The sequence below is a fragment of the Mycobacterium sp. NPDC050441 genome, assembly GCF_040655355.1.
Taxonomy (GTDB): domain Bacteria; phylum Actinomycetota; class Actinomycetes; order Mycobacteriales; family Mycobacteriaceae; genus Mycobacterium.
Genome location: NZ_JBFAJS010000016.1, coordinates 56,435 through 102,491, shown reverse-complemented (window position 1 = coordinate 102,491; position 46,057 = coordinate 56,435). Strand labels below are relative to the sequence as shown.

Below are 46,057 nucleotides of genomic sequence, written 5' to 3'. Positions count from 1 at the left end.
ACGAACGGCAACGTCGAGATGCCCAGGATGAAGGCACCGATCGTGGAGATCACGTTGAGCGTGGTGAAGCCGTCCGACGGCAGGTAGTCGGCGTAGCGGCGCGGCATGCCCTCGTCACCGACCCAGTGCTGCACCAGGAAGGTGGTGTGGAAGCCGATGAAGGTCAGCCAGAAGTGCAGCTTGCCCAGGCGTTCGTCGAGCAGACGTCCGGTCATCTTCGGGAACCAGAAGTAGATGCCCGCGTAGGTGGCGAACACGATGGTGCCGAAGAGCACGTAGTGGAAGTGCGCGATGACGAAGTAGCTGTCGGTGACGTGGAAGTCGATCGGCGGGCTGGCCAGCAGCACACCGGACAGGCCACCGAGCAGGAAGGTGATCAGGAAGCCGACCGAGAACAGCATCGGCGTCTCGAATGTCAGCTGGCCCTTCCACATCGTGCCGATCCAGTTGAAGAACTTGATGCCGGTCGGGACGGCGATCAGGAACGTCATGAAGGAGAAGAACGGCAGCAGGACGGCGCCGGTGGCGTACATGTGGTGCGCCCACACGGCGACCGACAGGGCCGCGATGCTGATGGTGGCGTAGATCAGGGTGGTGTAACCGAAGATCGGCTTGCGGCTGAACACCGGGAAGATCTCGGACACGATGCCGAAGAACGGCAGCGCGATGATGTACACCTCGGGATGCCCGAAGAACCAGAACAGGTGCTGCCACAACAGGACGCCGCCGTTGGCCGGGTCGTAGATGTGAGCGCCCAGGTGGCGGTCGGCAGCCAGGCCGAACAGCGCGGCGGTCAGGATCGGGAACGCGATCAGCACCAGGATCGAGGTCACCAGGATGTTCCAGGTGAACACCGGCATGCGGAACATCGTCATACCCGGTGCACGCATGCAGACCACGGTCGTAACCATGTTGACGCCACCGAGGATGGTGCCCAGACCACCGACAGCCAGACCCAGGATCCAGAGGTCACCACCGGCACCAGGCGAGTGGATGGCGTCGGTCAGCGGCGAGTAGGCCGTCCAACCGAAGTCCGCGGCACCACCGGGGGTGATGAAGCCGCCCATGGCGATCAGCGCACCGAACAGGAACAGCCAGAACGACAGGGCGTTCAGCCGCGGGAACGCCACGTCGGGCGCACCGATCTGCAGCGGGAGCACCAGGTTGGCGAACCCGAACACGATCGGGGTGGCGTAGAACAGCAGCATCACCGTGCCGTGCATGGTGAACAGCTGGTTGAACTGCTCATTGCTCAGGAACTGCAACCCGGGCATCGCCAGCTCCGTACGCATGAACAGCGCCATCAGACCGCCGATGAAGAAGAAGGCGAAGCAGACGACGCAGTACATGATGCCGATCAGCTTGTGATCGGTGGTCGTGATGAGCTTGTAGATCAGGTTGCCCTTGGGGCCCATCCGTTCCGGAAAAGGACGACGTGCCTCGAGTTCTCCGATTGGGGGCGCTTCGGCTACCAAGAGATCCTCCAAAGATTCGTCGGGAAATCCCGCATATCGACCTGAATCCTAACGCTCCCGAAGGCTTGTGCGCCCCTGGGTCCTACAAACCGTCGTACTGAGTCGCGCCCTGGAGTCGCGACTTTCCATGGCGAGGTCCTGACCAGCGGCAAAGCTGTGAATGTTACGGTCGCCCGGTGCTGATCAACCGACCCCGCGCCGCAGTCGCGGTGATGGCCGCGGCCGCGACACTCGCCAGTGGATGCGGTTCGGCGGAGCAGACGCCGCAGTCGCAGACGTCGATCTCCACCAGCGTCACCAAGATCGCCGATTCCGGTGTGTTGGGTAATCAGCGCAAGCCCGACGAATCCTGCGCGGCCGAGCCCGCCGCCGCCGATCAGTCGGCGCGGGAGGTCCGCAACGCGCGCGCCGAAGGTGCCGATATTCCGGAGTCCACCGAGGTGCGCGGCGACCCGCAGCGCATCGTCGCCCTGTCCGGCGACCAACTGGATGCGTTGTGTGCGCTGGGCCTGCAGTCCCGGATCGTCGCGGCCGCACTTCCGGAGGGCTCCTCCGAGCAACCCTCCTATCTGGGCGCCGTCGTGCACGCGGTGGCTCCGGCCGGTAATCGGGGCGCGCCGGACCTGGATGCCATCAAGGCCGCCAACCCGGAGTTGATCCTGGGTTCGGCGGCGCTCACTCCTGCGTCCTTCGGCGCACTGTCGGCGATCGCCCCGACGGTGTTCACCGGTGCGCCCGGCGCCGCGTGGCGTGACACATTGCGTGCGGTGGGTGCGGCGACCGGTCGCGCGGACGCCGCAGCCGACCTGATCGCGAAGTTCGACGACGCCGCCCGCGACACCGGTGCGCAGAACGACGCCCCGCACTTCCAGGCGTCGGTCGTGCAGCTGACCGAGAACAGCGTCCGGGTGTACGGGGCCGACACCTTCCCGGGCAACGTGCTCGCTGCGGTGGGATTGGATCGCCCTGCCGCGCAACGGTTTACCGACAAGCCCTACGAGGAGCTCGGCACCACCGACGCCGACTACCGCAGCGCGGACGCGGACATCGTCTACGTCTCGTTCACCTCCGCAGCAGCCCGGGACAAAGCGCCCAACATCCTCCAGAGCCCGGCCTGGCGGGCGCTGTCGGCAGCCAAGGACAACCGGGTGTTCGTGGTGAACAACGAGGTCTGGCAGGCGGGGCAGAACATCGTGGCCGCCCGCGGCATCCTGGATGACCTGCGCTGGGTCAACGCCCCGATCAACTGATCCGACCGTCGACTCCGTGTACGGCCTGCTGTCCGAATTGGCCGGTGGCCAGCGACCCGTCGGGTAGCACCAACTCGCCGGCCTGCATGCGGCGGCGCAGGTACGTGAAGGTCTGCGCGGTCTGGGCGAACAGGTGCTCGCCGGCTCGCAGCGCCGCGCGCTGCGGCCCGTCGGCGGTGATGAACCGAGGCAGCGGTTTCACCTCGGTGTCGTAGTCGACGTTGAAGAACAGCGGGAATGAGTAGCGCTCCTGGGCCACGCGGCGCACCCGGTGACTGGTCGCCACGAATGTTCCGTTGGTCCACAGTTCGAGCAGATCTCCGATGTTGACGACGAATGTCCCGTCCACCGGGGGCACATCGATCCACTCACCGGCGCCGTTGAGCACCTCCAGGCCGGGCGCGGTGGGCTTGAGCAGAGTGAAGCACTCGTAGTCGGTGTGCGCACCGATGCCCTGCCCGTCTTGCGCGTCGGCGTTGAGCGGGTAGTGCATCAACCGCAGTTGGCTGGGTGTCTTGGTGGCATGCCGGGAGAACACCTCGGGGTCCTCCCCCAGCGCCACCGCGAATGCCCACAGCAGTTGTTGGCCCACCTCGAGCACGGCGCGGTAGTACGACGTCACCGCTTCGGCGAATCCCGGGAGATCGGGCCAGGTGTTCGGGCCGAGCATCGGGTTGCCCGCCAGATGGTCAGGGTCGTCGGCCGGCAGGTCCAGTGCGGTGTCGAAAGCTTCCTTCAGGTCTGGCGTGTCCGTCTCGACGCCTTCCTCCCCCACCGGGACGTAACCGCGGTGGCACTGCGACAGCCCGATATAGCTGCGCATCTTCTCTTCCAACGGCAGCGCGAAAAACTGTCTGGTAGCAGTGAGCATCCGTTCGAACACCGCTTCATCGATGCCCGATCCGCTGATATAGAAAAAGCCGACCTCTCGGGCCGCCGTGCCGATCTCGGCCGCGACCCGTTCACGCTCGTCACGCCGGGCCGAACGCAGCCCGCTGATGTCGATGATCGGCACCGACACGAATGCCGCCAACGAAGTTGTGCCACTCACAGATCCACTGTCCCTTCAGTTAGTTCCACGACCCAGCGCACGCCGTTGGCCTGAATCTGCTCACCTTCCAGATCGATTGCGAGCGCGGCCCATCGCGGCCCGCCCACCGTGTCGATCACCACCTGACCGGCACCCAGCCAGCCGAAGATCGAGCCAACGCACACGAGGATGGCTTGGCCTCCGTCTGGGGCCCGCAGGAAGAACCCACCGTGGGGCGTCGTCGGACGGAGGTCGCGCACCCAGTGTTCGACATAGTCCTCATGCACCCCCGTCTCGATCAGAGTTTCTCCGTCCCAACGCATCTCACCCTCGTCGCAAACCGGCCCCGACGGCTCGAGCTCAACGGCACGCTGCCACGAGAACACGTTGCCGCGCTGCACCAGTTGACCGCCGAAACCACGGGAGTCGACGTAGGCGCTGCCGGCCTGCAACCATTCGACGCCGGTCCCGATGTCGCGTGATCCGTCGGCCTCGATCAGCAAGATGCGCCGCCACAATCCTGTGCATTCCGATGCCAAGACCTGGTTCACGAGCATTCCTTCCATTGCTCTCTGAGCTGTTGCAGTCCTTCAGCAGTCGGTGCACCCAGGGCGCGCACCCTGGCGATCCCGCCATCGGGATATGCGTTCACACGCAACGCGGAGACGGCCCGCGCGTCGACGACGAACACCTGCCGGGCGTCGGCTGCCAGTCGGCTACGCCCGAGCACCGGGATGTCGAATGGCACTACCGCCCAACCATGTTCGCCTTCGGCGCGAACCCGGGTCCCGAGCACGGCCACCTCCAGCGATGCATTGAACACGAAGTAGGAGGTGTCGATCTCGATCCGCTTCACGTCGGTCGGTACCGCGAACGAGATCACCACCGCGTCATGGGTGTCCAAACCGATGTCGCGGCGCCGGCGCGTTTCCCAGCCGTCGCCCATGTTGCGTGGCCGATTGGGTGCCGCCAGCGCGGTCGCATCGGAATAGAAGTCGTCGCTGCACCATTCGACACGACCGCCCTGCTCCAGGCCGGACACCTCGACGGTGACGTCGGCCCATAGCGCCGGATCGGGGATCACATCGCCATAGGCGCGCATTCGCGCCACACCGCCGTCGGTCGCCAGCGAAAGCCGTACGTGCGTCCAGCGGCGACGGTCGGTCACCGTCATCAAGTTGTTCGAATCCGGCTTCAACGCAGTTGGTTCCACGATGGTTGTCCAGTCAACCGCGGGATCCGTCACGTCGGCGCTCGGCGCGAGCACGGCCGCGTCCAGACGGCAGGCTTGTGGATGGTTGCCTGAGAAGAACCGGGTGTCGACATCGACGGCGCGCAGCCGCCCCGGTGCACCGAGGCGGACGATCACCCAGTCGCCGGCAGGCCCGGCGTGACGGCGGGTCTCCCAACCGTCGACGACCTCCCCGCGCAGGTCGTATGTACCCGGCACGAACGCCGGTTCGGCCGGATCGATCAGCCGCTCCTTGAAGCCGAACGATTCATCGCTGGCTGCCACGACGCTGCCCCCGACGATGCGAGAGGCAAGGTCCACCCCTGGCGCTGCTGAGATCATCGGTCCAACCCCAGGGCGTGCGAGATCGGCCAGTGGCTGCGCGGGTTGTCCGGACCCGGTGCATAGACCCCGGCCTTGCTGGTCGACAACTCCAGCCCCACCACGGCCTGGGCGAGACCAACCGCCGCGGCCACGCCGTCGACGACGGGCACGCCCAGCTTGGCGGCGACCGCGTCGACGACCCCGGACATCCCCGCACACCCCAGGCAGATCACATCGGCACCGTCTTCGGTGATCGCTCGGGCGGCCTCAGCCACGATGGCCTGGATCGCTCCTTCCGGATCCGCATCGACTGTGGCGGTGTCGAGTCCGCAGGCCCGCACCGACGCACAGTGCGCGTCGAGCCCGGCCAGCAGCAGCCGGTCTTCGATCGGCGCGACGGATCGCGCCAATGTGGTGACGACGGAGAACCTCCGGCCGATCAGATGGGCGATGTGAGCCGAACATTCGGCGATGTCGAACACCGGCACGGTTAGCATTTCGGCCAGTGCATCCCTGCCGTGCTCGCCGAATCCGGCCACTACGACGGCATCGAAATCGAACTCACCCGCTTCGGTCAGCCTGGTGATCAGGTCCATCATGCCGACGGCCGCCAGGTAGCTCTCGGCGGCCGAGTCAATGGCCGCGCTACCGAACCGCGGCGCCAGACACACGATCTCGGTGCCAGCGTGCGCCGCTGCGGTGGCCGCCGCAGCGATCTCGGCGGTCATCGACCCCGAGGTGTTCGGATTGAGTACCAGAATCCTCATGCCGGTTCGGCCACCTTCCCCAACACCGGCACGCCTGCCACCCAGGTTTGCAGCGCCGCGCCCTGGATAGTCACGCCGTCGTACGGGCTCACCCGGTGGCGGTGGAGCAGATCATCGGTGTGCACATGCGTTTCCACGTCGGGGTCGAAGGCACACAGATCGGCCCGCAGTCCGGGCGCGATGCGCCCCCGGTCGGCAAACCGGGCCAGCGCGGCAGGCTGTTGCGCCATCCAGCGGCTCAGATCGGGCAGTCCGAACCCACGTTGTACCGCGTGTGCCCACACCGCGCCCGGCCCGACCTGCAGTGAGCTGACTCCGCCGAACGCCCGCCCGAAATCCCCGCCCGCCTTGAGGTTCGGGGAGCACGGTGAGTGATCGGATACCACCATGTCCACGGTGCCGTCCAGCAGACCACCCCACAGTCGGTCACGGTTGGCGGCATCTCGGACCGGTGGACAGGCGGCGAACTCCGTGCCGCCGTCGGGAATCGCCTCCGCGGTGAATGTCAGGTAGTGCGGGCAAGTCTCGGCTGTCACCGGGATGCCCACACGTTTGGCATCAGCGAGCATCGGAAGCACGTTCGCACTGGATACATGCACAATGTGGGCGCGTGCGCCACTCGCGGCTGCCGTATCGATCACGAGCCCCACCGCGTCCTCTTCGGCGGAATCGGGACGCGACCGGAGAAACGATGCATAGCGGCGCCCACGCGGCGGAGAGCTGTCAACGATCACCCGATGGCTTTCGGCGTGCACCAACAGCACCGAGCCGAGTTCGGCGATCCGGTTCATCGCAGTGCGGAACTGCGCGGTCGTCAGGTACCCGAAGTCGGGGTTGCCGGAGTCTGCGAGGAAACACTTGAACCCGCGGACACCCGCAGCCGCCAGTGCCTCCAGCTCACCGAGATTCTCCGGCACCACGCCCGCCCAGAACCCGACGTCGACATGGCAGTTCCCCTCGGCCACTGCCTGTTTGGCGCGCAGTGCCGAGACGGTGGTGGTCACGGGACGGCAAACCAGCGGCATGTCCACGATCGTGGTGATCCCGGCAGCGGCCGCCGCCGCGGTCGCCGTGCCGAAACCCTCCCAGTCCGTGCCCGGTTCGTTGACGTGAACGTGGGTGTCGACGAAACCGGGCAGCAGCACCGTGTGGGCCGGGAGCTCGATCTGAATCGGCGCCCCCGTGCCGGCGTCCACATCCCCGATGTCCGTGATGACTCCGCCGGAGACCACCACGGACGCCGGCCGTAGCTCCCCGTCGATCAGCACCCGCTGCGCCCGGAGCACCAGATCAGACATGCTGTGCGCCCGAGGCGACCGGCCCGAAACGCTCGTGAAAGTGGTCCGTCAGACCGGGCCACACATGCGGGTCGTGGCCGGGAATCAACTGATATCCCTTGTCCCGCGCCAGCTTCTTGAGCTTGCGGATCGGTTCGACTGTTTCCTCGGGCTCGACGTCGATGAACCCGCCGATCGGGAGCTCATGCTCGATGTTCTCCGTCAGATCCGCGGCATCGAACGCGAACACGAACCCGCCACCGCCGACCGACTCATCGAGCTCCACCGCGAAACTCTGATGCCCGGGCGTATGTCCGTAAGTCGGGATCGCGGTGATGCCCGGAGCGATCGTGGCCTCACCGTCGGCCAGCCGCCAGTCGATGTTCGGATCGTCGAAGTCCACCCGGACGATCGCATTGCGTTCCGGCTCAGGGTGGTTCGACAGACCGTATTCCAGCTCACGACGTTGGGCGTGCACCGGGATCTTGCCGGCGAACAGCTTGAGCCCACCGGCGTGATCGTGGTGCAGATGGCTCACCGCGACGGTGTGAATGTCGTCGAAGTCGACTCCCACCTCGGCGAGCCGTTGCTCGATCGGCTCACCGGGTCCCGGCAGCACCGGCCGGTACTCGACGGTCGGGAAGAACCGGCGATACAACGCGGGGTCACGCACCAGCGCGGTGTTGAATCCCGTGTCGAGCAGCACCCAACCTCCGTCGGTCTGAAGCAGTACCCCCGGAACGGGTTCGCGCATGCGTTCCGCGGCCGGCGCCCCGTACACAGACACCGATTTCGGCAACTCTTCCCAACCCAGCGTGAGCAGGATGATGTGGCGGACTCCGCTCTTGCGGATCAGCGTCGCCATCAGCCCACCGACAGCGCGGCGAGCCGCAGTGAGTTGGGGTTGGTCACCACGTGAGCCTGTTCGACACCTTTGAGCCACGGCTGGGCCACCATGAAGTCGTTGACGTCGGCGATGTTGAGCCAGCAGCCGGTCTTCACCGCTTCCAGTCCGGCACGCGAGAACACTGCGGAGTCACCTGTGGGCAGGCCACTTGCCAGCGCGTCGGTGACCGGCGGCGCCGAGCAGCCCAGGTAGTTCAGGCCGCCGTCCGGATCCCACGAGATGTGGCCCCAGGTGTATGGGGACGGGGCGTCGGGCCAGGCCAGGGCGGTGAAGATCTCTGGAGCGGACTGACCGTCGGTGCCGATCCAACCGTAGATCTCCGATGTTGGGTAGGCCTGCACCTTCGCGGTCAAACCTGCTGCGGCAAGCTGGGTCTGAATCAGATTGCTGACCAGTTGATTGTCAGGATTGCTCGAGTCGTAGCCGATCGTGATGGCCTTCTGGTCGGCGGGAAGTCCCCCCGCGATGCCGCTGAGCACCGACGGGTCGTGAGCCACAGCCTGATTGGCCAAGTCCGAGGCCATCATGTTGGGCGGATAGATCTGCCCGGCCACGTCGCCGCGACCGAAGTACGTCTGCTTGACCAGCTCGTCGACGTTGATCGCCTGCAGCACCGCAGTGCGGTTCTTGGCGTCCGTCATCATGCCCTTGTGCGCGTTCACGTACAGGTAGTTGGACATCATGGTCGGCAGCGAGTAGTTGGCGAAACCCTTGTTGTCCAGGTAGGACTGGACCGCTGACGACGGCAGGTCATGCAGGATCGCGGCGAGCTGTCCGTTGTTGAACTGAAGCTGCTGCGCCGAGACATCGGTGATCACCGGCATCTCGACCTTCTCGAAGTATGGCTTGGCTCCCCAGTACTCGGGAAACGCCGCCAGCGCATAGCGGGATCCGACCTCGGCCGCGGTCAGCGTGTACGGGCCGGTCCCCAGGTCGTGATTGGTCAGATAGCTCTGCGCATGATCGGAGCCGGCATTCAGCTGCAGGCCTTGAGGGCTCATCATCCTGGGCCCGTATGCACATGCGAGGTAGTCGAGGAAGGCAGCGTTGGGTGCCTTCAGAGTGATTGTGACGTCGTAGTCACCGTGTGGGGTAACCGATTCCACGTCCTTGACCATGTAGGACGGGCCTTGGTTGACCGCCAGCCGACGATCGAAAGACGCCTTGACGGCCTCCGCGGTGAACGGGGTTCCGTCGTGGAACTTGACGCCTTCGCGCAGCTTGAAATCGAACACCTTGTTGTCCGGCGACGCTGTCCACGCCGTGGCCAGCAGCGGTTCCAGTTCAGGCTTGTCGGTGCCCGCCTTGTACTGCAAAAGCCCCTCGTACGTATTGGTGGTCAGCAGCAGGCCTTGGCCGGCGTAGTAGATGTCCGGGTCTGGCGGCTGACCGGGGTCCTGCAGGAACGACAGGTGCAGCACCTTGTCGGTCGGCGCCGGACTGGGTGTGCCGCTTCCCGAATCCGCACCGCCGCAGGCGCTCAGCGTCAACGCTGCCACCGCACTCATAGCGGCAATGGTCTTCCATCGCTTGATCATCGGGCGGCTCCTTCGAGAACGGACTGGGAAGTGGCGAGTTCGGAGAAGGCGGCGAGGATCTCGTCGGAGGTTCGTACCGCACCGGTCTGCAGGTACTCCATGGCGTCGAGCGCGGCATCGTGCCGGAACTGCGACGACCCGCCCACGCAGTCGGTGACGACGCGGACGTAGAAGTCACGCTGGTGGGCGTCGGCGAAGGTGTAGTGCACGCACACGTCGGTGAGCCCACCGATCAGGATGAGGGTCGATGCCTTGAGGCCCGACAGCACGATCTCGAAATCTGTCCCGATGAAACCGGAGTAGCGCCGCTTCACGATGTGGAACTCATCGGGCAGTGGCCGCAGGGTGGGTTCCAGGTCGGTGCCGGGCTGCCCCTCGACGCAGTGGACACCCTCGGTCCCGTCGAGTTCGCGGCCGAAGTCGATTCCGCTGGGCCGGTGGACCTCCTGGAAGAACACCACCGGTACATCCGCCGCACGCGCTGCGGCGAGCAGCTCTTCGGCAACCGCGACCCGTTCGGCATGACCGGGCATCACCGGAATCCCGGCGTCCTGAGCCGACATTCCACCGCCCTCCTGTATGTCGACCACGACAAGAACTGGATTACCCACGATGAGTGGCTGTTTGGGCACCTAACCTCCTATTACTGCGATACGCGGATCGGCTGCCGCCTGGAGTAGATCCACGGCGGTGTTGATGACTACATAGAGCGCGCCCAACATCAAGGTCACGCCCGCGATGGCCGGAAAGTCGGCAACCGGGATGCTCTGCGCGATGTACTGGCCGATACCCGGCCATCCGAACACCTGCTCGACCACGAGTACGCCCGAGAACATCAGGCCCACTTGAAGTCCGGTCATCGACAGTGCCGACCCGACGGAGTTGCGTAGGACGTGGTGGGTCATGATCTGCCCCTCCGACAACCCCTTGGCCCGGGCGGTGCGCGCGTAGTCGCTGTCGATATCGGTCATCAGACTGCTGCGCAGCACCCGCCCGATCGCCACGGCGGGCCCGATGGCGATTACGAGGGCCGGCAGCAGCAGGTGTTGCACGGCGTCCGCCATCACGTCGAACCTGCCGTGAACGAGTCCGTCGACGGTGAGCAGACCCGTCGGCCCGTCGGGCGGATTCGCTATGGCAATACGACCGTTGGCCGGAACCCACCCCAGGTTCTGGTAGAACACGATCAGCCCGAGGATGCCGAGCAGGAACATGGGCGCCGCCGCCCCGGTGAACAACACCGCCCGAAGCACCTGTGCACCAGGCCATTTCAACGTCATGCCGAATGCCAGTAGGGCCGCCAGCACCAGCGCGATCACGATCCCGAAGATCGCCAGTTCCAACGTGGCAGGCAGGAAGCTGCCGAGGTCCGTCAACACCGGGTGACGCGTGCGGTAGGAGGTTCCGAGATCGCCGGTCACCGCATTGGTCAGGTAGTGCCAGAACTGCACGAGCACAGGCTGGTTCAAACCGAGTTCCTCGCGTCTGGCGGCGACGGCTTGGGCCGAGGCCTGGGCACCCAGCTGGGCCTTCACCGGATCCAGCGGCGAAATGTGTTGAAGCACGAACATCACCCCGGTCAGCGCGATCAGGATGGCTACCATCGCGCTCACCCGGGAAGCCACGAAAGTCTTCACTCAAGTACTCCTCTCTTCATCGCCACCGCGCTCAGTTGGTCTTCATCAGGTTCCGCAGGCAGTCCCCGGCGATGTTCCCGACGAGGGCCAGCACCAGGACACCAAGACCAGGCATCACCGGAATCCACCATTGCTGCAGGAAATAACTGAGGTTGCGGGCCGAGTCCGCACCGAGCTCAGGTGCGGGCGCCGCCTGGCCCAGACCGAGGAACGACAGTGCGGCCACAGTGAGGATCAGGGTGCCCAGATCCAGGCTGGCGGCGACGACTGCATTCGGCACCGCACCGGGCAGTAGGTGCCGGGTAGCGAGCCGGAAACGGCTCACCCCAGCCAGTTTCGCGGCCTCGACGTGTGGGCGAGCGGCCAGTCTCGCGACCTCGCCGCGTACCAATCTGGCGTAGAACGGCCACCAGACGATCGACACTGCGATCAGCGTGTGCACGAAACCCGGTCCGATTGCAGCGACGACGGCGATGGCGAGCACCGGGGCGGGCAGTGACAGGAACGCGTCGGTGATGCGCATCAGCATTGAGTCGATCCGGCCTCCCGACGCACCGGCTATCAAGCCGACCAGCCCGCCGATCGCCAGGCCGACCGCGACCACCACCAGCGCCGCGAACCAGCTCGAACGGGCGCCGTAGAGCACTCGCGACAAGATGTCGCGGCCGACGCTGTCGGTGCCCAGCAGGAAGCCGTTCTTGCCCGGAGCCTGCAGCGGCGCACCCACCGGTGTGAGCGGATCGTGCGGGGCGATCAGCGGCACCGCAATGACGAGCAGGGTCAGCACAATCACGAGCGAGAATCCGGCCCAGTTGAGTACCGTGGCTCGCGGCCATGACCACGACGGCCGGCGGCGTGTAAGTCCGCGCGCCGGCGTGGGGAACGCAATCGCTATCGCCATCAGACGGCCCGCCTTTCGATACACGCCACGAGATGGGGATTGCCCGGTCTGCCCTCCAACCGGACGTCGAGTTCGCTACCGCCGCACGCCGGTACCGCGATCGGGCATCGCGGGTGGAACGAGCAACCATCCGGCGGCGACAATGGGCTCGCGGGCTCGCCGGGTAGCACGCGTGATTCGCGGCCCAGGTCGGGGATCGCGTCGACGAGTGCCCGGGTGTACGGATGGGCCGGGTCGCCGATCACACGATCGGCGGGTCCGATCTCGACAATGCGGCCCAGGTACATCACGGCGATCCGGTCGGCCACCACCCGGGCAACCGACAGATCGTGGGTCACGAAGACGACCGACATCCCCAGGCTGCGGCGCAGATCCCCGATCAGGTTGAGGACCGAAGCGGCCAACGACACGTCGAGCGCGCTGGTCGGCTCGTCACACAGCAGCACCGATGGCGGGACCACGGTCGCCCGTGCCAGCGAAACCCGTTGGCGCTGACCGCCGGAGAGCTCCCCCGAGCGTGCTTTGGCCACCTCGGCCGGGAGGCCGACCCGTTCGAGTACCTCGCCCACGGCGGTGCGGCGTTGAGCCGCTGACATCTTGGTGCCGCGCAGCCGTTCGAAGATCAACTCACCGACCGACAGCCAGGGGGTCAGCGAGGCGCCCGCGTCCTGGAAGACCATCTGCGGACGTTGACCACCGGCCACCCGGACAGATCCCGAGGTCGGGGTCTCCAGCCCGGCGATGATCCGCAACAGTGTCGACTTGCCCGAGCCGCTCTCGCCGACCAGTGCCACGGATTCGCCCTGGCTCACGCGCATCGTCACGCCGCGCAGCGCGTGCAGCTTTCCGTGATTGCCCGCCGACCGGTCCAGCCACCGCCGCGACACCGCGAACGTCTTGGTGATGTTGGCCAGCGCCACTGCCGGCGGCTGCTCAGCGCTGCCCTCCTTCTTGGCCGGGTACAGCTCGCCGGCGTCGGCCGACAGGGAGCCCAACGTAGCCGCGATTTCCGGTGCTGGCCGGACGCAGGCGCTGACGCGTTGGGGTGCAACAGCAACGGGCTCCGGTAGTGATGCCGAACAGTCCCCGGTGGCTGCTGCGCAGCGCGGCTCGAATGCGCACCCGGGCAACGGCGAGGCTGGGCTGGGGACTGCGCCGGGCAGGGCTGCGAGCTTCCGGTCACGTGCGGTGTCCAGGGTGAGCCGGCTGCCGAGCAGTCCGTGGGTGTAGGGGTGGGCGGGGTTGGCCAGCACCTCGGCGGCAGGACCGATCTCGGCGATGCGTCCGGCGTAGAGCACCGCGATGCGGTCCGAGATCTGCGCGGCGACGCCCAGGTCGTGGGTGATCAGCACGATGCTGCAACCGATCTCGTCCCGTAGCCGCTGCAGCAGCCGCAACACCTGAGCTTGAACCGTGACGTCGAGCGCGGTGGTCGGTTCATCGGCTATCACGAGTTCGGGGTTTCCCGCGACCGCCATCGCAATCATCACGCGTTGACGCAACCCACCGGAGAGTTCGTGTGGGTATGCCCGCATCCGGCGCTTGGGTTCCGGAATGCCGACCGCGGTGAGAAGGCGCAGCGCCTCCTGCTCACTGCCGGCGGCTTCCTCCACCTGCTTGCCGATCCGCATCGTCGGGTTGAGCGAGGTCATCGGATCCTGGAACACGGCACCCAGATCGAGGCGACGCACCTTGCGCAACGCCTTGTTTCCGCCGTTGACCATGTCGGAGTTCGCCACCCGGACCGACCCGCCGACCTTGGCGGTCGTGGGCAGCAGACCGAGCATTGTGAACCCCAGAACGGTTTTGCCGGAACCGGATTCACCGACCAGGCCCACGATCTCCCCCGGGGCGATGGTGAGGGAGATCCCGCGCAGCGCGTGGATGTCGCGGCCGTTGCGACGAAAGGTGACGCGCAGGTCGTCGATGGTGGCGACCGCCTGTGGCGGTGAAAGTGACTTTGCCCCAACACGCATCGACGGGTCGTCAGCCGCGGGGTCACCTGCACCGAGACCCGCGGGGAGGGTGATGTCGATCGTGGCCTCAACCATCGTGGGCCTCCCAGAAGCGATGTGGCAATTCCGCGTCACCACCATGTGCCGCAGCCTGTCGAGCGACAGTTTTCACCGGCGGCGGCGTCGTCGGGTGTCACCGGCGTTAATGAGGTGTAAAGGAATTGACGGGTGCGGTAACCGTCACGTGTCACGGGTTTCTATCGAGTGACCGATACCCGGTGGGCTGGCCCTTCGTCTCCGAAAGGCCAACCATGGCGTTATGGCAGGACGTCCTCGCGTGAATACCCAGCGTCGTCCGGGGGTGACCGTGCGCGACGAAATCCTGGACGCCGCAGGTGAATTGTTCACCACGACCGGTTATGCGGGAACCTCGACGCGGACGATCGCCGAGGCCGTCGGCGTCCGCCAGGCATCCCTGTACCACTATTTCAAGACCAAGGACGACATCCTGTGTGCGCTTCTCGAGCAGACGGTCGCCCCGACTCTCGACTTCATCCCGAGCCTGCTCGGCGCCGAACCCGCGTTGACGGCCGACGAGCATCTGCATGCGTTGGCGGCGTTCGACGGCGCCCAACTGATGTCCGGCCGGTGGAACCTCGGTGCGCTCTATCTGCTGCCCGAATTGCGGGAAGCCAAGCTAGAGCCGTTCTGGTCGGACCGCGAGCGGCTGCGGCTGCACTACCTGTCTCTGAGCCGCGCGGTGAGCCAGCGGACCGGTGTTCACGAGGCGGCCGCCGACCTACCGTTCCGTCTCGTCGAATCGCTGGTCAACATGTGGTCGATGCCGGCCGGTCCGGGGCGATGCGAAATGCCGTTTCATGTCGCGGACGCCTGCCTGCGCGTCTTGGGTGTTCTCGACGATGCGGCGGCGGCCCTGCATACGCGTAGCCGCCGGGAGATCGACAGACACCACCCTTCATGAGGCCGCACGCCATCCACTGCATAGTGTTCGTTTCATGTTCCACGTCCTCACCACGACCTACCTGCAACCGATCGACGTTGTCGACCAGACCCGCCCCGCCCACGTGGCGTGGCTCAAGGAGGAAGTGGCCGCGGGCCGCATCCTGCTGGCCGGGCGTCTGGAAACGGCGACCGGTGCGGTGCTCATCACCGGAGACCTCAGCGAAGAAGAAGTCGAGGACGTGATCGCCCGCGATCCCTACACCTCGGCCGGACTCATTCGCTGCGAGCGCCTCTCCTTCAACGGGTCGGTCCGCGCCCCCGGGTTGTGACGTCATCCCGGCTTGATCCGGGAGATATGTCACAGGCGGTAGCGGGATTACCGCTGCCGCCTGCGTCGTTGCACGCTGCGGACTGCCGTCACAGGCGGTGATCAGTTAACCGGACTAACCTTTTCCGGGATACGTAAGACGACGAGCAAAGAGGGCTTTTTGATGAGCACTGTTTATGCCTATGCCGCCAACTCGGCGACCGAACCGCTGGCCAAGACCACCATCACCCGCCGCGAGGTAGGGCCGCACGATGTGGCCTTCGACATCCACTTCGCCGGCATCTGCCATTCCGACATCCACACCGTGAAGGCCGAGTGGGGCACCCCGAACTACCCCGTGGTGGCCGGCCATGAGATCGCCGGCGTCGTCACCGAGGTCGGCCCCGAGGTCACCAAGTACAAGGTCGGCGACCATGTCGGGGTCGGATGTTTCGTCGACTCCTGTCGTGAGTGCGACAACTGCAAGGCCGGATTGCAGCAGTACTGCACCGGCGGCGGCATGATCGGCACCTACAACTCGACCGAGCGCGACGGCACCCCGACCTACGGCGGCTACAGCGGCGCGATCGTCGTCGACGAGAACTATGTCCTGCGCATCCCCGACAGCATCCCGCTGGACAAGGCAGCTCCCCTGCTGTGCGCCGGCGTCACCCTGTTCTCGCCGCTGCGCCACTGGAACGCCGGACCGGGCAAGAACGTCGCCGTGATCGGCCTCGGCGGCCTCGGCCACATGGGCGTCAAGCTCGCTCACGCGATGGGCGCGCACGTGACCGTGCTGTCGCAGTCGCTGAAGAAGATGGAAGACGGCCTGCGCCTGGGCGCCGACGAGTACTACGCGACCAGCGACCCGGAGACGTTCAGCCAGTTGCGGGGCCGCTTCGACCTGATCCTCAACACCGTGTCGGCCAATCTCGACCTGGGCGCTTACCTGGGTCTTCTCGCGACCGACGGCACGCTGGTGGAACTGGGCGCGCCGGAGAAGCCGCTGGTGGTGCCGTTCTTCCCACTGGGCAGCCTGCGCCGCAGCCTGTCCGGTTCGATGATCGGCGGCATCCCGGAGACCCAGGAGATGCTGGACTTCTGTGCCGAGCACAACGTGACCCCGGAGATCGAGGTCATCGCGCCCGAATACATCAACGAGGCCTACGAGCGCGTGCTCGCCAGTGACGTGCGGTACCGCTTCGTGATCGACACCGCCTCGCTGCGCGGTTAGTCGGAACCAGCGCCAACAATCCCAGTCGTCAGCGCCGCGGATTGCAGTCACCTAGTGACCGCAATCCGCGGCGTAACGGGTTATCGGGCCTCTGAGTACTGGTCGGCGTCGGACTGCAGTTCGACGCCGGCCAGCGGCCAGCCCGCTGCGGCCAGTTTGGCCGCCACCCGCGCAATGTTCTCCGGACCGGCGTCGTGGTCGGTGACTTCGGCGATGAACTCCGCGATCTCGTCGCGGTCGATGGGATGGTCGACGTCGGCAGGCGCTGCGGCCTCAGCGAGGTTGCGCACCACCTCGGCCACCTGCTCCTCGGTGAGCGGGGTGGCCCGCAGCAGCGCGAGCAACGGCACGCGATCGGTGCCCGGGACCCCTTCCGGGTAGCCGGCACGCAGCCAGTTCAGAACCGAGATCAGCAGCGACTTGGTTGACACCCAGTAAGTTTCGCGGCTGCCCGGTCAACCCACCACTGGACGCGCCGACAGTTGGTCGGGCATTCATTCGTGATTTACCACCAAAAACAATCCCGCTGAGCGCAACCGGTGACCGTCCCCCGGCGTCCGGGCATCCTCGGCACAGTGACTCGTGTGATCCGCTTCAACGCCTTCGATATGAACTGCGTCGCCCATCAGTCTCCGGGGCTCTGGCGCCATCCGGAGGATCAGTCCTGGCGCTACAAGGACATCACCTACTGGACCGAACTGGCGAAGTTGTTGGAACGCGGGCGTTTTGACGGCCTGTTCATCGCCGACGTACTCGGCACCTACGACGTGTACGGTGCCAGCGATGAGGCGGCGATCCGCCAGGCCGCGCAGATCCCGGTGGGCGACCCGATGCTGCTGGTGTCGGCGATGGCGCTGGTGACCGAGAACCTGGGCTTCGGCATCACCACCGGGACGGGATTCGAGCATCCGTATCCCTTCGCCCGGCGGATGTCGACGCTGGACCACCTGACCAACGGTCGGGTCGGCTGGAACGTCGTCACCGGGTATCTTCCCGCGGCAGCACGCAACATGGGCCAGACCGATCAGCCGGCGCACGATGCGCGCTACGACCACGCCGACGAGTACCTCGAAGTCCTCTACAAGCTGTGGGAGGGCTCATGGGAGGACGGTGCGGTGGTGCGCGACGCCGAACGCGGGGTCTTCACCGATCCGGCCAAGGTGCACCACATCGGCCATTCCGGAGCACATTTCAGCGTCCCGGGGGTCCACCTGGCCGAACCGTCGCTGCAGCGCACGCCAGTCATCTACCAGGCCGGATCCTCGCCACGCGGAGTTCGTTTCGCCGCCGAGAACGCTGAGGCCATCTTCACCGCCGCGCCCACCAAAGCTCTTCTGCGCGAAACGGTTTCCACGATCCGCGCCGAGCTCGAGCTGGCCGGCCGGGACCCGTACTCCGCCAAGATCTTCAACCTCACCACCATCATCACCGGGCAGACAGACGAGGAAGCCCACGCCAGGCATGCCGAATACCTGGCGTACGGCGATCCCGAGGGAGCACTGGTGTTCATGTCCGGGTGGATGGGCGTGGACCTGGCCCGCTACGGACTTGACGAGCCGATCGGCAATGTCGATTCCAACGCAATCCTGTCCGCGGTCAAGGCCTTTCAGTCCGCCTCCGACAAGGGCGGTGAGTGGAACGTGCGCGATATCGCCGAGTGGGGTGAGATCGGCGGCATGGGACCGCGCATCGTCGGGTCCGGGGTGCACGTCGCCGACACCCTGCAGCAGTGGGTCGAGGAGACCGACGTCGACGGCTTCAACCTGGCGTACGCGATCACGCCCGGCTCGTTCGCCGAATTCATCGAGCACGTCGTGCCGGTGCTCACCGAGCGGGGCGCCTACCAGTCGGCCTACGCGCCCGGAACCCTGCGCAACAAGCTGCTGGGCAACGGCGATCGCCTGGCCGACGAACACCGTGGTGCCAGTTACCGTGTAGGAGGGCCGAATTCGACGATCATCGAACGACCCTCTACGCTGCCGTCCTCCGCGGCGTCGACGGCTGCCCAGCCCGCACGGGGCCGCTGACTCAGCGCGGCGCAGCCTGGACTGACGTGGGCTGCTTCTCCAACGTCGACGCCGGCAATCGGGTCTCTTCCACGCCGGGGGTGTTGAGCTGACCGGCCAGCCACGGCAGCGCGGCGCCAAGGGCGTTGGCGGCGAATGCCCAGTCATGGCGGCCCGGCGCGGTCTGCACCGAGCACCTGATCGCTTCGGCGCGGGCCGCGTCGCACAGCGTGGTCGCGGCGACGTCCTGCGCCTCGGGATTCGCCGTGGGATCGTGCGTCGTACCGCCACGTTGGGAGATTGGCACCTCGAACCACGCCGACACATCGGAGTACGGTCCGTGGCGGCGCATGATGGTGACCGGATCGTATGCCGCCCAGGCGTCGGCATCCCCGCCGAACAGACGACTGATCGTCTGTGCCTTGTCCCCCGCGTTCGGGCGCAGGTCACCGGCGATGTCGATGAACGACCGGAACATGTCGGGATGCATCAGCGTGAGGTCCACCGCGCAGGTTCCGCCCATCGACCAGCCCGCAATCCCCCAACCGTCGCGATCCGAGCGCACCCCGAAGTTCGAGATCAGGTACGGGACAACATCCTTGGTCAGGTGATCTGCCGCGTTGCCTCGGACGCCGTTGACGCACTCGGTGTCGTTGGCGAACGAGCCGGTGGCGTCGACGAACACGAACACCGGCGCGTTGCCACCGTGCGTAGCCGCGAAGCCGTCGATGATGCCCAGCACGTTGCCCGAGCGCAGCCAGTCGGCCGGGGTGTTCAGTTGTGACCCGATCATCATGACTGTCGGAAGTTCGGGCGGCGGGGTGCTGGCGAACCACGCCGGCGGAAGATAGACGAGCTCACTGCGGTGACTGAACCCGGAAGCCTGCGAGTCGATGGTCACCGGGACCAGCACGCCACTCGTGGGCCTGAAATGCGCCAGTTGCATCTTCGTGACGGTCAGCCGGTCCGTCTGCCCCGGAAGTGGGCTCGAGGTGAGCTGCTTCCACATGGCGTCCACGGTCGGGAAATACCCGACCCAGATGTTGAGCGTCAGTGCGCAGGCCAGCCCGCACACCCCGATCGCGGCGACCGAGGCGGTGCGTCGCCACCATCGCGCACTCACCCACCCCACAATGGCGACACCGCCGGCCAAGGCGGTCAACGCGATCCAAATCCACAACTCGGGCGGTCCGGCGTTTCCGGCCACCCCGATCGAATCGATGTACCAGTACGTCACTCCCGCCAACGCGGCCGCCGCGACCACAAGGGCCGGCAACAACCGACTGCGCCAGCGCGGCGAACGCCAACCCACGGCGGCTCCCAGCAGCAGTGCAGCAATCAGCTGAACGACAACCGGGAACCAGCCGTGGATCAGCGAGATCTGCGCAATGAGCTGGTGCATCGGTTCTTTTGATATCAGCGCCAGCTGTCAGCCCGCTGGAGGGATGCTGAGTGAGCGGCCGCCCACACCGGCGGTATCTTCCTGCGAGCCAGGATGGCACGTCTTAAGGTGGCCTGATGCGCATGAGGATTCTGGTGGCCCTGATGGGCGCGGCGGTCGGCGCCGGCGTCGGTTTCCCTGGCATCGCTGCTGGGGACCCGCCGCCCCCACCGCTCAATCTCAACGCGCTGACGCCGGTGAAGCCGTCAGACTTCGCGATGCACAACGGCGAGTACTACGCATTCGCGGTGCCGGGCGATATCGCATGCGCAATCGGCCGCGGATCAGGCAAATACGGCTGCAGCGGCCCACTGCCCGCAGCACCGGACGGGGCCAACGCCGTTACCGGCGCCCAGCAGGGACCGCCCACGTTCATGAACGACAACCGGCCACTGTTCGTGTTCGACGGGCTGCCCAACCGGTTACCACCTGGGTCGCGCATCAGCTTCCGCAACGTGACCTGTGGCACCGACGGCACGGTGACGATGTGCAGCAACTCCTTTGACGGAGCCGGGTTCGTCCTCAGCCCAGGCGGCAGTTACGTCCTCGATGTGAACAACCCACTGCTGCTCAACACCGGTGAAGGGCGCAACCCGTACGCCAACTAGCTAGAAGTCCCAGTCCTCGTCTTCGGTGTTGACGGCCTTGCCGATCACGTACGAGGAACCCGAGCCCGAGAAGAAGTCGTGGTTCTCATCGGCGTTCGGTGACAGCGCGGACAGGATCGCCGGGTTCACGTCGGTCTCGTCCTTGGGGAACAGCGCCTCGTAGCCGAGGTTCATCAGCGCCTTGTTGGCGTTGTAGCGCAGAAACTTCTTGACGTCCTCGGTGAGCCCGACCTCGTCGTAGAGATCCTGGGTGTACTCGACCTCGTTGTCGTAGAGCTCGAAGAGCAGCTCGTAGGTGTAATCCTTGAGCTCCGTACGCTTTTCCTCGTCCAGGAGGGCCAACCCGCGCTGGTACTTGTAGCCGATGTAGTAGCCGTGAACGGCCTCGTCACGGATGATCAGCCGGATCATGTCGGCGGTGTTGGTCAGCTTGGCCCGGCTGGACCAGTACATCGGCAGGTAGAAGCCCGAGTAGAACAGGAAGCTCTCCAGCAGGGTGGAGGCCACCTTGCGCTTGAGCGGCTCGTCACCCTTGTAGTACTGCATGACGATCTCGGCCTTGCGCTGCAGGTTCGGGTTTTCCTCCGACCAGCGGAACGCGTCGTCGATCTCGGCCGTCGAGCACAGCGTGGAGAAGATGTTGCTGTAGCTGCGGGCGTGCACCGACTCCATGAAGGCGATGTTGGTGTAGACGGCTTCCTCGTGCGGGGTGAGCGCATCAGGGATCAGGCTGACGGCGCCGACTGTGCCCTGAATGGTGTCCAGCAGCGTCAGGCCGGTGAACACCCGCATGGTGAGCTGCTTCTCGTGCGCAGTGAGCGTGCCCCACGACGGGATGTCGTTGGACACCGGCACCTTCTCCGGCAACCAGAAATTACCGGTGAGCCGATCCCAGACCTCGGCGTCCTTCTCATCCTGGACACGGTTCCAGTTGATCGCTGAGACACGGTCGATCAGCTTCATGCCTTCGCTCACCAGAACCCCACTTCACCAGGTTGTTTTGTTTGCCGGACAGTACCCACGACACTACCCCTGGGGTCAGCTACCCGCGGTGACCGCAACACCTTGTGTTTTCGTGTCGCGCGCCTCATGGATGAAATCGAACTCCTCGGGGTCCAGCTTGCGCGTTGCCAGCCAGTACTGCCAGGTCATACCGCTCCACAGGGTCCGGTTGACGCCGTGGGCGTCCATGTACCAGCTCCGGCAACCTCCGGTGTTGAACACCGTGTCGGCCAGATCGCGTTGCAGCTCGGCATTGAACTCCGCCTGGGCGACAGGGTTGGGCGACAGCGCAGCAGCCCCGGCGTCGTCGACGGCGGCGATCGCCTGACCGACGTAGCGGATCTGCGATTCGATCATGAACACCACCGAGTTGTGGCCCAGTGCGGTGTTCGGCCCGAGCAGGAAGAACAGATTCGGCATACCGGACACCGCGATGCCGCGGTGGGCTGCCATGCCCTCGCGGTTCCAGCGGTCCACCAGATCCTCACCGCCGGCACCCTTGATGTCGACGTAGGTGTAGGAGTCGGTGACGTGGAAGCCGGTGGCCCACACGACCACGTCGGCCGGATGCTCGACGCCGTCGGCGGTGACGATACCGGTCGGGGTCATCCGGGAGATCGACTCGGTGATCACCTGGGCCTTGGGGTTGGCGATTCCGCGGTAGTACTTGTCGGAGTTGAGGATTCGCTTGCACCCGGCGCGGTAGCTCGGGGTGAGTTTGCGGCGCAGCTCGGGGTCCTTGATGCTGCGGTTGATGTTGTAGCGGCCCATCGCCTCGCCGATCTTGAGCAGCCGCGGCTGCTGCGTCATCGCGAAGCCGACCCCCTCGTGGATCCAGTAGATGGCGGCGCGCATCGCCGCGCGGGTCCCGGGCACATAGCTGAACAAGCGCCGAATCCATTGCGGGAACTTGTTGTTCACCCGTGGCATGACCCAGGCCGGGGTGCGCTGGTAGAGGTGCAGCTCGGCGACGTCCGTGACGATCTCGGGCACGATCTGGATGGCGCTGGCGCCGGTGCCGATCACCGCGACCCGCTTGCCGGTGAGGTCGACGCTGTGGTCCCACTCCGCGGAATGGAAAGCCGCACCGGCGAAATCCTCGCGCCCCTCGATGTCGGGAATCTGCGGGATGTGCAGTCCGCCGGCCCCGGACACCAGGAACTGGGAGATGAACTCCTGGCCGGTGTCGCTGAACACATGCCAGCGCAGCTCTTGTTCGTCCCAGTGCGCGCGGTCCACATGGGTGTTGAACCGGGTGTAGCTGCGCAGCCCGTACTTGGCGGCCACGCCCAGCAGGTAGTCCTGGATCTCAGGCTGGAAGGACCACATGTGGCTCCAGTCCGCCTTCGGCTCGAAGGAGAACGAGTACATGTGCGACGGGATGTCGCAGGCACAGCCCGGGTAGGTGTTGTCGCGCCATGTCCCACCGAACTCGTCGGCCTTCTCCAAGATGAGGAAGTCGACGCCTCGGCGTTGCAGCTCGATCGCCATTCCCATCCCCGAGAACCCGCTGCCGATGATCAGGGCGCGGGTGTGGATTGGTTGCTGACCCTGCGGCGAGGGTTGGGCAGCCGTCATAGCTCAGTCCTTTTCTGGGAACGCCGGTACCGGATACTTCCCAGTCTCCGGACCTGGGACGCCGCTGTCAACGAGACGATTAGCTGGCGTGCTGGCGACGCTGAACACCTTCGTGCAGCGGCAGGTCCGGGTCGATCCAGATGCCGAGCAGTTCACAGGTGCCGTTGATGGAACCGACCATGATGGTGGTCAGGTGGTTGACGAACTCCTCGGCCGGCATCCGGCGCGGGCTGTCCTCATCGGTGCCCAGCCACCAGTCCGTGGCCGACGCGCAGGCACCGAATGTGGCGAATGCCGCCAATTCGATCGCGGCCCCGTCCAGTTCCATCTCGCGCAGTTCGTTGGAGAACATGTCGGCCATCGCCAGGGTGATGCCGCGGCCCTCGTTGAGGGCCCGCATGGTCGATTCGCTCTGTTCGGCGAACCGGCCCTGGATCAGGAACCGCAGCACATTCGGGTGTTCGTCGACGAGCCGGACGTACTGCTCGACACTGCGCCGGATGACTTCCCGGGCCGGGTCGGCGCCGAGGTTGATCGCCGGGAAGATCGCCGACCACAGCATGTCGCGCAGTCGCTCGCCGATGGCCTGGAACAGATCGGACTTGTCGGCGAAGTGGCGGTAGATCTTTGGCTTGGCCGTACCGGCCTCTTCGGCGATCTCGCGCAGGCTGACCTCGGGGCCCAATCGGTCGATCGCCCGGAACGAGGCGTCGACAATTTCTGACCGCACCTTCTTACGGTGCTCACGCCAGCGCTCGCTACGGGCATCAACCTTGACGCCCGGGCCATCGCTGGAATGTGATCTCGACGTTCGCCGCACGCGATCACTGTACCCGCCCTGATAGCGCTGACCTGCCAAGACCGCCCGACAACACGCGGTTTTGCCGTTTGACCCGGGCGTTCGCCCGTCAAGCCGTCGACACCTGGCTTGGGTACTATCGCAGCCACAGTCAACCAATGAGACGAGGCTCATGACGCAGCGATACGACCTGGTCGTAGCAGGTGGCGGCCCATCGGGGTCGGCCGCCGCATGGCAGGCCGCTCAGACCGGCGCCAAGGTGCTGGTTCTCGACAAAGCGGAGTTCCCCCGCGACAAGCCCTGTGGCGATGGACTCACCGCCCGCGCGGTGAGCTACCTGCAGAAGATGGGCCTGGCCGACGAGGTCTCCAAGTTCCATCGGGTCAACAAGGTGACCGTGTTCAGCCCCAGCGAGTGGGAGCTGTCCTTCCCGCGTCGCCCAGGCATGCCCGACCACGGCCATACCGTGAGCCGCACCGAACTCGACACGCTGCTGCTCAAGCACGCCGAGTCGGCAGGCGCCGAGGTCCGCCAGGGTGCCGAGGTCGCCGGACCCGAGTTCGACGCCAAGGGCCGCGTGGTCGGCGTGGTGCTCAAGAGCGGTGAGAAGGTGTTCGGCGACGCGGTCATCGCGGCCGACGGTGCCTACTCCCCCATCAAGCGGGCGCTGAAGATCGACTCGGAGTACAACGGCTACTCGGCCATCGCGATCCGGTCCGAGATGCACGCCAACCGTCCCGATTCGGATGCCTTCGAGATCTACCTCAAGCTGTTGTTCCAGGGCGATCAATTGCCCGGCTACGGCTGGATCTTCCCGATGGGCGGGGGCCGGTTCAACATCGGTCTGGGCTACGTGAACAGCTACAAGAACTGGCAGTCGATCAACGCCACTCAGTTCCTCGGCGACTTCCTGCGGACCCTGCCCGCGGAATGGGAGCTGCCTCCGATCGAGGAGCTCAAGAAGAACAAGAGCGTGCGGGCGTGGCGATTGCCGATGGGCTTCACGGCGTGGCCGCCGTGGCGTCCCGGCGTGTTGTTCGTCGGTGACTCGCTGGGCGCCGGCAAGCCGGTATCCGGGGCCGGCATCTCCAAGGCGCTCGAATCCGGTTTGACCGCAGGCGAATGCGCGATTGCCGCACTCACCAACGGTGGGCCCGACGACTTCACGAACTACGAGCAGCGGATGCGTGCCGCCTGGGGCGACGAGTACCGACGCGGTCGGTTCTTCAACAAGCTCGCCGGGATGCCCGCGGTCGCGGGTGCGGGCCTGAAGGCGTTGGACAACCACACCTTCCGCGATCTGCTGCTCAAGTCGCTGTACAAGAAAGCGCAGAGCCCGCAGCACACGTAGGCATCAGACGGCGAGCGTGAAGTCCCTGCGACGTAGATTTTTCGCAGGGACTTCACACTTGTTGTGGCCGACCAGCTTTCGTTCAGGGTGTATGGCGCGTCGGCGACGCCTGAGGCTGACTCAGATCACCGTCGGTGAACCGTGAAACCGCGTGTCCGATCGCGGTCACCAGTGCGGGACTACCGGTGTGCCCGGAGTCCTCGATGACGACAAGTTCGGCCGTTGGCCATGTCTGGGCGAGTTCCCACGCAGTACGCAGTGGAGCGGACAGATCGAGACGGCCGTGAATCAACACAGCGGGAATCCCCGCCAGGCGGTGGGCATTTCGCAAGAGCTGTCCGTCTTCAAGCCAGGCGTGACGGGCGAAATAGTGCGTACAGATGCGCACAAACGCGTGCTTCGCAGCACCTGACCGGGCGCTGTATTGGCCCGGCGTCCCCTGGGTCTCATGCGCTATCGCCGCGTCCTCCCACTCGCACCAATCACGCGCCGCCTGTTCACGCACCGCCACGTCGGGGTTTTCCATCAGCACCCGATAGGCCTCGACCAGATCGCCGGCGCGCAGGTGCTCGGGCGCACCAGCCCGGAAACATTCCCATTCCATCGGCAACAGCAGACGCAAACCGTGGTAAAGCCAGTCGATTTCGCTGGGGCGGGTCATTGTCACCCCGATCAGGATGATGCCCTCCACCCGTTCGGGATAGCGCTCGGCGTAGGCCAGGATGAGCGTCGACCCCCACGAACCGCCGTACAACAGCCAACGTTGGACGCCCAGATGGATGCGAAGCGCTTCCATATCGGCAATGAGGTGATCGGTGGTGTTGTGTGCCATGTCGGTAGCCGGGTCGGCGGCACTGGGCAGGCTGTCCCCGCAGCCGCGCTGGTCAAACGACACAACCTGAAACACCGTGTGATCGAACGTCCGGTGCGCGCTCTGCGAGCGGCCACCACCGGGTCCACCGTGCACGATCAGCACCGTGCGACCGGAGGGATTGCCCCGCGTCTCCCAATACATGCGATTGCCGTCGCCGACGTCGAGCATTCCGAAACGTCGTGGCCCCAGGGCCATCGATTGTTCTTCCCCCATAGATCATCACGCTAATCGACCGGATCGGCAGCTCCACTGCATCATCGCCCCACCTCCACATCAGATAGCGTGGCAAAGTGCCTTGGCGACAACGATTCGGCAGGAACTGTGGATCCGCCGTGATGCTTGGGGCACTCGCGTATGCCACCGCCTGTTCACACGTCGTCACCGGGCAACCGGTCGCCGGAAGCGACGCCCACGACGCACCGGCGCATAGCTCACCCACCGCGAAGTGGCGTGACCATGTCCTGCCCTCGGACTGCCTGCTCAGCGGAGCGCAGATGTCAGCCCTCGCGGGCGTCGAAATCGACAGTGGTCTCGACGCCGAAATCAAGAACTCCAATGGGCCCGCCGGGCACAGCTGCAACTACTACGCCACCGCGGGCGGCGTGTTGTCGTTCACGGCCACGATCAAGGTCCAGTCACCCACCTCCGGAGTGATCACCGAGGAGCTCCTCGCCGATATCGGCAGACCGGGGGCCACTGAAGTTCCCGGTGTCGGACTACGCATGATCATCGAACCGCTCACCGCCCCAGGCGATTTCCCCGCGATGCGCGTCGCCACCGACAAGTATCTGACGAACGTCGTGCTCGTGGTCGGCAACATTCCCGGGCCGCCCGACGTCGCCGCGTGGACACGAGCGGCATCCGAAATCCTCGAATCTCTTCCCGCCTGACGTCCAGCAAGAGCACACGGTGTGTGCCCAGCCGGTAACCAGATGAGAGTCCGGCCCACCCTGTCGGGCCGGTAGGCATTTGCTGCCATTCCGACGCGGTATGAATTCACTTCGAGTAAATTGACGCTGCCTTCAATCTTGACACTCGAAAAGGATCTCTATGACGATTAGCGGCACCGGCCGTGCTCTTGTCCTACTCGGACTAGCAATGGCCATCGGCGCATCAACGATCCACGCGCCCGCGGCCAGTGCCGACCTCCCTCCCAGCTGCGAGACCCGCCCGTGGGGCTTCCTGGGCTCGGAGACGCGTTTCATCTGCGACGAACCGATCCGACCGGACGGGTCGTGGACACGCCGCCGAATCATCGGGGTTCCCCGCCACTATCAGAACCCAAGCAGCCGCTGCTCCTCTGGCAGGTATGACAGCTACTGCACCTATTACCCGGGCGGCTGGGTCGAAGACAAGATCTCGAGTAAGGACACCTACGAGGTGCGTGCCGACACCATTCCTCCAGACGAGCCCGGGCATATGCCGGACCCGGCACCGGTTCCGCCGCCACCCCCAGAAGCTCCGGCGCCCTGACGCTGACTTAGCGGGCCGGCCATTTGCCGGCCCCTTCAATGTCTAGCCTTCCGGATAGAAAAGAAACAGCACACAACCCTCCGCGGATTGCGGTACATGCCACGAGCCTGCCGGGGCGTGGAGGAATGTGCCTGCGGCGTAGTCGTTGACGCCGTCGTTGAAGACGCCGGAAACCACGTAGACCTCTTCAGGGCCTGGGTCATGCAGGTCTTCACCCACCCAGACCGCGCCCGGCGCGATGGTGGTGATTGCCGCCTTGGCTCCGTTTGCGCCTCGCCAGAGTGGCTGGACGGTGATTCCGGGAAAGACTTCGATCGGTTCGACGTCCGCAGTCGATTTCCATACGTATCCGGGCGCGTTCGGACCGAAAGACGCAACGTCACCGTTAGTTGTCATATGTGCACGAACCTCGCGCAGGGCATCACGATTCCCGGTGCGTCAGCGTCGGCCGCGCTTGGCCGAGCCTGGCTTACGGGCGACCTTGCCCGCTGCGGCGCGGGCGGCCTGCTTGGCGAGCGTCTTTTCTCGTGCGGTGCGTTTCGGTGCCGGCTCGACCTGTCCCCGCGACGAACCGGGTTTGCGGCCGCGCACGATCCCGACGAACTCCTCGACCAGGGCCGGCTGCGGCCCTTTCGGGAAGGCGAGCGCGACGGGGCAGGTGGGCGCGTCGGTGATCAGACGGTACGTGAGATCTTTGCGGTGATGCAGCCGCGCCAGCGACTGCGGAACAATGAGCGCGCCCATCCCTGCGGCGACGAGTTCTATTGCATCTGAGGTGGTTTCGGGCCGGTGATCGACGAGGGCGCCGGGAGCGTCCGCCCAGGCGACCACATCGTCGAGCGGGAGCAGCGTCGGCTCGCCGTCGAGGTCCGCGGCGGTGATCTCCTCAGCGGCGGTGAGAAGGTGATCGGTCGGCACCACGGCCACCGTCGTCTCCTCGTAGAGAGCGATGACGGCCAGCCCAGACGTGTCGGCGGACGGCCGGAGCAACGCCACGTCGACGGTGCCGTCCCGCACAGCGGCAGCCGCTTCTGCCGCGGCGACAGCGCATAACCGCAGCGGCACCCCGGGGTGCCGTTCCGCCCAGATCCGCGCCCATTTCGCGGGCGTCCCGCCGGGGACGTACCCGAGGGTGAGGGACTGCGGGGTCACCGCCTCAGGTTACCGATACCCTGAATCCATGAGCAGGCCGAACGCGCAGTCCATGAAACCCGCCACTGCGGCGAAGAAACTGGACGTGTATTTACCCGCGACGCCTGCCGAGTTCCAGGAGAACGCCATCACCCGGTCCGAGCTCGCCGCCCTGCAGGCGGACCCGCCGCAGTGGCTCAAGGACCTCCGCAAGAACGGGCCGCACCCGAAGAACCTCGTGGCGGCCAAGCTGGGCATCTCGATCGCGGGTCTCGCGCGTGGCGACGTCGGGGATGCGCTCACCACCGAGCAGATCGATCAGCTGCTCGGGGAGAAGCCGGAGTGGCTGGTCGCCGAACGCGAGAGCTACCAGAGCGTGCTGCGCGAGGAGCGGCGCTTGAAGTCGCTGCGCGCGGAACAGGCCCGCGACGCCTGACGGCGCTGGCCACGTGCCACCACCGCCGAATGGCTAGTTATTGCACACAATTTCGCGATTTGCGTGCAATGACTAGCCATTCGGCGGGGTGACGGCAACGCCGCAGAGAGCGCGCCCCGCGGAACTGAGCTGAAATCGCAGCGGCTTTCGGGATGCCACATCGACAAGCCCGGCGTCGACGAAACGCTGCACCCTGGATCGGACGAACTGTTTGGAAGGCGATTCATATCAAATAGATGACGCACATGACGCACTCCGAACGGACGCACCAGCACCAGATGCCTGACACTCCAAACCCTCCGCTGGGCATTGCCACGTTCAACGTCAACGGAATCCGGGCGGCACGCCGTCGCGGCTTCGACGCCTGGCTCGCCGGGCGGGGGCTCGACGTGGTGGCCCTGCAGGAGTTGCGCTGCCCACGCGAGGAGGTCGGCGCGTTCGACGGTTATCGCGCGGCAATCGACTGCGGCTCGATCCCGGGCCGCAACGGCGTCGCGATCCTGACGCGCGAGGCACCGTCGGATGTGCGGACCTGGGTCTCGCATCCGCCGCACAGCCGGGGCCTCGGGGCCTATGCGAGCGAGGGCCGGTACCTCGAGGTCGACCTCGCGGACGTTCCCCTCACCGTGGCGTGCCTCTACCTGCCGAAGGGCGGCCTGCCCGCGCACTTGCAGCGGCCCGGCACCATGCGCGATACGCCTGACGGCGGCGCCAAGTACGACCGGAAGATGCGCTTCCTCGGGGCGTTCGCGCGCGAGCTGAGCCGGAACCGCCGGGCGGCGCTCGACGCGGGCCGCGAGTTCCTGCTACTCGGAGACCTGAACCTCGCTCATCTTCCGCACGACGTGACCAATTGGCGGCCCGCACAGAAGATGGAGGGCTTTCTCCCCGAGGAACGCGCCTGGCTGGACACACAGATCGGGCCGCGCACGCTCGTCGACGTGGTGCGGACGCTGCACGGCGACCGCCCCGGGCCGCTGTCCTGGTGGAGTTGGGCCGGCGAGTCGTTCGTCAAGGACGTGGGCTGGCGCATCGATCACCACCTGGCCACGCCGCGGCTCGCGCGGACCGCCACGTCGGTGACCGTCGACAAGGAACCCGAACCCCGCGCGCGGCTGTCCGACCACGCGCCCGTGGTCGTGCGGTACGCCTTCCGTTGAACCGCCGGTTCACGCATGTGAACCGCCGGTTCACGCATGCGATGAGTTCTGCACGGACCGGCTGTCTAACCCTGTGACGGCACCTGCTTCCGGGCGCCGCGGACCACGGGAGCTACCCGATGCACGCCATGATCTTCGTCCACCTGCCCGTCGCCGATGTCGCGCGCTCGCGGAAGTTCTTCACCGGCCTCGGCTATTCGCTCAACGAGAACTTCAGCAGCGACAGCGCAGTGACGCTGCTGCTGGGCGAGAACCAGTTCGCGATGCTGACGCAGCGCGATGTCTTCGACTCCCTGCACCCTGCCGAGACTGCCGACGCGTCGAAGACGAAGGAGTGCGTCGTCTGCTTGAGTGTCGACAGCCGCGAGTGCGTGGACACGCTCGTGGACGGCGCCATCGCCGCGGGCGCCACGGCGGGCGATACCGACGACGAGGACTTCATGTACGGCCGCAGCTACAACGACCTCGACGGCCACTCCTGGCAGATCTTCTGGATGAACCCCGCCGCCGCCTGAACGCCGAACGGCCTTAGTGACCCCCGCGCACTCCGAGCAGCGTGAGGGCCGCAGCCACCTCGATCGGGTTGCGCGCAAAGGGTTTCGGCAGCAGTTCGTCGATCCGGGCGAGGCGCCGATCGATGGTGTTGCGGTGGGTGTACAGCCGTTCGGCGGTGCTCGTGCGGTTGAGTCCCTCGTCCACGTAGGTCAGTACCGTCTGGTGCAGCACCGGGCTGGCGTCCTTCAATTCACCGAGCACGTCGGCGACGAACTGGTCGGCCGACGACAGATCCGTCGACAACAGGTCCACCAGGTGGACGTCCTCGTAGCGCACGATGGACAGCCCGGAGTCCAGGCGTGCCAGAAGCCGTTGCGCTGCAGCGGCATCCATGTGTGTTCGCCGGAAACCACTCACGCCTGGGGCCGCGCGGCCGAGTGCCACGCGCGCACCGCACCGTCGTCCCAGGCGTTCGGCGAGGTCGGCGACCGTTGGCGTGGTCTTCGCCGGTATCCACAGCCACACCGCAGCGGTACCGGCGACCACCGTCAGCCGCCGGTCCGCGCCGCACGCCCGCATCACCTGCTCACTGGCGCGTTCGAGTTCGGCCACGTCTTTCTCGGAGTCGACCCAGACGACGACGCCGACGTGCGAACCCGTCAGTGCATAGCCCAGCTGCGCTTCTGCGCGCGACGGTGCGATGTCCGCGCCCTGGAGCAGGAGCTCGACGGTGGCGTAGCGCTGCAGCTGCGAGCCACCGGCGAACTCCTCGCGGACCTTACGGATGTGCTCGGCAAGTTCGGCGATGGAGTCATCGACGAATGCCGTGAGCGAATTCCCGGAGACCTCGATCAGTTCGCGAAGCTGTTCCGCGTCGTCCGTAGCCTGGAAACACGTGGCCAGCCACCACTTCCAGGCGACACGTTGAGCCGATCGCCACGACAGGACATCGTCGGTGGTCAGGCCGCGCAGCACCACATCACGTGCGTAGGTGCGCATCGCGCTTCCCGCTGCCGGGGCGACCCGGCGACCAGGTTCGGCGATGTTGGACGTCAGCCAGTGCTTGAGGTGGGTGGCCACCATGCGGGCGTCGACCTCCGCGAGCACCGGGTCGTCGGCGATCGCCTGGTACCGCGGGTCCTGCAGCGACGCCGCCGTCAGCTCGTCGATGACGTCCCCGGACCTCGCCAGCGCCGTCTCGGCAAGTCCGCGGATCAGCCGACGGACCGGATCGGATGCATCGGGCCACAGCTGATCCGGTGTCATGGCAACAGTCTGCCGCTACAGGCCGAGGTGGTCGGCGAGTTCGCGGTAGTCGACCATCCAGAGTCCGGGCGAGCCGGTGGGGTACTGAGAGCGGAAGCCAAGGATGCGCTGGACGCGCTCCGGCAGGGTCTTCACCACGTCACGATCGACGAGGAACGGGTACGCCTCCTCGCCGACCAGGAAGCCCGGGTTGAACGCGAAGGACACCGCGCGACGGTACTGGTCGGTGGTGACGTTGGCGCCGCCGCCATGGGCGGTCTTGCCGCTGAAGAAGAGGGCATCGCCGGCGTTCATGATGGCCGGGACCGTCTGCTCAGGGGTGCCGCGATCCTGGAAGTCGGGCCACTGGTGGCTGCCCGGGATGACGCGGGTCGCGCCGTTCTCCTCGGTGAAGTCCGTGAGGGCGATCAGGAAGTTGAGGGTGATCTCGGGGCCGGCGGGGCCCATCCCGACGAAGGGGAACCAGTTCTCGAGGTCGCGGTGCAGGAACTGCGCGCGGTTGCCGGGGCCGATCTCGATGACCTGGGCGGTGGTCATCCAGTAGGTGCCGGACTCCTCGAGGAAGGTCGCATCACACAGGGCGTGGACCAGATCGTGGTCGATGATCTCGCTGCGGAAGACCGGGCTGTGGGTGACCAGGTTGGTGAGGCGCTTGGTGTTGGCACCGTGGAACTCGTTGACGATCTCGAATTCGTGCTTGCCGCCGGCGGTCAGCGCGGTGAGGGGGGCCTCGATCTCGGCGTTGAAGCGGGTGACCTGCTCGGGGGTGAGCAGGCCCTCGATGATCACCCCGCCGTCCTCGGCGACGACGGCGAGGATGTCCGCGACGTCCGCGGTGCTGCGGATGCGTTGGATGGCCGAATCAACTGTTGTCATGGTGATTTCCGTTCCTGTTGGAGCCGACGGCACCGAGGGTCCGTGGTGTGAATGAAGGGTGTGCCATCGCAACGATGGCGCAAGTCCCACCATCGCGGCTGCGGGTCGCGGCCACCATCCGCACCTCACACCGTCTGTGCGCCGACGATGGTGCATATCGCACCGGGCCTGCACGTCGGGTCCGTATGTGTGTGCGATTTCCACCGGTGCCGGCCGCAGAACGCTGAGATTCGGTGTAGTGCGCACCACATCCATCCCGGCAGTCTGAGGCACATCGCAAAGTGCCGGGTTCGGCGCAGGAAGGAACCGACAGATGAGCATCTCAGCAAGCAGCCCGGAGTACTTCGACGTCGTGATCATCGGGGCAGGCATCTCGGGGATCGGCGCCGCGGCGTACCTCACCCGTGAGTTCCCGAAGAAGAAGGTGGCACTTCTGGAGGGCCGCGCCGCCATCGGCGGCACGTGGGATCTGTTCCGGTACCCCGGTATTCGGTCGGACTCGGACCTGCACACGTTCGCGTACGAGTTCAAGAGCTGGCGCGACGAGAAGGCGATCGCGGACGCGCCGCTGATCCTGGACTATCTGAAGGAGACTGTCGAGGAGTACGGCCTCACCGAGATCATCAGGTACCGCCACCGCGTCGTGGCCGCCGCCTGGTCGAGTGACGACGCAGAATGGGTGCTGACCGTCGAGGTCACCGACGCCGACGGCGTGGTGCACAGCGAGGTGATCAAGGCGGGGTGGGTGTACGCCGGCACCGGCTACTACCGGTACGACGAGGCCTACACCCCGGAGTTCGAGGGCCGAGAAGACTTCGAGGGCGACATCATCCACCCGCAGTTCTGGCCCGAGGGATACGACCACTCCGGCAAGAACGTCGTCGTCATCGGCAGCGGCGCAACGGCAATCACGCTGATCCCGTCAATGCTCAAGGGCGAAGGCGCCGCCGACCACGTCACCATGCTGCAGCGCACGCCGACGTACATCATGTCGATGCCGCGCGTCGACGCCCTGAGCCTGAAGCTCACCCGGCTCCTTGGGGAACGGCGCGGCTACCTCGCGACGCGGTGGAAGAACGTGTTGATCGATTGGGTGGTCGTCGAGCTGATGACCCGGTTCCCGAAGACCGCACGGCGCCTCATCCGCCACCTGAACATGAAGAAACTGCCGGCCGGATTCGACGTGGACCGCCACTTCAACCCGCCCTACGACCCCTGGGACCAGCGCCTGTGCCTCGCGCCCGACGGCGATTTCTTCGCGTCGATCCGCGAGGGCCGGGCATCGGTGGTGACCGACCGGATCCGCCGGTTCACCAAGACCGGAATCGAGCTCGAGTCGGGTCAGGCGCTGCCGGCCGACCTCATCGTCACGGCAACGGGGCTGAATCTGCTCCTGTTCGGCGGCATCGACCTCACCGTCGACGGACGACCGGTCGATCTGGCCGGCAGCGTGGTGTACCGAGGGTTCCTGCTGTCGGGCGTGCCGAACTGGATGATGGCGATCGGCTACACCAAATCGTCTTGGACACTGAAGATCTCGCTCCTCGGCAAGAGCCTCATCGAACTGCTTCGCTACATGGACACCCACGGGTACGACACCGTCGCTCCGTATGCGGCCGAGGGCGTCGGCACTCGATCGATTCTCGACCTCGACGCGGGATACATGCAGCGCGCGAGGCGCGCCCTGCCGAGTCAGGGCGACGCGATGCCGTGGCAGATGCGGAACGTGTACCTGGAGGACCGGAAGATGTACCGGGGATCTGTCATCGACGACAATCTCCGCTTCAGCTCTCGGCTGGAACGCGAACTGGCGGACGGCGGCGCCGAGGTCAGCCAGGCAGCTTCTGGACGAGCCGCCTCGTGACGACGATCAACGCGGCGTGCACAGCCCCGGACCCCGCCCGCTTGACCGTCCCCGAGCAGATCCAGCGCGCCATGTTCACGGCTCTTGGTCGCGTTCCGAGAGCGATGCTCCGCCGGCTCGTCCCACCGACCGTCAACTCGGACGGTGACGTGATGGAACCGGAGATCGCCCTGCTCATGCGTGTCGCCGCCGGGGCACCGGATTTCAGCGACGGTACGGTCGCCGACGCCCGAGCCATCATGGAGGCCGACTGCAGGGTGTTCGCGGACAAGTCCGAGACCGTGGACGTGGACTCCGGCATCGTTCTGCCCAGCGGTATCCGGGCCAGCCTCTATCGTCCGAAGGTACGGTCCCGGGGGCTGGTGTTGTTCCTCCACGGCGGAGGTTTCGTTCTCGGAAGTCGCCGAGCATACGACTCCCCTGCCCGGTTGATCGCGGCCCGCGCCGGGGTCAATGTTCTGTCCGTCGAGTATCGACTGGCCCCTGAGGCCCCTTTCCCGGCTCCGGTCGACGACGCCTGGGAGGCATGGCGATTCGCCGTCGAGCACTGCGCCGACTGGGGCATCGACCCGGCACGCATCGTGTTGCTCGGCGATAGCGCCGGCGCGAATCTGTGCGCGGTGCTGTCGAATCAACTGCAGGGCGAGGCACTTCGCCCCAGGATGCAGGTACTGATGTACCCGTTTGTCGACGCCGTGGGTGGGTACCGTTCGCGCGACGAGTTCGCCGACAACCCGGCGCTCACCGGCAAGCAGATCGAGTGGTTGGGTGAGCTTTACGTGCCCGATGCCGGCGACCGATCCGACCCGCGGGTGTCACCGATTCTTGCCGAGGATCTCTCCCAGGTACCGGCGACGCTGATCACTGTCGCTGGTTTCGATCCGCTGCGGGACGAGGCGATCGCGTACGCCAAGCGGCTCAACGACTCCGGTGTCCCCACGCGCCTGGTTCGAGAAAGCGGCCTGGTGCACGGGTACCTCTCCATGACGCAGATCAGCCCAGCGGCACGCGATGCGGTCGACCGCATCGCCGCCGCGATCAGCCGGGCCGTGGCTTCCGAAAGGCAAGAGTGAATTCCCTCGCGATGGCGCTGCTCCTGCTCGCCGATCTCTGCATGCTCGCCGCAGGTTTGTACTACGGTGCGAAATTCCTGCGCCGCCAACACAATCTGCTACTCGGGCTCGAATGGCTGGTGATCGGGCTATCGGGTACCAACGTGCTGTTCCTGGCCGCCACCGGGGTCTCGCATTCGAGTTTCAGCTATCACCTCATGGTGTTTTTCGATGCGTTCTCGCGTTCGTTCGGCATGACGCTGATCATCGTGCTCGGGATGATGGCAGTGACGCACGGCTACCGGCCCTCCTGGTGGGTGGAAGTCGGCGCCGTGGCGGCGGCGGTCGCGGTGGGGTTGAACCGCGCATTCGACGTGCGTCCCGTCGAGTTCGGGTGGTCGACCTTCTATCTCGTGATGAATCTTGCTGTGGCCCTCTTCATGTTCGCGGTTGCTGTTCGCCTGTGGCGGATCGGCGACCGGCGCAACGCGACATGGGTCTTCGTGGCGACGGCCCTCGGGGCGTTCGTGGCGGTGATCTACGACTTCGTCCACATTCCGGGTGACGACGCCGAACACACGCTGTTCTACATCCTGGCGATGTCGGTCTGGGCGCTGATGCTCGTGACGTACTACCACGGATACAACGTGCTCGCGGTGTCTCGCCGCAGCTCTGCGAGCACTTGTCGCGAGCAGACGCGAATAGTCGCCCAAACTCGGCGCATGAACGCACTGCGTGCCGAGCAAGCTCGCGAGAGCTGACTCGGACAAACTTCGGATATGGACGAGACGCCACGGGCCACGTACGCAGTCGACAGCGACGACCCGCAATACGCCGGCACGGCCTACACCCTGCACGAGCTCGATGACGGCTCGGTACTGGTGTCTCTCGAATACGCCGACGGCAGCGCCCTCGAAGCGGGCTACCTCTACGCGGAGGAGATCGACGGCCTCAGCGAGAGCGAGTTGCTCGCGGAAATCGACCAGGCGATCCGGGCCGCCGGCCTACCCTCGCGCAGCGATACCGTGACACCCAGCTGACCGAACCTCAAGAGAACGAGGCGTCACTCTGCATCTCCACAGCGATCTCCTCGACCGACGCCGGCTGCAGATTCCACGCTTCCACGGAGACGCAGATCGACCGGTTCCCCGAACGACGCTCGTCAGAATGTGTGTGTCCGTGGATCAACCACATCCCGAGGTTCGGCAACTGATATTGATCGAAGTTTCTGCGCGAGAGCCTGTCCGGGACGTCGGCGTACGGGAAGTGGCTGAGCATCACGCCCTCTCCACCCACCTTCGCCCGCGCCACCTGCTGCACGCTCGCGAACACCGCGGCGTAGGCAGCGAAATGCCTCTGGGCGCCCCGGTACATCGGATGCACCGGATCGTGATTGCCGGTCACGAGGTGCATCGGTACCCGCAGCGTGCTCAGCTGCGCCAGAGCTGATTCCATCGACGCCACCCCACCGGCGCAGATGTCACCGAGCACCCACAACATGTCCTGTTTCGGATCGAGCCGATACAGCGGCGCCATCACTGCGGCGTCGTGCGCTGCCACGGTGTCGAACCCGCGCAAGCCCGCCAGCTTCGGGTGCGCGAGGTGCAGGTCGGCGGTGAAGAAATCCACACACGGACGGTAGCGGGCGGACCCGACACGTCGCGACAGAGTTTTGTCCCCTCTGCTAGCGGTCGAACATGTCGCTGACGCGATCGAAGAAGCGATCCATGCGCCGCTCCAGTCGAGTGCCTTTGCCCCACTTCTCCCATGCGTAGATCAAACCGAATATGGCGACGACGATCCCGAGCACCAGAGCGGTGACAAGGACGGCCTCAACGGTTGTCGACATCGGAACATGATCTCCGACGCGGTCGCCGAACACCATCCGCCGACCTGGTATCCGCGCGAGTGGGCTCTTCCGGCTGCCTCGCTGTCGTGACGGCAACTGCACCCGAATTGCCTTACTGACGTATCCGTCGGTGGAGCATGATGGCGCGATGAACTCGCGGTGGTGGAGGCTGTTCGATCGGGCGCTGTACCAGCTGCGCTGGATCGGTCCGCCCATGTATTTGGGGCTTGCCCTCTACATGGGCTGGATCGGGATTGAGTTCATTTCGGACGCCACCATCCCCACCCAGCTACTCGGGTGGGGATTTCTAGCTGTTGGTCTGATCGAGTGGTCAGCCGGGTGACGTCTCCTAACGACGAATGGCCAGTTATCACACGCATTTTCGCAACTTGCGTGCAATAGCTGGCCACTGGAAGTACGGGCCTGGAGCCGCTCTAGCAGCGGGGTTCTCCCTATTCCGTCAGTCGTTTCGACCTCGATCCGATGACCGCAGCTGCTCCCGAGCTGCCTGATCGTCTAGGCAATGTTGGCACGTGTTCTTGAACACGCCCTTGTTCGTGTGATGGCGCGTGTGAGCACTGCGGCGACTCGAGGGCATAGGGCGGCCTTTTCGAGCCGCTGACATCTTGGCACGCGTTTCTTCGCTCGCACTATGCCCAAAGTTCGGATTTCCGGCGCCCTTGCGCATTTCGGAAATCCTGGACTTGGCCCCTTCCGACATCACGTGACCGAAACTTGGATGGTCAGCTCCGAACTTCCCGTAGTTCGGATTGTCAGCGCCGACGTTGGAACCCGTACGCGCCGCGGACCATTTCGCTCGCTGCTCGGCGGAGTGCTCTCGCTTATAGAACGGGTTCGCCGCGCCGAATCGACTGGGAACCTTACGACCGGTCGATCGGATCCTCGCAGCCTCCCTCATCTCCGCGGTCCATTCCACGCCCGTCGGTCCAAGTCCGCCGTCCGCGAGGTTCAACAAAGAGTGCCCCTCCTGTCGGAGAAGAACTATCCAGGCGATTTCGGCCTCGCCAAGCTCGTCGAGTCCGTCCGCCCAATCCAGCGGAACCGCAATGACGTCGTCGCGATCCTGCTTGCGTAACCAGTCGTAAAACGGCGTCTTTCGCCCGGCGGCAGCGACTTTGAAGTGTTGCCGAAGCCGAACCTGCGCAGTTTTCGTCGTAAGACCTACATAGCGATACATGTCCTCCGACCGGAGCCTGACGCCATAAATAACGCCGCCGGTCGGAGGCTCAGCGATCACGACAATGGCCGCTGTCAGCGACGAATCGTCACAACATGCAGCTGACGCAATTTTCCACCTCGGTGCCTTGCAAGGCCATCTGACGCAACCGGATGTAGTACAGCGTCTTGATTCCCTTGCGCCAGGCGTAGATCTGCGCCTTGTTGACCTCACGGGTGTCGGCGGTGTCCTTGAAGAACAACGTCAGCGAAAGGCCTTGATCCACATGCTGGGTAGCCGCGGCGTAGGTGTCGATGATCTTCTCGTAGCCGATCTCATACGCATCCTGGTAGTAGTCCAGGTTGTCGTTGGTCAGGTACGGCGCCGGGTAATAGACGCGACCGATCTTGCCTTCCTTGCGGATCTCGATCTTGCTCGCCACCGGGTGGATGGACGAGGTCGAGTGGTTGATGTAGGAGATCGACCCGGTCGGCGGGACGGCTTGCAGGTTCTGGTTGTAGATGCCGTGCTTCTGCACCGACTCCTTCAACTGCTTCCAGTCGTCCTGCGTCGGGATGTGGATGTCCGCATCGGCGAAGATCTGCCGGACCTTGTCGGTGGCCGGCTCCCAGACCTGCTCGGTGTACTTGTCGAAGAACTCACCCGAGGCGTACTTCGAGTCCTCGAACCCGCCGAAGCGCGTACCACGTTCGATCGCAATGAGATTCGACGCCCGCAGGGCGTGGAACAGCACGGTGTAGAAGTAGATGTTGGTGAAGTCGATGCCCTCTTCGGAGCCGTAGTGAATCCGCTCGCGGGCCAGGTACCCGTGCAGGTTCATCTGACCCAGGCCGATCGCGTGCGAGCTGTTGTTGCCCTGTTCGATGGACGGCACCGACCAGATGTGGGTCTGATCGCTCACCGCGGTCAGCGCCCGGATCGACGTCTCGATGGTCTGCGCGAAATCCGGCGAGTCCATCGCCTTGGCGATGTTCAGCGAACCGAGGTTGCACGAGATGTCCTTGCCCACTTTGGCGTAGGACAGGTCCTCGTTGAACAGCGACGGCGTGGAGACCTGCAGGATCTCCGAGCACAGGTTGGAGTGGGTGATCTTGCCGGCGATCGGGTTGGCCCGGTTCACCGTGTCCTCGTACATGATGTACGGGTAGCCCGACTCGAACTGCAGCTCGGCCAGCGTCTGGAAGAACTCGCGCGCCTTGATCTTGGTCTTGCGGATCCGGCCGTCGTTGACCATCTCGTGGTACTTCTCGGTCACCGAGATGTCGGCGAACGGGACGCCGTAGACCTTCTCGACGTCGTACGGCGAGAACAGGTACATGTCCTCGTTCTTCTTGGCCAGCTCGAAGGTGATGTCCGGGATCACCACGCCCAGCGAGAGCGTCTTGATCCGGATCTTCTCATCGGCGTTCTCGCGCTTGGTGTCGAGGAACCGGTAGATGTCGGGGTGGTGCGCGTGCAGGTACACCGCACCGGCACCCTGGCGGGCACCGAGCTGGTTGGCGTAGGAGAACGAGTCCTCCAGCAGCTTCATGATCGGAATGACGCCCGAGCTCTGGTTCTCGATGTTCTTGATCGGGGCGCCGTGCTCACGAATGTTGGTCAGCAGCAAGGCAACTCCGCCACCGCGCTTGGACAGCTGCAGCGCCGAGTTGATCGAGCGGCCGATGGACTCCATGTTGTCCTCGATGCGCAGCAGGAAGCAGCTCACCGGCTCGCCGCGCTGCTTCTTGCCCGAGTTGAGGAACGTCGGGGTGGCCGGCTGGAAGCGGCCGTCGATGATCTCGTCGACGAGCTTCTCCGCCAGCACGGTGTCGCCGGCGGCAAGGGTCAGCGCCACCATCACGACACGATCCTCGAAGCGCTCCAGATAGCGCTTCCCGTCAAAGGTCTTGAGCGTGTAGGAGGTGTAGTACTTGAACGCTCCGAGGAAGGTCGGGAACCGGAACTTCTTGGCGAAGGCCCGATCCAGCAGGCTCTTGACGAAGTTGCGGCTGTACTGGTCGAGCACCTCGCGCTCGTAGTACTCCTTCTCGATCAGGTAGTCGAGCTTCTCATCCTGACTGTGGAAGAACACGGTGTTCTGGTTGACGTGCTGCAGGAAGTACTCCCGCGCGGCGAGCACGTCCTTGTCGAACTGAATCTTGCCGTCGGCGTCGTACAGATTCAGCATCGCGTTGAGCGCGTGGTAATCGGTCTCTCCGGGCAGGGCATGCCCGGGAGTGGTTACAGGCTCTGCAGCTGTGACGGTTGGTGGCACGTCTGGTCCTTCCAAAAGTCTTTCAACCCCGCACGAACAGCTTCGACGTCGTCCGGGGTTCCCATGAGCTCGAAGCGATACAGGTACGGCACACCGCATTTGCGGGACACCACATTGCCCGCATAGGCGAATTCCGTACCGAAGTTGTTGTTGCCCGCGGCGATGACGCCGCGGATCAACGACCGATTGTGTTCATTGTTCAAAAAGGCGATGACTTGCTTGGGCACGTAGCCACCGTTGTTGATGTCGGGAGTGGCACGGCCGCCGCCGTAGGTCGGCAGGATCAGAACGTAGGGTTCGTCCACCTCGATGCGGCCGTGCAGCGGGATCCGGGTGACGCGGTCTTCGGGCCACTCCAGCTTCTGGACGAAGCGGTGGGTGTTCTCCGAGACGCTGGAGAAGTAGACGAGGTGGCTCATCCTGTCCGACTCCTCTCCCGTGGTGGTGGTGCCTTCCGTTACGCGGTCGCCGCGACCGTGCTGAGCGCCTTGATCCGATCGGGGCGGAAGCCCGACCAGTGGTCGTTACCGGCCACCACAACCGGGGCCTGCAGGTAGCCGAGCGCCATGACGTAGTCACGGGCCTCGCTGTCGAGGGTGATGTCGACCTTCTCGAAGGCGATGCCCTGCTTTTCCAACGCCTTGTAGGTGGCGTTGCACTGCACGCATGCGGGCTTGGTGTACACGGTGACGGTCATCTTCGGTACGGCTCCTCTTGCGGAAAGTGAAAAAAACTAGACAGGTGACTGGCAACTGATCGGGTCTTACGTTTCGCTTAAGTTCAGCGACCCTCGGGCCGCCAAAATTCCTGCCGGTCGAAGCCGCTCTCCGGCTGGTCTTGAAACCGACTCGGCCGGATTCGCTGCGCTCCGGCCGGCTCCCGAACTGTGGTGGCCTGTCGGTCTCACAGACACTACACCTAGTGGCCGACAGTTCGAAGTCATACAACATGTTCTGAATAACATTTCTGAAATTCCCAGGTCGTAAGCTTGCCAGCAACCACGTTCACGGCGTGTCGTGCCCGACTTGACAGACCGTGTCGCGCCGCACCCCTAGATGTACCACCAGCCACCGACAAGTCCGGCCGCCGCACAGCGCGAGACCCCCCAATAGCAAAGCCGCCGGCCGGGTCGGAACGACCCAGCCGGCGGCAAGATTTTGCCGCAAAGCGGCGCAAACGGCAAAACGCGAAGACGACCGCTCAGCCGACCTCGACTGTGAGCTTGCCCACAATGCCACGCAGCGCCTCTGCCACCTCGGCGTTCTCCCTGGGGTGCTTGCCGTCGAGCGACTTGGACGGCACCGACAGCTTCAGATCCTCGACGACGCGCGGCCCGGCGATGCCGAAGGACTTACGAGTCTCGTCGTGTGCCCATACGCCGCCGTACTGCCCGAGCGCCGCCCCGACCACCGCCAGCGGTTTGTCCTTGAGCGCGCCGTTTCCGAACGGCCGCGACAGCCAATCGATGGCGTTCTTCAACACACCGGGGATGCTGCCGTTGTATTCGGGGGTGACGACGAGCGCGGCGTCGGCCTCGCCGGCCGCCGCTCGCAGAGCGACCACAGACTCGGCCACCTCGGCGGTGTCGATGTCCTCGTTATAGAAGGGCAGCTCCCCCAGCCGATCAAAGATGCGCAGTTCCACTCCGTCTGGCGCCTGCTCCACTGCCAGTTCGGCGATCTGCCGGTTGACCGACGCCGCCCGCAAGCTCCCCACCAACACCAGCACCTTGATATCGGCCATGTTCACGCTCCTTTGTTCGACTCGCCCGATTCTCGCAACAGTCAACCGGACTGTGGTCCGATTAATTCCGGCTGAGTTAAAGTGCAGTTGTGGCAGCCTCCGACCGCCCGACCCGGCTCGCGGGCATCGACCCGGCGCCACAAGAACGCGGCGATGCCGCCCGAAACCGCGCCCTGATCCTCGACGCCGCGCGCCGGCTCATCGCCGAACGCGGACCCGATGCGGTCAGCACCGACGATATCGCGATCGAGGCCGGCGTCGGCAAGGGAACTTTGTTCCGACGATTCGGCAGCCGTGCGGGACTGATGATGGTGCTGCTCGATGAGGACGAGACCGCCGAGCAGAACGCCTTCATGTTCGGCCCGCCCCCGTTGGGCCCCGGCGCGCCGCCGCTCGAACGGCTGCTGGCCTACGGTGCGGATCGACTCCGGTTCGTGCACTGCCACCAGGCTCTCCTGTCCGACGCCATCCGTGATTCGGCTCTGCGCTACACCGGACCGTTCACCCTGCACCGCACCCACGTCCGGATGCTGCTCGAAACCGCCGGCACCACCGGCGATCTCGATGCGCAGGCCGACGCCCTGATCGCACTGCTCGACCCCGACTATGTCGCGCACCAACTGTCCCTCGGCCGACGCCTCGACGACCTCGCAGGCGCATGGCAGGACACCGCACGCAAGTTGTGCGGCCACTAGCGCCATGACTGCCTGGGTGCTGCATGTCGACCTGGACCAGTTCCTGGCCTCGGTCGAGTTGCGGCGCCACCCCGAACTGCAGGGCCTGCCGGTCATCGTCGGCGGCAGCGGTGATCCCACCGAACCCCGCAAGGTGGTCACCTGCGCGTCGTACGAGGCGCGCGAGTTCGGGGTGCATGCCGGGATGCCACTGCGCACCGCGGCGCGCAAGTGCCCCGACGCCACGTTCCTGCCGTCGGACCCGGACGCGTACGACGAGGCTTCCGAACAGGTGATGGGTCTGCTGCGCGATCTCGGCCACCCACTGGAGGTCTGGGGCTGGGATGAGGCCTACCTGGGCGCAGAGGTGGACGATCCGGTTGAGTTGGCCGAACGCATCCGCACGGTGATCGCCGCCGAGACCGGGCTGTCCTGCTCGGTGGGCATCAGCGACAACAAGCAGCGCGCCAAGGTGGCGACCGGGCTGGCCAAGCCCGCGGGCGTCTACCTGCTCACCGAGACCAACTGGATGCCGGTGATGGGTGACCGTCCGACCGATGCGTTGTGGGGCGTCGGACCCAAGACCACCAAAAAGCTTGCCACACTGGGGATCACTACGGTTGCCGATCTCGCCGCGACCGACGCCACGGTGCTCACCTCGGCCTTCGGGCCCAGTACCGGGCTGTGGATCCTGTTGCTGGCCAAGGGCGGCGGCGACAGCGAAGTCAGTTCTGAACCCTGGATCCCGCGGTCACGCAGTCACGTCGTCACCTTCGCCCAGGACCTCACCGACCGCAGCGAGATGGACGACGCGATCCGCGAACTGACCCGACGGACCCTCGACGAGGTGATCGAACAGGGGCGCATCGTCACCCGGGTGGCGGTCACGGTGCGCACCAGCACCTTCTACACCCGCACCAAGATCCGCAAGCTGAGTTCGCCGAGCACCGATGCGGGTGTCATCACCGACACCGCGCTGGCGGTGTTCGATCAGTTCGACCTGGACCGGCCGATCCGACTGCTCGGCGTTCGGCTGGAGCTCTCGATGGATGAGCTTCCCACCGCCGCGCCTGTCACAGCTCACCAATAACCTCGACACCATGCTGCAGACGATTGCGATCCGGGGTTACCGCTCGCTGCGGGAGGTGATCCTGCCGCTGGCCGAACTCACCGTGGTCACCGGCGCCAACGGCTCCGGCAAGTCGTCGATCTACCGGGCATTGCGGCTGCTGGCGGACTGCGGGCGCGGCCAGGTGATCGGCTCACTGGCCCGTGAGGGCGGCCTGCAGTCGGTCCTGTGGGCCGGTCCCGAACAGCCGGCCGAGCACGCCCAGGGCACCACCCGGACCCGCCCGGTATCCCTCGAACTCGGCTTCGCGGCAGACGATTTCGGCTACCTGGTCGATCTGGGCCTGCCGCAGATGGCCGGGTCGGGAGGAGAGCCGTCGGCATTCACCCATGACCCCGAGATCAAGCGGGAGGTGGTGTTCGCCGGACCCGTGTTGCGCCCGGCGTCCACGCTGGTGCGCCGCACCCGCGAATACGCCGAGGTCGCCGCGCAATCCGGCCGGGGTTTCGACGAGGTGACCCGTTCGCTGCCGTCCTACCGCAGCGTGCTCGCCGAGTACGCGCATCCGGACGCGCTTCCGGAACTCTCCGCGGTCTCCGACCGGCTACGCGACTGGCGCTTCTACGACGGGTTCCGGGTCGACGCCGGTGCGCCTGCCCGCCAACCCCATGTCGGAACCCGTACCCCGGTGCTCTCCGATGACGGCTCCGATCTGGCTGCGGCGGTGCAGACGGTCATCGAAACGACCTTCGACGATCTGGAACGCGCGGTGGCCGAGGCGTTTGACGGCGCCACCATCTCGGTGGCGGTCAACGACGGCCTGTTCGATCTGCAGCTGCGTCAGCGCGGCATGCTGCGACCGTTACGTGCCGCCGAATTATCCGACGGCACACTGCGTTTCCTACTCTGGGCCACGGCGCTGGCCAGCCCGCGTCCGCCGTCACTCATGGTGCTCAACGAGCCGGAAACCTCGTTGCACCCCGATCTGGTCCGGCCGCTGGCCTCCCTGATCCGCGCCGCCGCCACGCAGTCGCAGGTACTGGTGGTGACGCATTCGCG

49 protein-coding genes (1 of these 49 only partly in view) are annotated in these 46,057 nt (G+C 65.4%); 20 read left to right on the top strand and 29 right to left on the bottom strand.

Annotation, left to right across the window (positions count from 1 at the left end; all coding sequences use genetic code 11):
• Window positions 1-1,475 (bottom strand): cbb3-type cytochrome c oxidase subunit I (locus tag AB0I14_RS31840; protein WP_358030896.1); only part of this gene is annotated, 1,475 nt, incomplete at its 3' end.
• 176 nt (window positions 1,476-1,651) lie between these two features.
• Here AB0I14_RS31840 and AB0I14_RS31835 point away from each other — a divergent pair.
• Window positions 1,652-2,725 (top strand): iron-siderophore ABC transporter substrate-binding protein, encoded by a 1,074-nt coding sequence (locus AB0I14_RS31835; protein WP_358030893.1) that lies wholly within the window; start codon window positions 1,652-1,654, stop codon window positions 2,723-2,725.
• Here the strand turns inward: AB0I14_RS31835 and AB0I14_RS31830 are convergent.
• The 11 genes from AB0I14_RS31830 to AB0I14_RS31780 all read right to left on the bottom strand — a co-directional run bounded on the left by AB0I14_RS31830 (window position 2,718) and on the right by AB0I14_RS31780 (window position 14,313).
• Window positions 2,718-3,776 carry a 2-oxoglutarate and iron-dependent oxygenase domain-containing protein gene (locus AB0I14_RS31830; protein WP_358030890.1) on the bottom strand — a complete coding sequence of 353 codons (1,059 nt, stop codon included), beginning with the start codon at window positions 3,774-3,776 and terminating at the stop codon, window positions 2,718-2,720. The genes AB0I14_RS31835 and AB0I14_RS31830 overlap by 8 nt on opposite strands.
• Window positions 3,773-4,306 (bottom strand): hypothetical protein, encoded by a 534-nt coding sequence (locus AB0I14_RS31825; RefSeq protein ID WP_358030888.1) that lies wholly within the window; start codon window positions 4,304-4,306, stop codon window positions 3,773-3,775. The genes AB0I14_RS31830 and AB0I14_RS31825 overlap by 4 nt, the downstream gene beginning before the upstream one ends.
• Window positions 4,303-5,328 carry an allantoicase gene (gene alc, locus AB0I14_RS31820; protein ID WP_358030885.1) on the bottom strand — a complete coding sequence of 342 codons (1,026 nt, stop codon included), beginning with the start codon at window positions 5,326-5,328 and terminating at the stop codon, window positions 4,303-4,305. Before alc ends, AB0I14_RS31825 begins: the two co-directional genes overlap by 4 nt.
• On the bottom strand, window positions 5,325-6,077 hold the full coding sequence (locus AB0I14_RS31815; RefSeq protein WP_358030882.1) for an aspartate/glutamate racemase family protein: 753 nt from the start codon (window positions 6,075-6,077) through the stop codon (window positions 5,325-5,327). Before AB0I14_RS31815 ends, alc begins: the two co-directional genes overlap by 4 nt.
• A complete protein-coding gene (gene allB, locus AB0I14_RS31810; protein WP_358030879.1) occupies window positions 6,074-7,375 on the bottom strand; it encodes an allantoinase AllB in 1,302 nt (433 codons plus the stop codon). Before allB ends, AB0I14_RS31815 begins: the two co-directional genes overlap by 4 nt.
• Window positions 7,368-8,219 carry an N-acyl homoserine lactonase family protein gene (locus AB0I14_RS31805; RefSeq protein ID WP_358030877.1) on the bottom strand — a complete coding sequence of 284 codons (852 nt, stop codon included), beginning with the start codon at window positions 8,217-8,219 and terminating at the stop codon, window positions 7,368-7,370. The genes allB and AB0I14_RS31805 overlap by 8 nt, the downstream gene beginning before the upstream one ends.
• The gene (locus AB0I14_RS31800) at window positions 8,219-9,799 is read right to left on the bottom strand and encodes an ABC transporter substrate-binding protein (protein WP_358030873.1); all 1,581 of its coding nucleotides are present in this window, start codon (window positions 9,797-9,799) and stop codon (window positions 8,219-8,221) included. The genes AB0I14_RS31805 and AB0I14_RS31800 overlap by 1 nt, the downstream gene beginning before the upstream one ends.
• Window positions 9,796-10,431, bottom strand: coding sequence for a cysteine hydrolase (locus AB0I14_RS31795; protein WP_358030870.1), 636 nt, complete (start codon window positions 10,429-10,431; stop codon window positions 9,796-9,798). Before AB0I14_RS31795 ends, AB0I14_RS31800 begins: the two co-directional genes overlap by 4 nt.
• A complete protein-coding gene (locus AB0I14_RS31790) occupies window positions 10,432-11,436 on the bottom strand; it encodes an ABC transporter permease (RefSeq protein ID WP_358030867.1) in 1,005 nt (334 codons plus the stop codon).
• Window positions 11,437-11,467: 31 nt separating this feature from the next.
• Window positions 11,468-12,229, bottom strand: a complete 762-nt coding sequence (locus AB0I14_RS31785; protein ID WP_358030864.1) for an ABC transporter permease — start codon at window positions 12,227-12,229, stop codon at window positions 11,468-11,470.
• A gap of 107 nt (window positions 12,230-12,336) precedes the next feature.
• Entirely contained in the window at window positions 12,337-14,313 is a 1,977-nt protein-coding gene (locus AB0I14_RS31780) for an ABC transporter ATP-binding protein (RefSeq protein ID WP_358030915.1), read from the bottom strand.
• A gap of 298 nt (window positions 14,314-14,611) precedes the next feature.
• Here AB0I14_RS31780 and AB0I14_RS31775 point away from each other — a divergent pair, with 298 nt between their 5' ends.
• The 3 genes from AB0I14_RS31775 (at window position 14,612) to AB0I14_RS31765 (ending at window position 16,796) form a co-directional block, all read left to right on the top strand.
• A complete protein-coding gene (locus tag AB0I14_RS31775) occupies window positions 14,612-15,274 on the top strand; it encodes a TetR/AcrR family transcriptional regulator (protein ID WP_358030862.1) in 663 nt (220 codons plus the stop codon).
• Between the two features lie 34 nt (window positions 15,275-15,308).
• A complete protein-coding gene (locus AB0I14_RS31770; RefSeq protein ID WP_358030859.1) occupies window positions 15,309-15,584 on the top strand; it encodes a YciI family protein in 276 nt (91 codons plus the stop codon).
• 162 nt (window positions 15,585-15,746) lie between these two features.
• Complete coding sequence (locus AB0I14_RS31765; RefSeq protein WP_358030856.1) at window positions 15,747-16,796, top strand: NAD(P)-dependent alcohol dehydrogenase; 1,050 nt, start codon at window positions 15,747-15,749, stop codon at window positions 16,794-16,796.
• A gap of 80 nt (window positions 16,797-16,876) precedes the next feature.
• Here AB0I14_RS31765 and AB0I14_RS31760 read toward each other — a convergent pair whose 3' ends face one another.
• Window positions 16,877-17,227, bottom strand: coding sequence for a DUF3349 domain-containing protein (locus tag AB0I14_RS31760; RefSeq protein WP_358030853.1), 351 nt, complete (start codon window positions 17,225-17,227; stop codon window positions 16,877-16,879).
• A 144-nt stretch (window positions 17,228-17,371) separates the two neighbouring features.
• Between AB0I14_RS31760 and AB0I14_RS31755 the strand changes: the two genes are divergently transcribed.
• A complete protein-coding gene (locus AB0I14_RS31755; RefSeq protein ID WP_358030850.1) occupies window positions 17,372-18,823 on the top strand; it encodes an LLM class flavin-dependent oxidoreductase in 1,452 nt (483 codons plus the stop codon).
• Window position 18,824: 1 nt separating this feature from the next.
• Here AB0I14_RS31755 and AB0I14_RS31750 read toward each other — a convergent pair whose 3' ends face one another.
• Complete coding sequence (locus AB0I14_RS31750; RefSeq protein WP_358030847.1) at window positions 18,825-20,204, bottom strand: alpha/beta hydrolase-fold protein; 1,380 nt, start codon at window positions 20,202-20,204, stop codon at window positions 18,825-18,827.
• Between the two features lie 116 nt (window positions 20,205-20,320).
• Here AB0I14_RS31750 and AB0I14_RS31745 point away from each other — a divergent pair, with 116 nt between their 5' ends.
• Window positions 20,321-20,851, top strand: coding sequence for a hypothetical protein (locus AB0I14_RS31745; RefSeq protein WP_358030844.1), 531 nt, complete (start codon window positions 20,321-20,323; stop codon window positions 20,849-20,851).
• Here AB0I14_RS31745 and nrdF read toward each other — a convergent pair whose 3' ends face one another.
• The 3 genes from nrdF to AB0I14_RS31730 all read right to left on the bottom strand — a co-directional run bounded on the left by nrdF (window position 20,852) and on the right by AB0I14_RS31730 (window position 24,251).
• Window positions 20,852-21,826, bottom strand: a complete 975-nt coding sequence (nrdF, locus tag AB0I14_RS31740) for a class 1b ribonucleoside-diphosphate reductase subunit beta (RefSeq protein ID WP_358030841.1) — start codon at window positions 21,824-21,826, stop codon at window positions 20,852-20,854.
• 63 nt (window positions 21,827-21,889) lie between these two features.
• Window positions 21,890-23,431, bottom strand: coding sequence for an NAD(P)/FAD-dependent oxidoreductase (locus AB0I14_RS31735; protein ID WP_358030838.1), 1,542 nt, complete (start codon window positions 23,429-23,431; stop codon window positions 21,890-21,892).
• 79 nt (window positions 23,432-23,510) lie between these two features.
• Window positions 23,511-24,251 (bottom strand): TetR/AcrR family transcriptional regulator, encoded by a 741-nt coding sequence (locus AB0I14_RS31730; protein WP_358030835.1) that lies wholly within the window; start codon window positions 24,249-24,251, stop codon window positions 23,511-23,513.
• Between the two features lie 151 nt (window positions 24,252-24,402).
• Here AB0I14_RS31730 and AB0I14_RS31725 point away from each other — a divergent pair, with 151 nt between their 5' ends.
• Window positions 24,403-25,581, top strand: coding sequence for a geranylgeranyl reductase family protein (locus tag AB0I14_RS31725; RefSeq protein ID WP_358030832.1), 1,179 nt, complete (start codon window positions 24,403-24,405; stop codon window positions 25,579-25,581).
• Between the two features lie 82 nt (window positions 25,582-25,663).
• Here the strand turns inward: AB0I14_RS31725 and pip are convergent, their stop codons facing one another.
• On the bottom strand, window positions 25,664-26,668 hold the full coding sequence (gene pip / locus AB0I14_RS31720) for a prolyl aminopeptidase (RefSeq protein ID WP_358030829.1): 1,005 nt from the start codon (window positions 26,666-26,668) through the stop codon (window positions 25,664-25,666).
• A 122-nt stretch (window positions 26,669-26,790) separates the two neighbouring features.
• Here pip and AB0I14_RS31715 point away from each other — a divergent pair, with 122 nt between their 5' ends.
• On the top strand, window positions 26,791-27,345 hold the full coding sequence (locus tag AB0I14_RS31715; RefSeq protein ID WP_358030826.1) for a hypothetical protein: 555 nt from the start codon (window positions 26,791-26,793) through the stop codon (window positions 27,343-27,345).
• Between the two features lie 160 nt (window positions 27,346-27,505).
• On the top strand, window positions 27,506-27,928 hold the full coding sequence (locus AB0I14_RS31710) for a hypothetical protein (protein WP_358030823.1): 423 nt from the start codon (window positions 27,506-27,508) through the stop codon (window positions 27,926-27,928).
• A gap of 42 nt (window positions 27,929-27,970) precedes the next feature.
• Here the strand turns inward: AB0I14_RS31710 and AB0I14_RS31705 are convergent, their stop codons facing one another.
• Both AB0I14_RS31705 and AB0I14_RS31700 read right to left on the bottom strand, forming a co-directional pair.
• On the bottom strand, window positions 27,971-28,324 hold the full coding sequence (locus AB0I14_RS31705) for a cupin domain-containing protein (protein WP_358030820.1): 354 nt from the start codon (window positions 28,322-28,324) through the stop codon (window positions 27,971-27,973).
• A gap of 42 nt (window positions 28,325-28,366) precedes the next feature.
• Window positions 28,367-29,080: a LysR family substrate-binding domain-containing protein gene (locus tag AB0I14_RS31700; RefSeq protein WP_358030818.1), complete on the bottom strand. Its 714-nt coding sequence runs from the start codon at window positions 29,078-29,080 to the stop codon at window positions 28,367-28,369.
• 28 nt (window positions 29,081-29,108) lie between these two features.
• Between AB0I14_RS31700 and AB0I14_RS31695 the strand changes: the two genes are divergently transcribed.
• The 3 genes from AB0I14_RS31695 (at window position 29,109) to AB0I14_RS31685 (ending at window position 31,170) form a co-directional block, all read left to right on the top strand.
• Window positions 29,109-29,495: a DUF5997 family protein gene (locus AB0I14_RS31695; RefSeq protein ID WP_358030815.1), complete on the top strand. Its 387-nt coding sequence runs from the start codon at window positions 29,109-29,111 to the stop codon at window positions 29,493-29,495.
• A 278-nt stretch (window positions 29,496-29,773) separates the two neighbouring features.
• On the top strand, window positions 29,774-30,655 hold the full coding sequence (locus AB0I14_RS31690; protein ID WP_358030813.1) for an exodeoxyribonuclease III: 882 nt from the start codon (window positions 29,774-29,776) through the stop codon (window positions 30,653-30,655).
• Window positions 30,656-30,774: 119 nt separating this feature from the next.
• Complete coding sequence (locus tag AB0I14_RS31685) at window positions 30,775-31,170, top strand: glyoxalase (protein ID WP_358030810.1); 396 nt, start codon at window positions 30,775-30,777, stop codon at window positions 31,168-31,170.
• Between the two features lie 13 nt (window positions 31,171-31,183).
• On the opposite strand, the gene AB0I14_RS31680 is transcribed toward AB0I14_RS31685, so the two are convergent.
• On the bottom strand, window positions 31,184-32,416 hold the full coding sequence (locus AB0I14_RS31680; RefSeq protein WP_358030807.1) for a helix-turn-helix domain-containing protein: 1,233 nt from the start codon (window positions 32,414-32,416) through the stop codon (window positions 31,184-31,186).
• Between the two features lie 15 nt (window positions 32,417-32,431).
• Complete coding sequence (locus AB0I14_RS31675; protein ID WP_358030805.1) at window positions 32,432-33,292, bottom strand: phytanoyl-CoA dioxygenase family protein; 861 nt, start codon at window positions 33,290-33,292, stop codon at window positions 32,432-32,434.
• Between the two features lie 313 nt (window positions 33,293-33,605).
• Between AB0I14_RS31675 and AB0I14_RS31670 the strand changes: the two genes are divergently transcribed.
• The 4 genes from AB0I14_RS31670 to AB0I14_RS31655 are packed head-to-tail and all read left to right on the top strand — an operon-like array spanning window position 33,606 to window position 37,248.
• A complete protein-coding gene (locus AB0I14_RS31670) occupies window positions 33,606-35,156 on the top strand; it encodes an NAD(P)/FAD-dependent oxidoreductase (RefSeq protein WP_358030802.1) in 1,551 nt (516 codons plus the stop codon).
• Complete coding sequence (locus tag AB0I14_RS31665) at window positions 35,153-36,229, top strand: alpha/beta hydrolase (protein WP_358030799.1); 1,077 nt, start codon at window positions 35,153-35,155, stop codon at window positions 36,227-36,229. The genes AB0I14_RS31670 and AB0I14_RS31665 overlap by 4 nt, the downstream gene beginning before the upstream one ends.
• Window positions 36,226-36,969 carry a hypothetical protein gene (locus AB0I14_RS31660; RefSeq protein ID WP_358030796.1) on the top strand — a complete coding sequence of 248 codons (744 nt, stop codon included), beginning with the start codon at window positions 36,226-36,228 and terminating at the stop codon, window positions 36,967-36,969. Before AB0I14_RS31665 ends, AB0I14_RS31660 begins: the two co-directional genes overlap by 4 nt.
• 18 nt (window positions 36,970-36,987) lie before the next feature.
• Window positions 36,988-37,248, top strand: a complete 261-nt coding sequence (locus AB0I14_RS31655; RefSeq protein ID WP_358030793.1) for a hypothetical protein — start codon at window positions 36,988-36,990, stop codon at window positions 37,246-37,248.
• Window positions 37,249-37,255: 7 nt separating this feature from the next.
• Here AB0I14_RS31655 and AB0I14_RS31650 read toward each other — a convergent pair whose 3' ends face one another.
• Window positions 37,256-37,837, bottom strand: coding sequence for a metallophosphoesterase family protein (locus tag AB0I14_RS31650; protein ID WP_358030790.1), 582 nt, complete (start codon window positions 37,835-37,837; stop codon window positions 37,256-37,258).
• Between the two features lie 55 nt (window positions 37,838-37,892).
• Window positions 37,893-38,057 (bottom strand): hypothetical protein, encoded by a 165-nt coding sequence (locus AB0I14_RS31645; protein ID WP_358030787.1) that lies wholly within the window; start codon window positions 38,055-38,057, stop codon window positions 37,893-37,895.
• Window positions 38,058-38,205: 148 nt separating this feature from the next.
• Here AB0I14_RS31645 and AB0I14_RS31640 point away from each other — a divergent pair, with 148 nt between their 5' ends.
• Window positions 38,206-38,400, top strand: a complete 195-nt coding sequence (locus AB0I14_RS31640; RefSeq protein ID WP_358030785.1) for a hypothetical protein — start codon at window positions 38,206-38,208, stop codon at window positions 38,398-38,400.
• A gap of 117 nt (window positions 38,401-38,517) precedes the next feature.
• On the opposite strand, the gene AB0I14_RS31635 is transcribed toward AB0I14_RS31640, so the two are convergent.
• The 5 genes from AB0I14_RS31635 to AB0I14_RS31615 form a co-directional block, all read right to left on the bottom strand.
• Entirely contained in the window at window positions 38,518-38,778 is a 261-nt protein-coding gene (locus AB0I14_RS31635) for an NUMOD3 domain-containing DNA-binding protein (protein WP_358030912.1), read from the bottom strand.
• A 565-nt stretch (window positions 38,779-39,343) separates the two neighbouring features.
• Entirely contained in the window at window positions 39,344-41,461 is a 2,118-nt protein-coding gene (nrdE, locus tag AB0I14_RS31630; RefSeq protein WP_358030910.1) for a class 1b ribonucleoside-diphosphate reductase subunit alpha, read from the bottom strand.
• A gap of 17 nt (window positions 41,462-41,478) precedes the next feature.
• A complete protein-coding gene (gene nrdI / locus AB0I14_RS31625; RefSeq protein WP_358030782.1) occupies window positions 41,479-41,931 on the bottom strand; it encodes a class Ib ribonucleoside-diphosphate reductase assembly flavoprotein NrdI in 453 nt (150 codons plus the stop codon).
• Window positions 41,932-41,969: 38 nt separating this feature from the next.
• Entirely contained in the window at window positions 41,970-42,209 is a 240-nt protein-coding gene (locus tag AB0I14_RS31620) for a redoxin NrdH (RefSeq protein WP_166903969.1), read from the bottom strand.
• A gap of 503 nt (window positions 42,210-42,712) precedes the next feature.
• Window positions 42,713-43,255, bottom strand: a complete 543-nt coding sequence (locus tag AB0I14_RS31615) for an NAD(P)H-dependent oxidoreductase (protein ID WP_358030778.1) — start codon at window positions 43,253-43,255, stop codon at window positions 42,713-42,715.
• 89 nt (window positions 43,256-43,344) lie between these two features.
• Between AB0I14_RS31615 and AB0I14_RS31610 the strand changes: the two genes are divergently transcribed.
• The 3 genes in view from AB0I14_RS31610 to AB0I14_RS31600 are tightly spaced (at most 10 nt apart) and all read left to right on the top strand, a layout consistent with a single transcriptional unit that may run on beyond the window.
• Window positions 43,345-43,950, top strand: a complete 606-nt coding sequence (locus AB0I14_RS31610; RefSeq protein WP_358030775.1) for a helix-turn-helix domain-containing protein — start codon at window positions 43,345-43,347, stop codon at window positions 43,948-43,950.
• A gap of 4 nt (window positions 43,951-43,954) precedes the next feature.
• Window positions 43,955-45,019, top strand: coding sequence for a DNA polymerase IV (locus AB0I14_RS31605; protein ID WP_358030772.1), 1,065 nt, complete (start codon window positions 43,955-43,957; stop codon window positions 45,017-45,019).
• 10 nt (window positions 45,020-45,029) lie between these two features.
• A protein-coding gene (locus AB0I14_RS31600) for an AAA family ATPase (RefSeq protein ID WP_358030769.1) crosses the window boundary here: on the top strand, window positions 45,030-46,057 show its 5' portion. 151 nt of this gene lie beyond the right edge of the window; 1,028 of the gene's 1,179 nt are visible here — the first part of the coding sequence; it begins with the start codon at window positions 45,030-45,032; its stop codon lies off the right edge, out of view.

Bases quoted from the DNA above. Each gene is read 5' to 3' on its own strand.
- AB0I14_RS31690 (WP_358030813.1), top strand. From the start codon at position 29,774: ATGCCTGACACTCCAAACCCTCCGCTGGGCATTGCCACGTTCAACGTC.
- AB0I14_RS31635 (WP_358030912.1), bottom strand. From the start codon at position 38,778: ATGTCGGAAGGGGCCAAGTCCAGGATTTCCGAAATGCGCAAGGGCGCC.
- AB0I14_RS31780 (WP_358030915.1), bottom strand. From the start codon at position 14,313: ATGCGTGTTGGGGCAAAGTCACTTTCACCGCCACAGGCGGTCGCCACC.
- AB0I14_RS31765 (WP_358030856.1), top strand. From the start codon at position 15,747: ATGAGCACTGTTTATGCCTATGCCGCCAACTCGGCGACCGAACCGCTG.
- AB0I14_RS31710 (WP_358030823.1), top strand. From the start codon at position 27,506: ATGACGATTAGCGGCACCGGCCGTGCTCTTGTCCTACTCGGACTAGCA.
- AB0I14_RS31695 (WP_358030815.1), top strand. From the start codon at position 29,109: ATGAGCAGGCCGAACGCGCAGTCCATGAAACCCGCCACTGCGGCGAAG.
- allB (WP_358030879.1), bottom strand. From the start codon at position 7,375: ATGTCTGATCTGGTGCTCCGGGCGCAGCGGGTGCTGATCGACGGGGAG.
- AB0I14_RS31775 (WP_358030862.1), top strand. From the start codon at position 14,612: ATGGCAGGACGTCCTCGCGTGAATACCCAGCGTCGTCCGGGGGTGACC.
- AB0I14_RS31615 (WP_358030778.1), bottom strand. From the start codon at position 43,255: ATGGCCGATATCAAGGTGCTGGTGTTGGTGGGGAGCTTGCGGGCGGCG.
- AB0I14_RS31655 (WP_358030793.1), top strand. From the start codon at position 36,988: ATGGACGAGACGCCACGGGCCACGTACGCAGTCGACAGCGACGACCCG.
- AB0I14_RS31675 (WP_358030805.1), bottom strand. From the start codon at position 33,292: ATGACAACAGTTGATTCGGCCATCCAACGCATCCGCAGCACCGCGGAC.
- AB0I14_RS31685 (WP_358030810.1), top strand. From the start codon at position 30,775: ATGCACGCCATGATCTTCGTCCACCTGCCCGTCGCCGATGTCGCGCGC.
- AB0I14_RS31670 (WP_358030802.1), top strand. From the start codon at position 33,606: ATGAGCATCTCAGCAAGCAGCCCGGAGTACTTCGACGTCGTGATCATC.
- AB0I14_RS31725 (WP_358030832.1), top strand. From the start codon at position 24,403: ATGACGCAGCGATACGACCTGGTCGTAGCAGGTGGCGGCCCATCGGGG.
- AB0I14_RS31745 (WP_358030844.1), top strand. From the start codon at position 20,321: ATGCGCATGAGGATTCTGGTGGCCCTGATGGGCGCGGCGGTCGGCGCC.
- AB0I14_RS31645 (WP_358030787.1), bottom strand. From the start codon at position 38,057: ATGTCGACAACCGTTGAGGCCGTCCTTGTCACCGCTCTGGTGCTCGGG.
- AB0I14_RS31805 (WP_358030877.1), bottom strand. From the start codon at position 8,219: ATGGCGACGCTGATCCGCAAGAGCGGAGTCCGCCACATCATCCTGCTC.
- AB0I14_RS31715 (WP_358030826.1), top strand. From the start codon at position 26,791: ATGCTTGGGGCACTCGCGTATGCCACCGCCTGTTCACACGTCGTCACC.
- AB0I14_RS31735 (WP_358030838.1), bottom strand. From the start codon at position 23,431: ATGACGGCTGCCCAACCCTCGCCGCAGGGTCAGCAACCAATCCACACC.
- alc (WP_358030885.1), bottom strand. From the start codon at position 5,328: ATGATCTCAGCAGCGCCAGGGGTGGACCTTGCCTCTCGCATCGTCGGG.
- AB0I14_RS31640 (WP_358030785.1), top strand. From the start codon at position 38,206: ATGAACTCGCGGTGGTGGAGGCTGTTCGATCGGGCGCTGTACCAGCTG.
- pip (WP_358030829.1), bottom strand. From the start codon at position 26,668: ATGGGGGAAGAACAATCGATGGCCCTGGGGCCACGACGTTTCGGAATG.
- nrdI (WP_358030782.1), bottom strand. From the start codon at position 41,931: ATGAGCCACCTCGTCTACTTCTCCAGCGTCTCGGAGAACACCCACCGC.
- AB0I14_RS31770 (WP_358030859.1), top strand. From the start codon at position 15,309: ATGTTCCACGTCCTCACCACGACCTACCTGCAACCGATCGACGTTGTC.
- AB0I14_RS31750 (WP_358030847.1), bottom strand. From the start codon at position 20,204: ATGCACCAGCTCATTGCGCAGATCTCGCTGATCCACGGCTGGTTCCCG.
- AB0I14_RS31705 (WP_358030820.1), bottom strand. From the start codon at position 28,324: ATGACAACTAACGGTGACGTTGCGTCTTTCGGTCCGAACGCGCCCGGA.
- AB0I14_RS31800 (WP_358030873.1), bottom strand. From the start codon at position 9,799: ATGATCAAGCGATGGAAGACCATTGCCGCTATGAGTGCGGTGGCAGCG.
- AB0I14_RS31605 (WP_358030772.1), top strand. From the start codon at position 43,955: ATGACTGCCTGGGTGCTGCATGTCGACCTGGACCAGTTCCTGGCCTCG.
- AB0I14_RS31815 (WP_358030882.1), bottom strand. From the start codon at position 6,077: ATGAGGATTCTGGTACTCAATCCGAACACCTCGGGGTCGATGACCGCC.
- AB0I14_RS31680 (WP_358030807.1), bottom strand. From the start codon at position 32,416: ATGACACCGGATCAGCTGTGGCCCGATGCATCCGATCCGGTCCGTCGG.
- AB0I14_RS31620 (WP_166903969.1), bottom strand. From the start codon at position 42,209: ATGACCGTCACCGTGTACACCAAGCCCGCATGCGTGCAGTGCAACGCC.